Consider the following 49,391-nt stretch of genomic DNA (forward strand, 5'->3'; position numbering starts at 1 on the left):
CGGCCCGCCGCCGGGGTGGCCGCCGCAGCCGCCGCAGTCGTCCGGCGGCGGCGGCGGTTCGAAGGGCCCGATGATCGCCCTTCTCGCGGGCGCGGCGGTGATCATCCTGGTGCTGGCCGGGCTGGGCATCTGGCTGGTGGTCAAGCCCGACTCGACATCCGACCCGGTCGCCTCGCGCACCAGCACATCCGCCGCGCCGACCACGACCTCGCGGGGATCGACGACGCGCACGCGAACCTCCACCTCGACGCCCCCGCCGACGGAGTCCTATGACCAGCAGTTGATGGCCCTGCTCTCCGGCGGCCACGACAGCTCGAACTGCGAGCCGGTCGATCCGCCGGCCCCGACGATCCTCGCCACGGTGGACTGCACACAGGCGCTCACCCCGGGCGGGCCTGCGTTCACCCGGTACTCGCTGTTCGAGGACCGCGGGGCGCTGGACGCCGCGTTCGAGGAGGCCATCAGGGTGAACTCGGAGTTGGTGCAGTGCCCGGGCAGCGGCGTCGACTCGCCGACCACCTGGCACTACACCGAAACCCCCGACCAGGTCGTCGGCCAGATCGCGTGCGGCACCTACGACGGCAACCCGGACCTCGTCTGGACCAAGGACGACGACCTGCTGCTCGCCGATGCGCAGGGACCCAACCTGGAGGAACTCCACAACTGGTGGCTGGAGTTCGGGTAGGGCGCGCTACGGTTGCGCTTGCGCAACGTAGCGAAGGGATGGATCTATGAAGCGGGTATTCGTCGTCGGCGTGGGCATGACGAAGTTCGAGAAGCCGGGCGGACGCGCAGCTCGCGGAGCGGACCATGAGCCAGGTCGAGAGGGCTGGGACTACCCCGACATGGCGCGGGAGTCGGGCACCAAGGCACTGGAGGACGCCGGCGTCGCCTACACCGAGATCCAGCAGGGCTACGTCGGGTATTGCACCGGCGATTCGACCTCGGGCCAGCGGGCGCTCTACGAACTCGGCATGACCGGCATCCCGATCGCCAACGTCAACAACAACTGTTCCACCGGATCGACCGCGCTCTACCTTGCCGCACAGGCGATCCGGGGCGGGCTGGCCGACTGCACGCTGGCGCTCGGTTTCGAGAAGATGCAGCCCGGCTCGTTGGGTGCCGGCGCCGAGGACCGTGAGTCCCCGTTGAAACGACACATTTTGGCGCTCAACGAGATCGACGCCATGCAGTTCCCGGTCGCACCGTGGATGTTCGGCGCGGCGGGCCGCGAGCACATGAAGAAATACGGCACCACCGCCGAGCATTTCGCGAAGATCGGCTACAAGAACCACAAGCATTCGGTGAACAACCCGTACGCGCAGTTCCAGGACGAGTACTCCCTCGAGGACATCCTGGCAGCGAAGATGATCTCGGATCCGCTGACGAAGCTGCAGTGCTCGCCGACGTCGGACGGGTCGGCCGCGGTGGTCCTTGCCAGTGAGGACTATGTCGCCAGGCACGACCTGGCCGGGCAGGCCGTCGAGATCGTCGGCCAGGCCATGACCACCGACTTCGCGTCGACGTTCGACGGAAGTGCCGCCAACATCATCGGCCACGACATGAATGTCAAAGCAGCACAACAGGTTTACGATCAATCCGGACTGGGGCCGCAGGACTTCCAGGTGATCGAGCTGCACGACTGCTTCTCGGCCAACGAGCTGCTGCTGTACGAAGCCCTCGGGCTGTGCGGGCCCGGTGAGGCGCCCGCGCTCATCGACGCCGACGACACCACCTACGGGGGCCGGTGGGTGGTCAACCCGTCGGGCGGGTTGATCTCCAAGGGGCACCCGCTGGGTGCGACGGGCCTGGCGCAGTGCAGCGAGTTGACCTGGCAGTTGCGCGGCACCGCCGACAAGCGTCAGGTCGACAACGTCAGCGCGGCGCTGCAGCACAACATCGGGCTGGGCGGCGCGGCCGTCGTCACCGCCTACCAGCGCGCCGAACGCTGAACCTTTCCCCGCCGGGAAACGTGTCACTCTTCGCAAGCGATATGAGGAGTGGGTCGGGGTCGACGGAGGCTCGACAATGCGTAAGGCATGGATATCGGCGGTAGCGCTGCTCGGCGTGATGCTCGGACCCGCAGGAGTCGCGGCGGCCCAGCAGCAGAATCCGTGGGTCGTCATCGAGCAGTGGGAGTCGGCGGGCTACCAGGTCAACATCGACCGGATCGGCAACGCTCCGATCGGGGAGTGCGTGGTGACCGGGGTGAGGAACCCCCAGCAGGTCGTCGAGGAGGTGCTCGTCGTCGACAGGGACCGCCACCACCGCCGCGATTTCGACGTGATCGACGTCGTGGTGCACCAGTCGATCTCGGTGTCGCTGGACTGCACGGGCTGAGCTGAGTCCGCGGAAAGCGCGCGGAACGGCCCGGTCGGCGAGGGGGCCGACCGGGCCGTTTCTCCCGATGCCCTACACCGGCGCCGGGATCTTCTCCTGCGCCGGCTCCTGGGCACGCGAGCCGTGATCGGAATCCAGCATGGTCAGCTCGTCGAACGGATCGTCGCCGGCCAGAACGGAATTCACCTTGTCCCTGTCGATGGTGCGAGTCCACGAGCCGACCAGCAGGGTGGCCACCGCGTTGCCCGAGAAGTTGGTCAACGCCCGCGCCTCGGACATGAAACGGTCGATGCCGACGATCAGCCCGACACCGTCGAGCAGGTCGGGGCGGTGGGCCTGCAGCCCGCTGGCCAGGGTGGCCAGGCCGGCGCCGGTGACGCCCGCCGCCCCCTTGGAGGCGACGATCATGAACACCAGCAGCCCGATCTGCTCACCCAGCGACAGCGGGTCGCCGAGGGCGCCTGCGATGAACAGCGACGCCATGGTCAGGTAGATCGCGGTGCCGTCCAGGTTGAACGAATAGCCGGTCGGGACAACGACGCCGACGGTCGACCGGTCGACCCCGAGATGCTCCATCTTGGCGATCAGGCGGGGCAGCGCAGACTCCGACGACGAGGTCGACACGATCAGCAGGTACTCGCGGGCCAGGTAGCGGACCAGTTTGAAGATCGACACCCCTGAGACGACCCGCAGCAGCGCGCCGAGCACACCGAACACGAAGATCGCGCAGGTCAGGTAGAAGCCGAGCATCAGCGCCATCAGCTGCCCGACGGCCGCCCAGCCGGTCTGGCCGACGACGTTGGCGATGGCGCCGAACGCACCGATGGGGGCCAGCCACAGGATCATCACCAGGACCTTGAACACCAGCTTCTGCAGGTGCTCGATGCCCCGCAGGATCGGCTCCCCCGCCGTTCCCAGACCCTGCAGCGCGAAGCCGACGAGGAGCGCGATGAACAACGCCTGCAGCACGCTGCCTTCGGTCAGCGACGAGAACATCGTCGTCGGGATGATGCCCTGCACGAAGTCCAGCAACCCGCCGGCCTCGTGAGCCTTGTCTGCGAGCTCGGCGCCCTTGCCGGCGGCGGTGTCACTGACCTGCAGACCGCTGCCCGGATGCAGCAGGTTGCCGACCACCAGACCGATCGCCAGCGCGAATGTCGACATCACGAGGAAGTACAGGAAGGCGAGCCCGCCCACCTTGCCGACGGTGGCGGCCTTTCGGACCGATCCGATGCCGAGCACGATCGTGCAGAAGATGACCGGCGCGATCATCATCTTGATCAGCGCGACGAACATGGTGCCGAGCACGCCGACGCTCTTGCCCACCTCCGGGGCCAGGATTCCCACTGCGACGCCCGCGACGACCGCCACGATGACGGCGATGTAGAGCCAGTGGGTGCGGTCGCGCTTGCGTCTGGGCGCTTCAGGCGGGGTTGGGCTGTCCATTCTGGTCGTCATCGGAATCCTCCAGACTCGGCTCGGGCAAAAGGTCTGCAAGGATGCTCTGCGAGGACGTGAGCCAGGTCACGTTTTTGTTCATTACGTTCATACGGAAGGCGCCTGCCCGATGCGACGGATCCGATCGCCATCCCGATCGCCATGGCCGCGGTCGCTTGCGGGTCAGGCCGTCGCGCTGCAGATCCTGGTGATCACGTTGATCGTGCTCGCGGGCAGCGCGCTGGCGGTGCTGGACGCTCGGCGGGACGGTGACGCCGCCGCCGAGGCGCAGGTGCTGGGCATCGCGACGTCGCTGGCCGATTCGCCCTCGACAGCGCAGGCGATCGAGTCCGGCCGCGCCACCGAGATCCTGCAGCCCGTCACCGAGCAGGTGCGCACCCACACCGACATCGCGTTCATCACGATCATGGCGCCCGACCGCACCCGGTTCACCCACACCGACCCGTCGCAGATCGGCGGCGACTATCTGGGCACGATCGAACCTGCGCTTCGCGGCGAGACTTTCACCGAGGTCTACACCGGCACGTTGGGCCCGTCCATCCGCGCGGTGGCGCCGGTGCGCGACTCGTCGGGCCGCATCGTCGGTCTGGTGGCCGCGGGCATCCTGCAGCAGAGCCTGGCCGACCGCTGGCAGGCCCAGTGGCCCGCCATCGCCGCGGTTGGCCTTGGCGCCCTTGCGGTTTCACTGCTCGGCGGATGGGGGATCCGGCGACGGCTGATGCGTCAGACCCGCGGGTTGCGGCCCGAAGAGCTGCGGGTGATGTACGACCACCACGACGCGATCCTGCATTCGGTGTCCGAAGGGCTGATCGTGCTCGACAGGTCCGGTGTTGCGGTGGTCAACGACGAGGCCCGCCGCCTGCTGTCGTTGCCGGCCGGCGAGGTCGCCCGGTCGGACCTGCCGGAGTTCCTGCGCACCTACAACCCGGGCGCGCGCGACGAGGTTCACGTCACCGACGACCGGGTGCTGGTGGTGAACCGCTCCCCCGTCCGGGACGGTTCAGACGCCGGCGGGTCGGAGGTGGTGACGATCCGCGACCGCACCGAACTGCAGGGTGCCCTGGGCGAACTCAACTCACTCAAGGTGCTGACCGACTCGCTGCGCGCGCAGGCGCACGAGGCGGCGAACAAGCTGCACACCGTGGTCACGATGGTGGAGATGGGCCGGGCCGAGGAGGCGATCACGTTCGCGACCGCCGGACTCGAGCTGTCCCAGCAGCTGGTGGACCGGCTGTCCAGCGCGGTCGGCGAGCCGGCGCTGGTGGCGCTTCTGCTGGGCAAGACCGCGCAGGCCGACGAACGCGGGATCGAGCTGACCGTCACCGAGGAGTCGGCGCTGCCCGCCGACACCGACGACCTGCTGCTGACGGGCCAGGAGATGGTCACCGTCGCCGGGAACCTGATCGACAACGCGATGGACGCATGCGATCCGCAAGACCCGTGGGTCGAGGTGACGGTGAACCAGAACTCGGAGAGGCTGCTGATCCGGGTGGCCGACAGCGGAGAGGGCATGGACGCCGGTACCTTCGAGAAGGCGATGCGGCGCGGTTACTCGACCAAATCCGGCGCCGAGGCCGACCAGCACGGACTGGGCCTGGCGCTGGTAGCGCAGGTGGTGAAACGCCACCACGGGCAACTGAGCGCCGATGTGACTTACGGTTCGGTGGTGACGGTGACGGTGGCGCGCCCATGATCGACGTCTTGATCGTCGAGGACGAACCTCTGATCGCCGACGCACATCAAGCGTATTTACAACGGCTACAAGGCTTTTCGGTGGCCGCGGTGGCCCACACCGCGCGCGACGCGATGCGGGCGGCCGCCGAGGCGGCGGCCGCGGGGTCGCCGATCGACCTGGTCCTGCTCGACCTCGGACTGCCGGACGCCAGCGGGATCGCTCTCGCGTCGGCGCTGTCGGGGCTGAGCCCGGCACCGGACATCATCGCGATCACCTCCGAGCGGGACCTGGAGATGGTGCGGGCCGCGGTGGGCCACGGGGCCCTGGCGTATCTGCTGAAGCCGTTCACCTTCGCCGCGTTCCGCGACCGCCTCGAGCGTTACCGCCGCTACCGCGAGGCCCTGCCCGCCGGGACGGATGCGGCCAGCCAGGCGGAGGTCGACCGTGCGCTGGCCGAACTGCGCGTCGGCCCGGATCGGACGGCGGCGCCGAAGGGGGCGTCGCCGGGCACCAATGACGAGATCGCCCGCGCAGTGCGGGATTCGGCGGACGGGGCGACCGCCGACCAGGTCGCCAAACAGGTCGGGGTGTCCCGGGTGACGGCGTGGCGCTATCTCGAGCGGCTCGCAGACGAGGGCACCGTGCGCCGTCACACCGATTACGGCAGGGCGGGACGGCCCAAGACGCGCTATCAGTGGCGCTGAAAGCGCGCGAACATGTCTCAGGCGGGGGTCGGCTGCAGTGCGCGCGATACGCCCAACGCAATCGAGTCGGTCGCGAGGAACTGGGAGTACAGCGTCTCGATACTCGACTCGACCGAGAACACGCTCACGGCGCCGGTGTAATCGGCGATGTACAGCCGCGAACTGTCGGCGGGATGCGTGACGCAGGACGGGCGGGCGTCGACCGCCAGCGAGTCGACGACGTCGAGGCCGAGCGTGCACAGCACCGCAACCCGGTCGTAGTCGACGATGTAGGCGCGGGTCTGGTCGGCGCTCATGGTGAGCTGTGTGGGGGCGCCACCGACGACCACGCGGTCGGTCACCCTCATCGCGTTCAGATCGACTACGTGAACGGTGCCGCCGACCGCACGGTCGGACGTCAACACGTACACCGCGCCGCCCGCGTAGGCGATGTCGCGGATCGGTGCGCCGATCGGCAGCACGCGGTGCACCAGCGAGGTCTCGGTGTCGACGATGACCAGTCGGCTGCCCACGGCATCGGTGACGGCCACGTACAGGCGCTTACCGCTCGGGTCCACACTCAGGGCGTCGACGTTGGCGGCGGGGCCGGACCCGATCCCGATGGTGCCGACGCGCTCGGCGGTGACGTCGATGACCGCGACGTCGACGCGGTCCTGCGCGTCACGGCCGGCGTAGACACGCTTGCCGTCGGGGCTGACCGCCAGCGCGGTGACGCCGGACGCCAGTGGATGGGTGCTGACCACGGTCCCGGCCTCGAGGTCGATCGCGCAGACCGCGTCGTGGCTCTCGGCTGCGACGCAGACATAGGCGCGATCATCGGACGCGGTGACCGCGACGGGCTGCCCGTCGACGGCGATCGTGTCGACGACCGCCAACGTCATGGGGTCGATCACCGACACGCTGTCGTCGCCGGCATTCGCCATCACGACGAACCCCTGGCCCGCTGCGATGTCCCCGACCGGACCCCGGCCGAGCGTGATGCGGCGCTCCAGGACGACGTCGCTCGTGGCCGCATCCGTCAGCGGCTCATCCGCGACATGCGAAGCAGCCTTCGAACCAGCTCCGCCATTGAGCATCAGGCGCCCCTTGGGCACCGAGAAGTTTGCCATGTGCCTGGTACCTCCGCCGGCATGACTGCTGCCCGGCTCTAGATTCCGATTACTGACGCCCGTTTGAGCGTCGCCTGAACCGAGTGTAGCGACGGAACTCGGGGCTCAGGACCGACGAAATCCCAGGACCGGTCTCCGTCGGCGAAACCTCTCAGCAGACACTTAAGAAACGAGTCGTTATGCATTTGTAACCTTTTGCGAGCAAAAGGATTAACGCCCGCTGAACTGCGGGCCAAGTGCTGGTGCAATCGGGTGGGACTGGTGTGACCAAAACATGTTCGTAACAATTTCTTAGCTTTGCCGCGCAAAGTGAGCGCTAGATCACAGCGCGACACGGCAGCAAACACAGATTCGCCGCACCGGCGGCGAAAAGTCGAGTCCGCGGTTGCGGAGGGAGGCACCGGTCGGGGCCCTACAGGATTCGCTGGGACGGTCGACACCGGAGATTGTCACGGCGGACCTAGGCGGGCTTGGCGCCCCGCACCGACGGGATGGTGGTCGCCGGGATCAACCCCTCGGGGTCGCACAGCTCGAGCACGCGGGACACCGCGGGGCTGGCGATCACACACCAGGTGACACCCTCACGCGCCAGATGCGCACTGATGGCATAGAGCGCCGAGGCGCCGTCGAAGGCCATGAAGTTCACTTCGCTGAGATCCAGAATCAGTGCCGCATTGCCCTCGGCGACCTCACGAACGGTGTGGGCGAAGTGCTTGGCATTGGCTGCGTCCACCTCGCCCCACACCGACACGGTGGCCCGGGTCGCAGACCCGGCGCCCTCCGTGCGGCACGCGAAGGTCAGCGACGTCGACGCTATCGAGAAGCGCCGACAATCGGCCGACCTGCTGCGGATGGATGTAACAGTCATTGCAGGACAATTTACCTGCGCAAGGTTTACGACTGCTCGGCTCGTTGTCTTTCTTCGTTCGCCTTGGCCGCTGCCCGCGCGCTTTCGGCCTCGGCCTCCTTTTTGGCGGCCTCGCGCTGCGCGTCGGCCTTGTCCTGCTGAGCCTCGCCCTCCCGTTGCAGGTCGTCCCGGCCGGTGACCACGCCGACCACCTCTTTTGCCTTACCCTTCACACCTTCGACGACGCCCTTGACGGCTTCTTCCGGGCCCGAATTGTTGTCGCTCACGAGACGCTCCTGTTCTGCGGGGAAATACCGCCCCAGCGAAGCATCTGTTCCCGATGCACGAATTCACCAAACCTGGCGGTCGCTGCGCGAACGTCGCGAAGTCAGCCGGCAAGATTGCGCAAGGCAACGTCCAGCGTGGAGAACAGGTCGACGTAGTCGGCGATCCCGGTGATCTTCAGCGGTCGGCTGGTGGCCGGTCCGTCGGCGACCACGGCGAACTTGACCGTGCCCTCGAGTTGCCTGCGCGTGGTCATCAGCACCTGCATGCCTGCCGATCCGAGGAAGTCGACCGCGGTGAGGTCGACGACCACGCCCGTCGGTTGTCGGTCCAGCGCAGCGTTGATGGCCTCCTGCAGCTGGGGCGCCGTGAGCATGTCTACGGCACCGACCGCGGCGACGACCAGGACGCCGTCGATCTGGTGTTCAGTGAATTGCTGCACGTACTCAAGCCTCGTCTTCTACGGTGCGACCCGCCGAACGGGTCACACATGTTGATTCGGGAGGCTGCAGTCTGAACCCGGAACGGTGCCCTACGCGCGAGAACCGCACACAGGCTATCGAACAGCGCGGCACATCGGGCACCTCGGGACCATCTTCGCGATCCCCCGCGGGAGCCACCTCCCGCCGTTAGCGTGGCACTTTGAAGCGACCTATGCGGGGAGGCAACCATGCGCGCCACACGGTCAGGCCACGTCGAGGCCGGCGGAACCCCTTCTATCCGATGTCGCGTCGCCGCGGTACTGACTGTGATCCTGGCAACCGTTCTCGGCGCGGGCCTGCTGGGCGCGGCGACCGCTTCGGCGCAGGAACAGAATTACGTCATCGCCACCGACACCACCTTCGCGCCGTTCGAATTCCAGGACGCCGGCGGCGAATTGGTCGGCATCGACATGGACCTCATCCGCGAAATCGCGAAGGACCAGGGGTTCACCGTCGACATCAGACCGCTCGGCTTCGACGCGGCCCTTCAGGCCGTGCAAGCCAACCAGGCCGCCGGGGTGATCGCGGGCATGTCGATCACCGACGAGCGCAAGGCCGTTTTCGACTTCTCCGACCCGTACTTCGAATCCGGCGTGCAGATGGCCGTGCTCGACAGCAACGACACCATTGCTTCCTACGAGGACCTCAGGGGCCAACGTGTCGCCGTCAAGAACGGCACCGAGGGCGCCGAATTCGCGGAGTCGATCAAGGACAAGTACGGCTTTCAGATCGTCTCGTTCGCCGATTCGGCGTCGATGTTCGAAGAGGTCAAGACCGGCAACTCGGTGGCCGTCTTCGAGGACTACCCGGTGCTCCTGTACGGAATCCAACAGGGCAACGGCTTCAAGACCGTCACCCCGAAGGAACAGGGCTCCAACTACGGGTTCGCGGTGAACAAGGGCCGCAACGCCGAACTGCTCACCAAGTTCAACGAGGGCCTGAAAAACCTCAAGGAATCCGGCCGTTACGACGCGATCATCGAGAGCTACCTCGGTGAAGAGGCGGCCGAGACGGACAACTCGTTCTTCGGCCTCCTCAAGAGCACCTTCCCGATCCTGATGGAAGGCCTGCGGCTCACCTTGATCCTGACCGTCGTCTCCATCGCGATCGCCCTGGTGCTCGGCGTGATGTTCGGCCTGTTCCGGGTGTCGCGGTCGATCTGGCTGCGCGCCATCGGCACCACCTACGTCGACATTTTCCGCGGCACACCGCTTCTGGTGCAGGCGTTCTTCATCTACTTCGGTGTCCCGTCGGCCCTCGACTTCCGGATGACCGCGCTGACGGCGGGCATCATCACGCTCTCGCTCAACGCGGGCGCCTACATGACCGAGATCGTCCGCGGCGGAATCCAGTCCGTCGACAAGGGCCAGATGGAAGCCGCCAGGAGCCTCGGCATCGGATATCTGCCCACCATGCGGAAAGTCATTCTGCCGCAGGCAATCCGGACGATGATCCCGTCCTACGTCAACCAGTTCGTCATCACCTTGAAGGACACGTCGATACTGTCGGTGATCGGCATCGCCGAGCTGACCCAGACCGGTCGGCTGATCATCGCGCGCAACTATCAGTCCTTCACCATGTGGCTGATCATCGGCGTCATCTATTTCATCGTCATCATGGCGTTGACCAAACTCTCGGATCGACTCGAGCGGAGGCTCGTGAAATGAACCAGCTGGTAACGGAAGCCGCGGCCGCCGAACCGGTCGGCACCGTCAAGATTCGCATCGAGGGGCTGAAGAAGTCGTTCGGTGACCATGTCGTCCTCGACGGCATCAGCACCACGATCAGCAAGGGCGAGGTGGTGTGCGTCATCGGCCCGTCCGGGTCCGGCAAGTCGACGTTTCTGCGCTGCCTCAACAAGTTGGAGGACATCTCCGGCGGCAAGGTGGTGGTCGACGAATTCGACCTGACCGATCCGAAGATCGACCTGGACAAGGTGCGCCAGCGGATCGGCATGGTGTTCCAACACTTCAATCTCTTCCCGCACATGACCGTGATCGAGAACATCACGCTGGCGCCACTTCTGACCAAGAAGATGGACAAGGCGGCGGCCGAGAAGAAGGCGATGGAACTCCTCGGCCAGGTGGGGCTCGCCGAGAAGGCGCATGTGAAGCCGGCGACGTTGTCCGGTGGCCAGAAGCAGCGCGTCGCGATCGCGCGGGCGTTGGCGATGAATCCGTCGATCATGCTGTTCGACGAGGCCACCAGCGCGCTGGACCCCGAGATGGTCGGCGACGTGCTGCAGGTGCTGCGCGATCTCGCCGAGGGCGGCATGACGATGGTGGTGGTGACCCATGAAATGGGCTTCGCCAGGGAGGTGGCGTCGCGGGTGGTGTTCATGGCCGACGGCGACATCGTCGAGGACGCCCCGCCGGCCGAGTTGTTCGACAACCCCAAGCATCCGCGGCTGCAGGATTTCCTGGCCAAGGTGCTGTAGGGCCGGCCAGGAATCACCCGGGTTTCTCCATGGAATCTCCAGGCAAGCTCCAAGCGTTGCAGTGTGCGCCGCGCCACGATGGTGTCACTCGAATTTCGGTCACGCCGGTGACACATCAACTCAAGGAGTCCACCATGAAGAAGTTCCCCAAGTTCCTCGCCGCAAGCCTGCTGCCGCTGGGCGCCGCGCTGGCCGTCGCCGCCCCGGCGCAGGCCGACACGGCGGCGTCGACCATCAACCAGTTGCGGTCGCAGGGCTATGACGTCCGGATCAGCCGGGTTGGCAACGCCCCCCTGGACCAGTGCACGGTCGCCAGCGTGCGCAGCCTGCCGGTGGTCGCCCAGCCGTTCCCGGTGGACGACGACGACACCAACGTGTTCACCGTGCAGCCCAAGCAGAAGGTGAACGTGACGCTGGACTGCTCAGCCTGATGACGTCAAGACGCTGCGCCAGCCCCGGGAACGGCGGCCGGATATGTCAGCGGCACACGCTGACTGCATCGTCAATCATGCTGTGACACATCCGATCTCACTTCGTTACCGAGTGCACAGCGGGCGCCTATCCACAGCACAGTTGCCACCCACATCGCGCTCCTAGCGTCGTCGGTCGTGTGGCGATGCGGCTGCACGACGTGTTGACGAACGACGAACGGAGCGACTATGAAACTGACCCGCGTATTGGGCACCTCGGCCATCGCCGGCGGAATCGCCGCGGCGAGCCTGATCTCGACGGGGATCGGGACGGCATTGGCCGAGCCCGGTAACCCCTGCGGGCAGCCTGGAGCAGCTGCGTGCCAACCCGGCCCGTCGACGCAGAACAATGATTGGCAGCACCGCGACATCAATCGCGGGCGGCAAGACCATCAGCCGTTCACGTACGAGGGCCAGCGGGTCCAACCGTTGCCCGCGGGCAACGGCGACGGCTGGGGCTTCTGGTTCCTGGGCCGTTGGATTCGGTTGTAGAACCGGTGTGCGGACTCGCGAAAGCTCCCCCGGGTCGCGAGTCCGCACGGTTCTTCGCGCGCGCCTACCGCAAAAGTCTCGACCATCACTTTAGCCTTGGGGGCCGTGACCACACTGTTGGAGCCGTCGCTGGCGGAACTGGATTTCGACCCCGAGATCCTGTGCACCTGCCGCAGATTCTGCGGCCCGCTGGCGCACCCGGCGCAGTGGTGGGTCACGTTGTCGTGCGGATGCCCCTACCCGATGTGCCAGCGCGCCTTGCGGATCGCCAATCTGCGGCTCAAAGTGCGGTCGCTGGCCTGTCGGCTGTGCGCGACTGACGAGATCGCGATCCGGTCAGTCGCGCCCATCTGAGGGCGCAGCCGACCGCCCGGCACCCGACCCGATCGCGGCGTCGGGCGAACATTCATCGCGCTCGGCGATGTCGACAGCCGAAGGCGCTGAGGGCCGCAACACCGCCGGACGCAACCGGTCGGGCAGCGCCCGCATCACCCCGCCGAGAATCAGCACGAGGGTCGATGCCGCGCCCGCGACGGCCGCCGTCGGCGCCGTCGGCAACAGGTTGTCGAACACCATGTAGAAGCCGAAGAGCAGGAACAGCGCTGCCGCCGAGATCTGGATCAGCCGCTCGGGGAGATGCTTGCCCGCGACCGCGCCGACCAGGATCGCCAACCCGTCCGCGGCGACCATGCCCAGAGTGGAACCGATCCACACGCCAAGCCAATCCCGGTCCGCAGCCAGCGTCACCGTCGCCAGCATCGTCTTGTCGCCGAGTTCGGCGAGTACGAAAGCCGAGGTGACCACAAAGAACGCCGGGGCGGTCGCCTTGGCGGCTCGGGAGGTTTCCTCGTCGGTGAGGCTGTCGCCGCGCAGCGTCCACAGCCCGAAGAAGATGAACATCGCGCCGGCGATGAAGCCGAGAAGATGGGTGGGCAGCGCCGCGCCGAGGTAGTAACCGATGGCGACCGAGAGGACGTGCACGACGGCGGTGGCGGCGGTGATCGCCGAGAGCACCACCCACCAGCGATAGCGCAGCGCGAACATCATCGCGACCAGTTGCGTCTTGTCGCCCAACTCGGCGACGAAGATGACGGCGAAGCTCAACAGCAGGGCGGCGAGCACCACGACTCCTCGGTGTCGGGGTCTGCCGCTCGGAGAGAGTTCGCCTCCGGCCGGCAGCCCGAACGGACTGTACGGCCGAAGGTCTCGCCCACCGGTCATGGACCGGTCCGGACAACCGGGCCAGGCGATCACGCCGCGCAGCCAGTATGTCGATTGCCGATTTGGGGGCTACTCCCCTTCGCTGCCACCACCGTACACACCCCGCGCCGCGACCCGCAACTCGACGATTCTCAATTCCGCTCTGGCGCAATAAGTTTGGTAAGCAGATCAGGAGAGTTCGGCTACCCCAAAACTTCCGGTGGCGAGTCCTGATTCACCCCACCGCCGCGGCGAAGTACGTCGCCGCACCCACCGCCATCAGCAGGTAGGCGGCGGGAAATGCGAGGTTGTGGAAGACCCTGGTGCGCACGTGTACCGCCACGGCTCCGACGAAGAAGCCGACCAGACCGGTCGCTGCGGCCAGGCCCAGCCACGGCGTGGTGACGAAGCCCAGCAGCAGCCCGGCCGCTCCGGCGAGTTTCAAACCGGCCAGGTACGGGATCCACCGGGGTGCGACCCCGACCTCGGCGGAGTTGGCCAGCACGAACGGTGCTCGCGCCAGATCGGCGGCCGCGACCGCCGCGTTGGCGACCGCACACGTGAGCGTCACCGCGGCCAGCGCGGTGGAGACAAGTCCATTCATGACCGGTCTCCCGCCGTTATGATCTTCATGTCGCCTCCCTGTCGATCGTCCGATGGCTCTCACCACTGATGACGATCCGCACACGCGAAAGGTGACCGGCGGTGACATTGGATTCCTTCGCGCAGTCAGCGGTGCACTCGGCATTCCTCGAGGGCCGTCCGCGGTTGCTGTCTCTGGCGCACCGACTGCTCGGTTCGGCGCACGACGCCGAGGACGCGGTGCAGACCGCATGGCTGCGCGTCGCGGCGACGCCCGGGCCCCGCGACATCGCCAACCCGTCGGCCTGGCTGACGACGGTGGTCACCAGGGTGTGTCTGGACCAGTTGCGGGACCGGAGCCGGAGGGATGTGCTGAGCCGCCGGGTGCAGCCCGTCCAGACGGTGGCGTACGCCGCGGACGAGGAGTTTCTGCATCGCGAAGACGTCGCGCGCGCGTTGATGGTGCTACTCGGCCGGCTGACCCCCGCCCAGCGGGCGGCCTATGTGCTGCATGACCTGTTCGCGGTGCCGTTCGACCGGGTCGCCGACATCCTCGGGGTGACGCCGGCCGGCGCGAAGAAGCATGCGAGCCGGGCCCGGGCCCGGCTGCGGCCGGTCGAGCCGCCGTCCACCGGCGCACCGGGCGACGCCGTCGACCGCGAGGTCGTCGACGCCTTTCTGCGCGCCGCCGGGGGCGGGGACATTGTGCGGATGGTCGCGTTGATGGCACCCGACGCCGTGCGCATCGTCGATCCCGAGTTGCTGCCCACCGGAACGGCGGCGGTGGTCACCGGCGCCACCGCGATCGCCGAGGAGACGCGTCACTTCGCCGACCGCATCCGCGCCAGCGTGTCGATGCGGGTCAACGGCCGCCAGGCCCACATCATCGCTCCCGGTGGACATCCGTTGGGCATCATCGACATCCGGTGCAGCGGCGGCCTGATCACCGGCATCACCATCACGCCTGTCTGCGCCGCCGATGTTCTCGAACCGGCGGCTCAACCTGCCTGAGGGCCGAAAAGTCCGCTGCCGCCGACGGATACCCGCGGGCGCGCGCAACCCATGGCGTTGACAGGAGATTGACAGGTGGTGCTCACGGCCGGGGTCTACTGTGAAGGCAAGTCCCACATACGAACATCTCGGAGGAAATTCATGCAGCCCGCCGTCCGCCGGCCGTCGCCAGGCTCGTTTCTCCTCGCCTCCCGCGCCTTCGCGATCGCGACCCTGGGCGTCGTCGTCGCTCTCTTCTGCACCGCCGGTGCGATGATCCAGAGTCAGCAGCTCAAGGACATCCACGGCGTCGCAGCGATCGCACTGCACGTCGTCACTGCGGGTCTCACACTCGCCCTGGGCGGGCTGGCCCTCAGCCGCGAGCGCGGATGGTGGGCCGCCGGCCTGGCGGGCGTTCTCTTCGTTTTCACCTTCGTGCAGGCCTATCTCGGCGAGGGAACGACACTTGCCATTCACATCCCGGGGGCACTTGCCGTTGTCGCCGCCACCGTGTGGCTCACGGTGTGGGTCTTCTCGGCCGCGCCGGCGGCCATCCCTGCGACACCCTGATCGGCGCACCAGTCCGACATTGCGCGTGTATAGATGGCTGAAAAGGAGGCGACAATGGCTGATTCCCAGGATTCAACCAGCCCGCAGTCGTCGGACCGCCAGGCGATCGAGGTGTATTGGCGCCCGGGCTGTCCCTTCTGCCGCAGGCTGATGCGCGCACTGCGGGGGTCGGGACTCACGCTTCGGGAGGTGAACATCTGGGAGGACGCCGAGGCCGCCGCGCGTGTGCGATCGGTAGCCGACGGCAACGAGACAGTGCCCACGGTGTTCATCGGGGACCGCGCCCTGGTCAACCCGTCCTCGCGGCAGGTATTTGCCGCCATCGGACACCAGCCACCGCCGCGACTGTGGGACCGGCTGCGCGGCCGCTGACTCCGCCCGACCTAGCCGGCCCTGGCGCCCAACCCGTTGACGTCGACGATCGAAATCTCGGCGTAGCCTACGGCGATCAATCCGCCGCGTTCGAATTCCTTGAGAATCTTGTTCAGAGACGGTCGCTGCACCCCGAGCATCGCCGACAGCGTGCGCTGCGCGAGTTGCACTGTTCCGTCGGTGGATTCGTCGAGGAGCAGCTGGGCGACCTGAGCCGGCAGCGGTCTACCCAGGAGGGCAATGAGCCGAGCCTGCCCAGCCGAAACACGCTGTGCGACCGACGAGAGCCAACGCCGAGCGATGTTGGGGTGGCTGGCAAGCAGTTCCTCGAAACTCGCCCGGTCGAGATACAGGCAGGTGCTGTCCTCAAGCGCGCGGGCCGTGTAAGCCATCGGCATGTCCAGCAGCAGCGGAATGTCACCGTCGACGTCCCCGCCGCGCAGCACATCGACGACAGCACGGCGTCGCCCCGAACCTACTGCGAGTTCGACCTGCCCCTGCCGCACGATCCAAACCCCCGTCGGAGCTTGTCCCAGGCTGAACAGCACTGCCCCGGAATCACATTGGCGCGGCTCCAGGCTTCCGGCAAGTGCCACCAGGTCTGCGGGGTGCAATGGCGCCGCCGCCCCCCGCCCGACGCAGCGGGCCACCCAAGCGGCGTGGCGGATCTGCGGGTCACCGGGCTCACCGCCGCCGGTGAGCATGGTGATCGCGTGCCGCAATCCCGATCCGTGGCGCTCGCCAACCATCGCATCCTCCTTATCGGTGTCATCCTGCTGACATTTCGGCGGTGTGCGCAAGGGCCGGCGTGTGCAGTGGCGGGTGAACTGAACCCTCAAGCGCCGACAACGGAGGAATTCGACATGGCAACAACAAGTTCACCCCGATCGGGTGTCTCGACAACACCCCGGCACCTCGCACAAATCTTGATCATGGGCGCCGGCGCGGGAGCGGTCGCCTCGCTCGCGATGGCGATGTTCGCGATGCTCGCCGGCGCCATGTTCCAGCACAGCGGTTTCTTCACCCCGCTCTATCACATCGCATCGACGTTCATCGCCCCCGATGCGATGATGCAGTCGATGCAGGCGGCCATGGCCGGTCATATGTTCACGTTCATCCCCGGACCGGCCCTCATCGGTGCAGTCGTTCACATGATGGTCGGCGCCGGGTACGGGGCGGTCTTCGGACTGATCTCCGGCCGAGCGCGATTGCACGGCCTTGCCCTCGTCGGCGCGGCCATGGCCTGGGGCCTGGCGGTGTTCGCGGCAAGCACGTGGGCTGTGCTGCCCGCCGCGGCGGCACTGTTCGGCGGTGGAGATCCCGTCCGCGACATGGCGGCCATGGTCGGCCACGGCCCGTTCGTCGTCGAGCACCTGATTTACGGAGCGGTGCTCGGTCTGGTGCTACTGACCAAACCGGCGAGCCGCTGAGGCACGTCACGCCGGCCGCGGGCAGCAGCACCCCGCGGCCCTGCGCGTCACGGTGAACCCTTGCCTGCCACACTGCGATTGAGATCGAGCAAGTCATCCACCGTCCACTGGTCGTCGGCGTGGCGACCGTAATGCACCGCCACGACGGTGCCATCGGGCACGATGAGCACATCCGCAGGCAGGCTCAAGTGGGTGGAGCCGTCACCGCCCCCGACACCGGCATTGTCGGGATCATCGTGTCGACCGACAATTTTGGCGTATCCCCGGAATGCCGCCAGCAGCGCCCGGGGGTGGGCAACCGCCCGGAGGTGAGCGTCGACCCCGAACTCGCGGTACACCTTCCGGTCAGGATCGGCCACCACAGCGAAGGGCAACAGCGCTTGATACCCCTGCAGAGCCGATGCCGCTGAATGAAAGAACACCACCTCGGTGATCCCGGCGGCCGAGATCTCCTCATGCCGGGTCGCGAAGCTGCGCAGGTGCAGATGACAGATCGGGCAACCCGCGAAGCGCCGGAATTGCAGATGTGTCACCCCCGCCCCAGCAGGAACCGTCACACGCTCACCGGTGATCGTCGTGTACTCACGGGCCGCGACAATTGCCCCGCGCTTCAACTTTTCAGACATCATCACGGGTCTACATGCTCGCAACGTGCGTAGGCAACCACAAAGTCACCTCGCTGACAGTCTGAAGCGGCCATACCGTGCTGATCACTCCAGCCGGACTGCACGTCGTCTTGTCGCGTGCCGATTCGGACGATCCCCTGGGTGCACTTTCGCCGATGACACTCGGCGGCATCAACCGTGGAACAGAACAACGAGAACTGATTCACAACTGACCCCTTCAGCAAACCAGTACCCCTGCGGCGATCCCGTCATTTGTTACGCAGGCGAATAACAATTTGCTCCGGAAACCCTCCCGCCGCTTTCGTTTGCGGGACAAGAAATCCGGCTCTTCGCACTTGATAGGGGTCTGGTGTTGTCCGACATCGTGTCGTGTCGGTGATTGATTAGGGGCCCGCGCCCCTGTGAGCTGGGTGTTCTCAGGCATCCAGGACAAGGAACGCGGGCATGGTTGACGGTAGTTCATTGCTGCTCGATCTCGACGGTGTGGTCGTCGAGTCGGTGCAGCGCCTCGAGGACGGTACCCGGTTGGTGCATGTACTGACCGCCCCGGAGTGGGTTGGGATCTGCCCCGCGTGTGGGGAGCGCTCCAGCAGGTCGAAGGGCTGGGTGTACACCGGCCCGCGTGATGTGCAGGTCGGCCCGGATCGTCCGGTGCTGCGCTGGCGTAAGCGAAAGTGGTTGTGCCCCAGCATGGTCTGCGAGCGCAAGGTGTTCACCGAGTCGGTGCCTGGCGTTCCGGCGCGAGCGCGGGTTACCCCGCGGGCCAAGGCGTCGATGGCCAGCGCGGTGCTCGACGAGGACCGCTCCGTGGCTGCGGTAGCCGGGCAGTACGGCTGCGGCTGGCACACCGTGCATGACCACGTCATCACCGTCGCCGAGGAGGCCTTGGAGGTCGAGCTGGAGCCGGTTGCGGTGCTCGGCATCGACGAGACCCGCCGCGGCAAAGCCAAATGGGAGCACGACCCGGCGCTCGGCCGGAGGGTGTGGGTGGATCGCTGGGACACCGGCCTGGTCGACGTCACCGGCGATCAGGGCCTGCTGACCCAGGTCAACGGCAGAAACTCCGGGGCGGTGATCGACTGGCTGGCGACCCAGGACCCCACCTGGAAGGCGCAGATCACCCACGTGGCCATCGATCTCTCACCCGCCTACGCCCGGGTCGCCCGCGAGGCGTTGCCGCAGGCGATCGTGATCGCCGACCGGTTCCATTTGGTCAAGAAGGCCAACGACATGCTCGACGCGGTGCGCCGCCGGGTCACCTGGGCCCAGCGGGGCCGACGCGGTCGCAAGGCCGACGTCGAGTGGATCAACCGCCGCCGGCTGCTGCGCGGTGCTGAGCGGCTCACCGCAGACCAGCGCAGCAACCTGTTCGCCAAGCTGCTGAGCGCTGATCCGAACGAGGACATCGCTGCGGCGTGGATCGCCAAAGAACTGCTGCGCGAACTGCTTTCCTGTGCCGACCGAGGAGGGCTGCGCTACGACATCGCCGCCGCGCTAGACCGGTTCTACCGCTTCTGCGCGGCCTGCAAGGTGCCCGAGGTCATCCGATTCGCCCGCACCATCGAGACCTGGCAGGCCCCGATCATCGCCGCCCTGCAAACCGGGCTGACCAACGCTCGCAGCGAGGGCTACAACCGCATCGTCAAGCACGTCGGGCGCATCGCCTTCGGATTCCGCAACCCCGACAACCAACGCCGCCGCGTACGGTGGGCCTGCACCCGCCGATCGCGGCGAGTCACACCCAGCCGGCACCAATGCCACTGCTAACTGCGAAGAGCCAGAAATCCAACGTCGGCGCTTACCGAGGGAAAAGATCAGTTCAGCACCCCTTCCGGCCCCCGCCACAGTCAGCGCGGGTGACAGCGATTCGGATGCTCCGCCCTGCGCCGGCTCGCTATTAACATTGCTGTTAATAGCAGTTCATCAGGCTGCAGGGCGGTCGCCGGGACTTCTGGCCGCCGCCGTCCCGACCACCGCGTGGCGTTTTCCCGTACAGGTGTCGGCAAATCTACCGGGGTCGACCGCCACGCCCGGCATTGAATGACAACAGTGTTATTCAATCCTCGTTATTCACTTTGCACACATTGGCCACGCTGATTTCAGAGAAATTGCGACGGTAAACGCCACCACGGCGTAGCGTGACGCCGTCAGCTAACCAATCAGGAGGACGCGCATGCGCGCCAAACTCATCGTTTCAGCAGCCGTCGCCGCCGCCGGCCTCGCCACCGCGCTGGCAGCCCCCGCTTTCGCGGATGAGACGGACGACATCTTCATCTCAGCACTGCAGAATCAGGGCATCCCGTTCTCCACTGCGGAGAACGCGATCGAGCTGGCGAGCGCGGTATGCGATTACGCCGCCGCCGGCCAGGACCCCACCCAGATCGCACTGGAAATCATGGAGCCCGCCGGCTGGACGGCCGAGCAGAGCGGGTTCTTCGTGGGCGCCGCCACCCAGTCGTACTGCCCGTCGTAGTCGCCGTCGTAGTCGCCGGGATCCGCCCGGCTCGAGCGCTCAGACCCGCAGGGCGGTGAAAGGCGCAAAAGGCAGTATTCGCAACACAAACCACACCACGACGACCGCCAGGGTCACCGGTGCCGCCCACTTGTGATGCTGCCAGGAGACCATCCTGCGGTCGACGATGCGGCCGTAGGTCCAAGCCGCGAACGCCACGACCAGGAAACCGAGCGCCACCACGGCCAACGCGTTGAACCGGATCGCGGCCAACACGTCGCCGTGTAACAGCGAATAGATCATCCGCAGCGCGCCGCAGCCCGGGCAGTCAACGCCGAGAAGGGCTTTCGTCGGACACTGCGGAAGAAGGCCGCCAGGGGTGGTTGGATCTGCTACCCACACAACGGCACACGCGCCTGCCGCCAGGGCGCCCACCAGGAGCGGGCCGCCGAGGCGTGCAGGCGCGGATTGCCGGGCCGGCAATGCGGTCAGTATGTCGACGAGGTGTCGAAGTCCATGTTGATGGCGCCGACGGCATAGAGAATCGCGTAGATGATCCACACCGCCACAGCACCGAGGGCGGCCCAGATCGCCCACTTCTTGGCCGCGTCCGAGGCGGCCTGCGCCTCGGCGAAACGGCCTTGCGCCCAAAGGCCGTTGACCTGACTGGCCTTGACGATCGACACGATGCCGAACGGCAGACAGCAGAACAACGTCGTCAGGATTCCCCACACCAGGTTCGAGCTCGGTTGCGGCCCTTGGGGTTGCTGCGGAGGAGGATATCCGGGGCTTCCGGCGGGCGGCGGGGGCGGATAATTGCCGGGTGGCGGCGGTTGCGTCATGGTCGTCTCCCTCAAAGGCCAAGTGGTAGCTCAGAAGAGCGAGCTAAGGGTAGCGGACAAGATCGACCCGAATGTGGCAAATCGACACCGTTACGCGACTTTCGGGTGAACTCGCGCAACAGGTGCAGTCGGGGGTCCCGAGACCGTCTGACGGCGGCAGAGTCAGCAACGGTCTCACGACCGGTCCGGGCCGGATGAAACCGGCATCCGCTCCCGGAGACTGTCATAGATGGGAGCGGAGCCGAGCGCGTTGGCCGACACCACCGCGGCGGCGGTGGCGATCATCATGGGGACCGCGACCGACGTCGTCGCCGTCATCTCGATGACGATGAGGAGTCCGGTCAGCGGTGCCCGCACGGTCGCACCGAAGAACGCCGCCATCCCGGCCAGCGCCATCGGAATCGCAAGGAACGTCGGATCGTCCGGCCACACGGCGCCGAAACAGCCGACGAACAGCGTGCCCCAGAGTGCACCGATGGCCAACAGCGGCGCGAACAGTCCACCGGGAACCGCCGCCGAGTAGCACAGCGGGCCGGTGAGGAACCGCGCCGCGAGAAGTCCCGCCGTGGCGAGCAGGACGAACTGGTGGCCGCCGAGAAGCATCTGGGTCAGGGTGTCGCCGTCGCCGACCGTGAGCGGGGCGACGCACAGCAGCAGCCCGACGGCTGCCCCGATCGCGCCGGCCTGCACCAGGGTTGGGATACGCCGGATGGCCGCGACGTGGTCCAGCGCCCACAGCACGACGAGGTTGTACCCGGCTCCGAGGAATCCGGTCAGCACACCGAAGACGAGAAACAATGGGAGCCATACGAGTTCGGGTGCCGGTACGGTCGGTACCCCGAAGTCGGGGTGGTCACCCAACAGCAGCCTGGACGTGCCGACTGCTGCCGCCGCGGCAAACACCGATACCAGCACGGCCTGTAACCGCCACGACTTCGTCACCTCTTCGAGGGTGAACAGGACACCCGCCAGCGGCGCGTTGAATGCGACGGCCAGGCCGGCGCCGCCCAACGCCGCCTGCATCATCGCGGCTTCGGAGGACGGTAAGCGGGTGCGCCGGGCAGCTTCGGCTCCCACCGCCGCCCCGATGTGGACGGTGGGTCCTTCACGCCCGAGCACCAGTCCCCCACCGATCGCCAGGACACCGCCCACAAACCTCGCGAAAACAAGCCGAAGGGGTGGCGGTGCCGCCTTTCCAAGGAAGACGGCTTCGACGTGCGGGATGCCGCTGCCGACCGCCAACGGCTCCCATCGCACGAGAAGCGCCGCGGCGGTGGCGCAGGCGGCCACCACGCCCATCGGGACGAGCCAGCCCGGTCCGGGTAGTCGCTGCGCCCACTCGACCACGTCGACACGGAGTGATTCTGCGGCCTGCAGGCACCACCGGAACGCGCCACCGACGAGGCCGATGACAACTCCCGCGATGATCGCCGCGGCGCTGAGCACCGCGCTGCGGTGCAGCGACGGTCGTGCGTCCCCCACGCCAGGATCCACGAGGGTCGTCCCCTTTCGCCGTCGGCAGCACCGGGCCTACAGTTTCGCGCAAAAATCGACGGGAGGGGGTTCACCTGACCGAGGAGAGACACCGTGAGCAGCACGCCAGAGGCAGCGGACTATCCGCGGACGGCCGCGGATCGAGGGCGGGTCGAGCCGGTGCCGCGGCGCGTCCGCGGCTATGTGGGCACCGAGCTGGTCTTCGACACGAACGCAGCGCGCTATGTCTGGGAGGTTCCGTACTACCCGCAGTACTACATCCCCTTGCGCGATGTGCGTCCCGGCCTGCTGCGGGACGACGGGCGTCCTCAGAAGGTGCAGTTCGGCCCGTCGCGGGTGTTCTCCGTGGTCGCAGGTTCGCGCACAGCCGAGTCGGCGGCGCGGGTGTTCGGCGACGGTGACGGCCCGGTTGCCGGCTTGGTGAAGTTCGAGTGGGATGCGCTGACGTGGTTCGAGGAGGACGAGCCGATCTACGGCCATCCGCGAAACCCCTACGCCCGGGTGGATGCGCTGCGCTCACACCGCCACGTTGCGGTCGAACTGGACGGGGTGTCGCTGGCCGACACCCACAGCCCGGTGATGTTGTTCGAAACCGGTTTGCCGACAAGGTATTACATCGATCGCACCGACATCGCCTTCGAACACCTGGAGCCGTCGGGCACTCAGACCCTGTGCCCTTACAAGGGCGTGACCTCGGGATACTGGTCGGTGCGTACCGATCACGGAGTGCACGCCGACCTCGCCTGGACCTACCAGACCCCGCTGCCCGCGGTCGCCGCGATCGCGAACATGGTCGCCTTCTACAACGAGAAGGTCGACATCACCGTCGACGGCGTGCAGCCGTCCCGGCCGAAAACCCATTTCAGCTAGGCATCTCAGGTGCGGTCGGTGATGTCGGCGTACTCCGGATGCCTGTCGATGTATTCGGCGACCATCCAGCAGGTCGGCACGATGCGCAACCCCTCGGCCTGCGTGACACGTAGGGCTTCGGCGACGAGAATCGTTGCCAGGCCCCGCCCCTGGAACTGCGGCAGCACCTCGGTGTGCGGGAAGACCCGTCGACCGTCGTGGTCGTGGTACTCGGCGAGTCCGACCGGCCGTCCCTCCACCTCGATGACGAATCGACCGGACTGCCGCGTGACGGCGGTGTGGGCACCGGTGCGATCCGGCGGCGTCTCGGAGGTCATGGCCCCACGATAGTTCCGGCCCTGACGGCGCAGGACCTCGGTCGCGAGTCGTAGGGCACAAAGTCACCGATGCGCCGCTACCCGGTGTGGTCCGCCGCGTTGCGCCTTACCGTGGTGGGTGGGAGACACAATGAGCGAATTCATGCGCAGCAGCGATGCATTCACCTGGTCGATGGAAAGCGATCCTCGGCTGAGGTCGACGGTGGTGACGGTCTTGATGTTGGACCGGACGCCCGACTGGGGCGAGGTCCGGGACCGGATCGAGCGGCTCAGCCACGAGCTACCGATGCTGCGACAGGTTGTCGTCGAGTCCCCGCCACCGGCGCCGCCGCGCTGGCAGGACTGCACCGACTTCGACTTGGACTTCCACATGCGCAGGGTCGCCGCACCGGAGGACGGGTCGTTCGACGATGTACTCGAACTCGCCCGGCTGGCGCAGATGGAGGACTTCGACCGCGCCCGCCCGCTGTGGAAGATCACCCTGATCGAGGGCCTGCCCGAGGGCGAGGCAGCCGTGTTGTGCACGTTCCACCACGCGCTGTCCGACGGTGTCGGCGGGATTCAGATCGCGATGACCCTTTTCGGGCTCACCCCCGAGTTGGCGCCCACGGATGAGACGCCGGAGGTGTCGCGACCGTCCCTGCTGGGCGACTACCGGGATGCGGCGCGCTACGGCGCCGGACTGGTCACAGATGCCGTCACCGGCGTGTTGACCGGGGTGCCCCGGCTGGTCTACGACGGTGTGCGCAGTCCGCTGCGGACACTGAACTCGGTTGCCGAAATGGCGACGTCGGTGTACCGCACCGTGCGACCGGTGAACGCGACAGGTTCACCGCTGATGACGGAACGGACGCTGATTCGCCGTCTCGGGGTGCTGGAGGTGCCGAGGCCGCAGCTGCGGGAGGCGGCGCATCGCAGCGGCGGCGCGCTCAACGACGCGTTCGTCGCCGGCGTGGCGGGCGGCCTTCGCCGCTACCACGAGAAGCACGGTGTCGGCGTCGGCGAACTGCACCTGACCATGCCGATCAGCCTGCGTGCCTCCAGTGATGCGCCCGGCGGCAACCGGATCACGTTGATGCGGTTCGACATTCCGGTCGACGAGGCCGATCCGGCGGAGCGGATCCGGCAGATCCATGAACGTACCGAGCGTGTGCGCAACGAGAAGTCGCTGCCACACACACAACTGATCGCCGGCTTTCTCAATCGGATGCCGCGCTGGTATATCGGTTCGATCCTGCGGCACGTCGACTTCCTTGCGAGCGACGTGCCGGGGATACCGGTGCCGGTGTCCCTCGGCGGCGCCAACGTCAGGGTGCAGTATGCGTTCGGGCCGACGATCGGATCGGCGGTCAATGTCACGCTGCTGACCTACGTCGACACCTGCGCCCTCGGCATCGACGTCGACAGCGGCGCGATCCCGGATGTCGAGGTGTTCACCGACTGCCTGCGGGACGGTTTCGACGAGGTGCTGGCGCTGGCCGACGACGACTGAGCCAGTCGCTGTGATCCGGCGACGAACGCACGGTCGGCACGGGACCTTGGACCCTGATCCGAACCGCCGCCGGGGCGCATCCTTAGCTTGTGGGCATATTGCCCGCTGAACACTTGTGGGCATATTGCCCACTGAACAGTGGGGGCGCGGTCATGAGGCGAATGCTGATGGTTCTTCTCCTCGCGCTCGTCGCAACCATGCCCGGTGTCGCGAACTCGGCCACCGCGCTGATCGTCGGCGGGGCCGGCAAGTATGCGGTCCTGACCGAGGAGCAGATGGCCGCAGCGCTCGGCGGACGCTTCAAGGACTACACGAGAGTCAACGTTCCGTTTCCGGGCCTTCCCGATGATCTCCGGTATTCGCTGGACGTCGGTACGGAAAACCTGCACGCCGCCGTCTACACCACCCCCGGCCCGAAGACGATCGGGGGTGTGTCGGAAGGCGCGCCGGTAGTGGATGAGGTCCTTCGCCGGTTGATGAACGACCCGAACCCGCCCCCCGCCGGGGAGCTCAATGCCGTCATGCTCGGCACCATGAGCCCGATCTGGTATCTGTTCACCGGAGTCGACTATCGCCCGGTCGCCGACACCAGATACGACGTGATGGTGGTCAAGGCCGAGTACGACGGCATCGCCGACTGGCCGGACAACTGGATCAACGTGCTGGCGGTCGCCAACGCGGTCCTGGGAGCGTTGCAGCTGCACGTGTCCAGTGCCTTCTACGACATCTCCCTGGTACCGCCGGAGTACGTTGCGAGGAAGACGAACAGCGAAGGCGGCACGACCACGACAGTTCTGATTCCCACGCCCCTGCTGCCCCTGCTGAAACCGCTGGCCGACGCCGGCGCTTCGCAGGAAACCATCGATTGCCTCGATGGGATCATCAGACCGATCATCGACTCCGGCTATTGGAGATTCTGGTTCAAGGATCGCTCGTCGGGCTGGCCCCTGCCGCCGCCGGAGCCGGCGGGCACCGCGCCGATGGACATTGCGGTTCCGGAGCCGGGCTCCCCCGGCGATGTGGAACGCGACCTCGGCGCCGGACTGCCACCGGTGGTTGATCCGGAATCCGACCAGTCGGGTACCGCTGCGGCCGACGACGCGACGGCCCAACCGACCGACGACGCCACAGTGCAACCGACCGACGACGCGACAGTGCAACCGACCGACGTACCGGCACCGAGTGATGAAGCGGTCGGGAACCGGGAACAAGAAGATGACCGCAACGCCGCCACGGGCAACGGTGAAGTCGCCCCCGCTGGTGACGATGCTGCCGCTGCCGAACCCGAAGAGAACGAGAGCGTCGCGCCGGCGCCCGACGAGGCCATGGCCGACGACGGCGCGGATTCCGCAGGACCCAGCTCCTCGACTTCCGACGACGCGCCAGATGCAATAGGGAAATGACGAACACCCTGCTGCCCGCCGTCCTCGCCTGCGCCGTGGTGGCGGCCGCCGCGACCGCAGGGCCTGCGTCAGCCGAGCCCGGACCCACCGCCCCAGCCGACTTCGTGTCCCTCAGCGACATCGATCCCTCGATCCTGCTGGACATCCGGTACTCCGCGCCGCACAACTTCACCGGCGATCCCGTCGACGGCTATCAGGCGCCGATGTGCCTCCTGACTCGTCCGGCGGCCTACGCGCTGCGTGACGCCCAGCAGGAGTTCCTGGAGCAGGGCTACTCGTTGAAGGTCTACGACTGCTACCGTCCGCAACGCGCGGTCAACGATTTCGTCGAGTGGGCAAAGAACCTGACCGATCAACGGATGAAGGCGGAGTTCTACCCCAGAGTGGACAAGACGCGCCTGTTCGCCGATGGCTACATCGCCGAGAAGTCGGGCCACAGTCGCGGCAGCACAGTCGATCTCACCCTGGTCGCCCTGCCTGCCTCGCAGGAACCGGCCTATGTGCCCGGTCAGCCGCTCGTCGATTGCGCAGCACCGGTCAACCAGCGCTTCCCCGACGTGAGCGTCGACATGGGCACCGGCTACGACTGCTTCGATACCCTCGCGCACACCCTCGACCCGCGGATCCAGGGCGAGCAGTTGAAGAATCGGCTCCTGCTGAAGGAGGGCCTGGAACGCCACGGACTGCAGAACTACGAGTTGGAGTGGTGGCACTACACGTTCAAGCCAGAGACCCACCCCGAGACGTATTTCGACATCCCGGTCGCCCCGTCGTCGCTGACCGAATAAGCCGGGCGACAAGGGTTTTCATGCCCCGCTAGGCAGCAAGGAAGGTGACGATGTCGATGCTGAGTTCACCTTCGACGATGCTGCGACGGCTGACCGGCGTGCCCGGTGCCGGTGGCGCAATGGAGAAGTACTTCGCGCCCGTGGGTGTGCAGAAGGTGGCGGTGTGTTCGCCGTCGGTGTCGGTGGTGGTGACATGCCAGCCCGGGGCTTCTTTGGCGTAGTTGCATGCCTGACACTCACCCAGCCCGTTGAGCGCACTGGTCGGCCCGCCCTCGCGGTCGGGGACTGCGTGGTCGTGATGGCGGATCGGGGCGTCGCAGTACGGGGTACGGCAGCTTTGATCGCGTAACCCGATGAAGGTGGCCAGGCCTTTCGGGAACAGCCGCGACCGCGACTCCATCGCCACCAACTGCCCCGATTTGGGGTGACGGTAGAGCCGGCGCAGCGTGGCTTTGGCCTTCGCGTCGGTGACGGCGTCGCTGACCAGGTCGCGCACCACCGCGGCCGGGACGGGGCCGTAGCCCTGGGCCCAGCCGGGGGCCTCGTCGTCGCCGAAAAGCGTGGTGTCGGCCATGACCAGGTTCAGCGCCACCGACACCGGCTCGGCCGCGGAGCGCCCGGTGACGCGCTCATAGATTGTGTCCGCCATGACCTGATCGCGAGTGCGTCCGTCGAACGTGGTGTCGGCGGCCCGGTTACAGGCCGCGTACACCGCGACCCCATGGGTCATGGGCAGCAGCACCGTCACATACAGCATGTTGTCGGGGGCGGGACGGCAGCTCACGCAGCGCTGTTCCGGCGCTTTTCGGGCCCGCTCCACCAACGCGGCAGCATCCAGCCGGGCGGCGATCTTCTTCGCCTCGGCCTCGATGCGTCTGTTGCCCCAGCCCTCCAATCCGGAGGCGTCCGCGCACAGTTCGGCGTCGAGTTGGCGGCGGTGCTCGACACTCAGGCAGGCGGATTCGCGCACGATCAGGGTGGCCCGCCATTCCGACAGCGCCCCACTCTCCAGCGCGGCCAGCGTGTGCGGCATCTCGTTCACCAACGCCTTGGCGAACCCCAGATGCTGATTGCCCTTGACCGGAGCGTCGCGGCGGGCCAAGGCGACCTCCGAGGCCAGACCCTTGCCGCGGTGATGTGCACGCACACCGGCCGATTCCTCGGCCAATTGACGTTTGGCCGCCCAGAGCGCGGTCGCGCGGGCCTGCGCCGCCGCGGCCTGAGACTTCAGCCGTTCAAGACGCTCGACCGCGGCACGCAGCTCGGCCTGCGACGCGGTCTCATCGACATCGAACATACTTTCGAACATAAACCCGACGCTACACCGCGCCGCCGACAAGTCGCGACACCACTTCAGGCCGCGGTGGCGGCCGCGGCCGCGTCGGCGGGCGCCGAATCGCCGGCATCCGCCGAGAGGGAGTCGGCATCCGCCGAGCGGGAGTCGGCATCCGCTGCGTCCTCGCCGGAAACCCCTGAGGCGCTTTCCGTCGGACCGTCTTGGGACTCGTTGATCGTCTCGGTGTCCTTCAGGGCGTCATCCTCCGTTGGGGACACCTCGTCGGTGTCGGGGGTGTCGTTCTCGACGAAGTCCGGAGGCATGTCCTCCGACTCTGCGGGCGTCTCGGGCAAGAGTGTGGACGGCGTGGACTCCGTTGTCGGCGAGAAGGTTACGGTCTCCGGCGGTTCTGTTCCCGCGGGGTGCGCAGCCGGGGACCCGGAGCCCGGCGCCGCCTCGCCGTGCGTCTCGACCGGTGGAGCAAGATACGGCGTCGGCTCACCGTAGGGGTCGATGACCCCTGTGTACACCGGCGGCCCGCCGACGCCGAAGGGACTGGCCGGAACCGTCGTATGGAACGGCCGGCAGTCCGGATCGCCGGTGAGATAACTGATCGCGTCGTCCCACCCGGTCGGAATCGCCATCGCGAAGTTCAGCGCCGCCTTGATCAGATTCGGGACGTAGAGGTATCTGGCCGGGGTGGGCTGCCCGGGGTTGACGGTCCTGTCGTAGCCCATCTCGACCAGCACGCGCACCGCCGGGTCCAGGGCGATCGCCAACGGCTTTCCGACGATCGGCACCCACGTCAGCGGCACCAGAACCGGAGTGATCGGCGCCGGAATCAGGTAGTAGGTGCTGTCCTGGTACTGCCCCTGAAGTTGCGGAGTGCCTGCACCGGAATAGTTGGGGTGCAAAAGGATCGTCCCCATGATGGCGTTGAGGTCGGCCAGCAGGTTCAGAGGATTGGTGGGGAAATCGGCCCAGCCGTCGTACTGCCGCGCGACATCGACGGTCGTCAGAGGTCTCGGCTGCGGCGAGAAGGTCGGCGTGGAGCCGTTGAACGTGATCCCCAACAGGGGAATGTATGCGCCGACAAAGCGTTCGAGGATGCCGCCGTCGGGTCGATTGGGATTGGCCACCAACAGGAAGCTGACGGTGGATGCGACGGGATGGGCGATCAGCTGCAGCTTCTGGTTCGCTGCCACGGTGGCGCTCTGGGAATATGCGTAGATCACATAGGTGCTGTCGGCAACCGTATGAGGCCCCGTTTCGCTGTACGGGGCGAGCGTCGCCGTGCAGTCGGAGCCCTGGATGCAGTCGTTGAGGTTGGCTTGACCGACGGCCACCGACTCGTCGTAGGTCATGTCGAAAATCCCGTTGACAAACCGGATTTGCGCGGGCGTATAGGTGGCGACGAGGGAACACTGCGGGCCGCAGAGGCCACTCGGTGCAATGAAGGCGTCATCGGCCGCAGTGACGTATTTGTTGATGTAGTCCGGTGTGTCCTGCGGGACGCTCAGCGGGTGCCCGTTGCCACCCATGACGAGTGCGGTGCCGGCGCCCGCCGAGGTCGATGTGACGACGGACCCCCACGCGAACAGTACGGCTATGACGAGGGAGAGCAGCCCCCAAGCCGCCGAACGCAATCGTCGTCGCATCTTCCCCCCACGCCAGATCTTGATCCCTGGTGTGAGTTTGCCAAGACCGCCGGCCGAGGCAAGAGACTTTGGTCCTCACAACGACGACCGGGAGTTCGAACACTCCAGTTCTTGCGAAGTGAACAACCGAAACACGGGTAGGTTCAGCGGACTTCGGTGCTGAACCTACCCCGACACAGCCCTCGCTGGATCGCTGCTACTTCTGTTCTTCGTCGGACTTGCTCAACGCACGGTCTGCAGTACGGATCAGGCTGCGGTTGAACTGATACTGCGCGGTGACCAGCTTGTCGGCCAGTTCGATCGCGGCGTCGACGAGCTTGGTGCGAAGCGGCTGCATGGCCTCGGGCACGGCTTCGTTGACCGTGTGGCGGAAGATCCGCAGCGCCTCTGTTGCGGCGTGCTGACCCATCTTGGCCGAATCCTGCACTTCGTCGAGGAGATCGGCGGTGGTGGACGATTCAGCCTCGTTGGTAGCCACATCTGACATGTCAGGTCCTCTCTTGGTGGGTTTGCGCTGTCGGGTACGACGTTATTCCGCTCAGCCACAATGGGACTACGGCCGAAAGTCCACGAAATCACCGACCAAGAGCCTTGACCGCCGCCGGTCGGTAACCCGGCGGTCATTTACGGACAGATTTCGGACACTTCGTCGACACCAGATTCTCGACGGTGCCCCGCCCCGGACCGATCAGGTGCCGGAAACCAGGGTCGAAGGTCGATTTCTGAGTTCCCTTCGACTCTGTCCTGACCGGTCCCGCTCGGCCGACCATCGAAACCAGACAGACCACATGCGGGGCGACCAGTATCGGCGGTGAAGTACAGGTGTCTGTGTTGATGACCGGCTTTCCGGGCTTTCTGGGCAGCGCGCTGCTGCCACGAATTCTGCAGCGCACCGGCGGTGAGGCGGTGTGCCTGGTTCAGCGCAGATTCCTCGCGGCCGCCAACCGGCGACTGGCCGAGCTCGACTCCGATGATCCTTCACTGCGGCAACGCATTCGGATCATCGAGGGGGACATCACCCAGCCAGGCCTCGGCATCGACCGGGACGTTCTGGCCGAGGTCACCGAGGCGTGGCATCTCGCCGCGGTGTACGACCTGACGATCGACCGCGAGACCGCGCTCCGGGTGAATGTCACGGGCACCACCAACATGTTGAATGCACTCGAACGCTGCACATCGTTGAGTCGCCTGCACTACTTCAGCACGTGCTACGTCAGCGGACGCTACGCCGGTCCGTTCAGCGAGGAGGAACTCGAAGTCGGGGCACCGTTCAACAACTTCTACGAGGAGACCAAGCACCTGGCCGAAGCCGAGGTTCGGCAACGAATGTCGGCAGGCATGCCCGCCACGATCTATCGGCCCTCGATCGTCGTCGGGGACAGCCGGACGGGCGAAACCCAGAAGTTCGACGGGCCATATTTCGTGATGCAATGGCTGCTGCGACAACCGCGCAAGGCGGTCCTGCCGGTGGTCGGCGATCCCGCAATGGCCCGGGTCAACCTCGTCCCGCGTGATTTCGTCGTCGATGCGGTGGCGTATCTGAGCGGGCAGTCCTCGTCGGCAGGCCGGACATACCACGTGGCCGATCCTCACCCCCTCACTGTCGCGGAGCTGATCAGCGTCCTCGCCGAGGCCACCGGGCGCGACGTCGTCTCGATACCACTGCCACGCAGGTTGGCCAAGACGTCGATACGCCACGTACCGGGCATCTACCGATTGCTGCGCATGCCCGCTGAAGCGGTGGACTACTTCGCCCATCCGACGTACTACTTGACCGAACACATCCGGGAAGATCTCGCCGGCAGCGGCATCGAGGCGCCGCCGTTTCCGAGCTATGTCGATCGCCTGGTGGCGTTCATGCGGGCGCACCCCGACCTCGGCTCCGCGGCGATGTACTGAATCAGCCTCGTGCCTGACACTGCCGGCATCCCCACCAGCTCGGCGTCAGGGCAACGACCCAGCCGGGCGTGAGGGCATGAAGAGCGTCATCATCGCCTCAACCTGCTTGCGATCGAGCACCACTGTTGCCCCGTCGGGTAGACCCAGGATCCGGTCCGTCGCGATGCCGTACAGCTTGAGGCGTTTCACACAGTCATCGATGGTCTTACGCCGCGACTTCGCATCGGCCGCATCGAACATGCGAACCAGGTAGTCCTGGATACTGGCGGCGAAACCTTGAATCATGTCACCGACACCCTCGGGATCGAAGGTGTCGAACACGCCCTCGCGTACCCCTTGGGTGATGACCTCGGTCAGTACCGGCCGGAACAGGTCCTCCCAGATGGTCACGATCTTTCTGAACAGCGCCTGGTTCTCCGGCATCAGCAGGGATCTCATCGCCGCGATCGGTTCCGGCGCCCCCATGCCCAATTTGACCTGGTAACTCGCCGTAAGTCCGGCATTGAGGCGTTCCAGCGCATTCTTACCGGGTTGGTCGAAGACCGGACGCAACACCTCGAAGGCTTCGCCGGCGCTGCGTTGAGCAAGCGCGACGACCAGGGCCTCTTTGGACGGAAAGTAATGGTAAAAGGCGCCTTTCGACGTACCCGAGACGGCAAGCAGGTCGTTGAGACTGACGTTTTCGTAACCACGTTCGAGAAAGAGCGCGAGCGCTCGGTCGAGCACTTCGGCCCGCCGGACGTCCTTGGGTTTCACGACTCGCGGCATGGCTGTATTGAATCAGTCGGGCTTCTTCACCCATCCCACGTATGCCAGGTAGAGACCGCATACCGCAAGTAGCCCGAAACCGACCCGTACGACATCCACCGCAGTATCTGACGTTTGGGTGGCCGATTCGGCCCCCTCGACGATCAATTGCGGAACGGTGAGCAGGGCAAGACCCCGCAGCAACAGAAACCAACCGAACAGCGAAATGATCACCGCGGCCACACTGCGCCAGTACTGGTGAAACGCAATGATGAACACGCCACACAGGAACAGCAGCGCCCCCAGCGACCACGACCACATCGGGTCTGCCGAGAAACTCGACAACTGACTCCCGATGCTTCCGGCCCTGATCGCGACAATCGCGGGGACCACCGCGATGAACGGTCCGAGCACGCGCGCGAAGGAGCGGGTTCGCCGCGACCGATCGGTCGAGGTGACGGGTGCAGACATGAAAGGACTCCTCGGCGATGTCGGCAGGCGGCAGTCTGTCCACCCATTAGACCACCGGTCTATAGATTAGACCAGTGGTCTGAACCGCCGTCATGCACCTGCGCGTTCCAGCTGCTCCCGCAGACGCGCGTTCTCGGCCTGCAGGGAGCTCAGCTCGCTGCGCAGCGGCGCGAGCGCCGGTTCCAGTTCTTCGAGCGTGAACCGCGGCGTGATGTGCTGGGGGCAGTTCCAGTCATAGGCATCCACCCCGACGACGACGGCGCGCTCGACCACTGCGTCATAGGTGCTGTCAGAAAGGGATTGGATCAGCGCGGCATCCTGCTCGGCGGTGACTATCCGGGCGTGCCCGAAGATCTTCAACCGGCGACGCTGCGCGTAGTCGACGGCGATGATGGCAACCCGGTCGTCGCCGTTCACATTGCCGGTGCTGATGTATTGCAGGTTGCCACGGAAATCGGCCCAACCGATGGTGTGGTCATCCAGCACGCGCACGAAACCCGGTGGACCGCCGCGGAACTGGACATAGGGCCAACCGGTTTCCCCGACCGACGCCAGGAAGAGGCCGTCACGTTCGCTCAGGTACTCCTTCTCCTCACCGGTCAGCGGATCACGTCCAGACGACGCCTTTCCCGCAGCCAGCTTGCGTCCATAGAACGCCTCGCTGCCATGTTCGGACTGGACGGCTCGGACGTCACCGGTGAAGGCGATGGATCCGTAGTGCTTACTCATTCCGCCTCGGCTCTCCGACGAATCGTGGTCAGTGCAGGGCGAAGTCGTGGCCGCGTTCGTCGTCGGGCCGCGGCCCGAAGTAGCGCCGGTCAGACTCGTCGATGGCGACGTCGTTGATGCTGGCTTCGCGCCGGCGCATCAGCCCGCCGTCGTCGAATTCCCACAGTTCGTTCCCATAGCTTCGCCACCACTGGCCGGTCGCATCACGGCATTCGTACTGGAACCGTACCGCGATCCGGTTGTCACGGAAGTCCCATAGGCTCTTGCGCAGGGCGTAGTCGAGTTCCCGCTGCCATTTGGCGGTGAGAAACGCCACGATCTGGGCACGACCGGTGATGAAGCGGTCTCGGTTGCGCCATTCACTGTCGGGCGTGTAGGCCAGGCTCACGCGATGCGGATCGCAGGTGTTCCAGGCGTCTTCGGCGGCCTGGACCTTCTGCAGCGCGGTCGTCAGATCGAAAGGCGGGAAGGGCGGGCGCGATTCACTCACGGATCAAACCTTCCTGCCTGCCCAGGAAATCGCGGATGTGACCGGCGATCTCGTCTCCGTGGGTTTCGAGAGCGAAGTGGCCGGTGTCGAGCAGATGGAACTCACCATCGGGCAGATCCCGCTTGAAGGCTTCCGCCCCTGCGGCACCGAAGATTTCGTCGTTCCTTCCCCAGGTGACCAGCAACGGCGGCTGATGAACGCGGAAATACTCCTGGAACTTGGGGTAGCCGTCGAGGTTGAACTGGTAGTCCCAGAACAGTTGCAGCTGGATCGCGTCGTTGCCTTTGCGATCGAGTCCGGCCTGGTCGAGTAGCCAGGTCTCGGGGGCGATCCGATCGAGCCTGTCTGCGGGAACCCCGTGCGTGTACTGCCATTTGGTGGTCTCGGGGGTGAAGTAGTCGCGCACCGCGTCCTCGTTGGCGCCGCGGTCCTCGGCGTGGGCGAACAGTCGGTCCCAGAACGGGGTGAACCCTTCGGTGTAGGCGTTGCCACTCTGGGTGATGATCCCGGTGATCCGTTCGGGGCGGCTGCTGGCGATCCGCAGCCCGATAGGCGCACCGTAGTCGTGGATGTAGATCGCGAACCGGCCCAGCCCCAGGCGATCGATCAGCTTTTCGGTGATGTCGGTGAGGCGGTCGAAGCTGTAGGTGAATTGGTTGACCGACGGCATCGATGACTGTCCGAACCCGATGTGGTCGGGTGCCACCAGGTGATAGTCGTCGGCCAGCGCGGTGATCAGGTTGCGGAACATGTGTGAGCTGGACGGGAAGCCGTGCAACAGCAGCAAGGTCGGATTGGATCTGTCACCGGCTTCCCGGTAGAAGACGTCGAGCCCGTCGATGGATGCGGTGCGGTAGTGGGTGCAGGTTTCGGCCACGTGCGGCTCCTTTTGTCGTGTCGGTGCTCGACATCCAGACTGCGTGGATTCCCGCACCGGAAAAAGGGGCATTACCGGAATGCTGCGATCGCCGTGACCGATCAATCGCTTCCGCGTCCGCTTACTATCGGCGGGTGGAATTGCGCCAGCTCGAGGCATTCGTCGCGGTGGCGGGTGAACTGCACTTCGGACGGGCCGCCGAGAAACTGCACATCGGTCAACCGACGCTGAGCGAGTTGATCCGTCGTCTGGAGCGCGAGGTCGGGACACCGCTGCTGACTCGGACTACGCGCCGGGTGGCGCTGACCCAGGCAGGGGTCGAGTTGTTCGGCCGCGCCAAGGTGATCCTCGACGACGTCGAAGGAGCCGCCGCGGCGGTGCGGCGGCTCGCCGACGGCGAGGCGGGCACCGTCCGGCTGGGCATCACCCCACCCGTCGCTCCGGTCCTTGCGCCCCACCTGTCCCAGGCGCTGCACAGCGCCGCTCCTGACGTTCAGCTCGTCGTCCAACGAATGTGGTTGCCGGATCTGCAGCGCGCGATCGGTGACGGTGAGCTGGACGTCGCGATCACCTGCGGTCCGGTGGCCGACCCGCCCGGCATTCTCAGCGAGGTGTTCTGCGCCGAGCCGGTGATGGTCGGGCTCCGGGCCGATCACCACCTCGCCGGACGCGACGCGGTGGAGCTGCGCAATCTGTCGACGGAGACGATCGGCGTCCACAGCGAGGCGCTGTTCCCGGCGTGGTCGCTGGCCCTGCGGCAGGTTCTTGACGACACCGGGATCCGCCCACCGGCAGTCGAATTCACCGACACCGATCTGGCGGCGTACCGGTGGCCCATCCAGTCCGAGGTGGACTGGGTGCTCACCACCGCGGCGGTGGCGGGTGACAGCGCCGGCGTGGTGCTTCGGCCCACCTCACCGGCTCACTTCGTGCCTTACACACTGCAGTGGTGTCCGATCCGCGCGACGACGTTGGCGGTCGGCCGATTTGTGCGCCTGGCACTCTCCGTCGACGTGCCCCCGGGCTGGGTGAGCCAACCCGATCACCTTCGGCACGGGGCGGGCTCACTCCTGGAGGATTAGTCCGACGCCAGCGCCCAGGTCGGACTCGAACCCATCGACCGGGCTCCGGTCACGAGGCCGCCAGCGAGTTGCCCTCTCGCGGCGCGGGCGTCGTCCCAGATCCGGCCCGGATCCGCGGCCGCAGGCCGTAGTCGTCCGCGCGAAGCGCGATGTCGCCGTAGCTCGCGAGATCCTGTTCCGTACCCAGCGTGAGCTCGACGGCCGTCTTCGCCTGGAAGAGGGCGATGACCGCCTGCTGGTGGTGTTCGGTGCCGAACGACGTGAGGGCCAGCGTGAGCTTCCTGTCGACGTACTGCACCGACCGCTGCAGATCGGACTGTGTCGGCTCGGTCGCGTGAGAATCAGTCCGGCGGGCGGTCTCGACGCCGAGTCCGCTGTACCAGCGGTACCCGAGAGCGCCCAGGATGCCGGCGCAGACGGGCACCACCACAACCGTGCACATCAATCCCAGGGAACTGTCGAGCGTGAGGCCCCCCACGAGTCCGAGCAGCATCAGCAGCGCGGAGACGAAGAACAGCTTTGCCGCCGGAGGCACCGCTTCTATCCCACGCCACATCTGCCCGGCGACGCCCGCGCCATACCGGGCGGCCCCTGCCACGAATCCCGCGATGCTCCTGATGACCGTGAGTGCGATGCGACCCACCTCGTCGGCATGCTTGCGGGTGACCGGTGACTTCGGCATCGTCCACACCCGCTGCTTGGTCGAAGGCGCAGGCGCCACCGGGGGTTGCACCGGTTGTTGGACAGCGTCGTGATCAGCCATCGTGCGCGCGACAGGCGGCTGCTCAGCCGGCGCGTCGGCAGTCGGGTTCACGTTAGTCACATTTGCATCAACAGCCACATACGTATCATCACCCAATCCGGGAGGATGCCCATCCTGGCGCGCCGGACGACCACGCACGTTTGCGCGGTCGGCAGCGGGTCCCGTCAGACTGTGTACGTCCTCGAGCTGCTTGCCGGTGTCCCGGTGACCACACCGTCGACAACCACGTAGTAGCCGTCGGTCACGGTGAGGATGATGGTGTCACCCGATTGCGCGCCGGTGGTGCTCAGTATCTGGCTGCCGCTGCTGTACGACGCCGAGCCGTGCTCGGGCTGCTTCGTGATGGTGTAGGTGAGCGAATCCCCGTTGGGATCGGTCGCGAAGACCGAAGTCCAGTCGTTCGCCCCCAGGCCCCAGAACACTCCGGAGGTGGGGGTGTTCGGCGGGGTGTTGGTCGCGTAGATGGGCACCGAGGCCACGAAAGAGGTGCTGGCACCGAAGGTGTCACTCACCGTTACCGTGAAGGTGTCCCTGACCGCTGAACCGCTGGCACCGATCTTCGCGGCCTCGTGGTAGTAGGAGCTCGTCAGCAGCTTGCTGATGGTGTAGGTGAACGATCCGTCGGCGGCCAGCACGACCTCTCCGCCGTTGGTGGTCTCGATGGTTCCCGCCGTGAAGGTGAGCGGGTCCCCGTCGGCGTCCGTAGCGCCGATGGCGCCTGTGGCCGTTTGGTTCCGCGTCAGACCGGTCGACAGTGACGACGACGTGACCGCCACCGCGCCGCCCACGGGCGCGGCGTTGGGCACCACCGGAGTGACGTTGACCGTCGCGATCGTCACCGTCTTGCCCGTGGCAACCTCGGTGCCGATGATGGTGAACGAATCTGGCGGGGTCGTGCTGTGGCCGGGGCTGGTCCGGTTGTAGGTGAAGGTGCCGCCGGGGTCGACCGTCACGGTGCCCTTCGACGGGCCGATGCCGACGCTGTAGGTCATCAGCCCGTTGTCCGCGGGCGGGATGTTCAGCTGGCCGGTAACGACATTCGGCGTCGAGGTGACGACGTTCGCGAGTGGCGACGGCGTGCCCAACGGCACGGACACCGTTTCCGTCGTGGCACCTCCGTGCCCGTCGGAAACCAGCACCTTGAACGAGTCGGCGGTTGCCGCAGACTTGTTCGGGATGTAGGTGAACGTGCCGTCCCAATTCAGCGAGACGATGCCGCCGTTGGCGGTGTACGTCGAATTCGCCGTCGCACCAGCCGGATTGCCGACACCGGCCAACGAGTACGTGAACGAGTCACCGTCATTGTCGTCGCCCGACACCGAACCACGCACCACACCGAGCGCATCGGCACTTCCCACCGAGGAGCTCGACGACGGGTTCGAGTTCTCCGTCCGCAGCACAATGGAGAAGGTGACCTCGCCGGTGCGGCCGAGCGAGTCCGTCACGGTGATTTTCACGGTGTCCACCTTGTCGGACCCGGGCGCGTCGGTCGCGGCCGCCTTGTGGAAGAGATCGGAGTAGGTCGTGTTGGTGTAGAGGAACCCGCCGCCGGACGTGATGGTGACGGTGCCGCCCTTCTCCGTGCTGTAGATGCCACCGGATATGTCGACCGGATTGCCGTCCTCGTCGATCCCGCTCATCGTTCCGGTCGTCGTCTGGGTGGCCGGCGTGATGGCGGTGCCGTTGATCATGCCGCGCGGGGTGAACGTCCCGCCGGTGGCGGTGGTCGTCGGCGTCACCGAGATCAGCGGCGGCGCCACCGACACGGCCGGCAAGGTCACCGTCTTGCCGTTGGCGTCGGTGCCGATGATCGTGAACGTATCCGACGTGCTGCCGGTGGCCGTGAGACTGCGGGTGTAGGTGTAGGTGCCGTCGGCGTTGACGACCACCGTGCCCTTCGCCCCCTGGCTGCCCACGCTGTAGGTCAGCAGGCCGACATCGGCGGTCGGGATGTCGACCTTGCCGTGCTCGACGTAGGCGCTGGTGCCCGTCGTCGACGTCCCCGGCTTGAGGTTCGAGATCACCACCACCGTCGTGGTGGCGGTGCCACCACGACCATCGGAGACCTGCACCTGGAACGAGTCGGTGTCGAATGCCGGAATGAGGTCGGTCGAAACCTTTGGGATATAGACGAACTCGCCGGTCGCGGTGTCGAGCGCGACGATGCCGCCCTCGCTGGTGTAGATCGAGTTGCTCGTCGCACCCGGGGTGCCCGGATCGACCAGGCTGTAGGTCAGCGTGTCACCGTCGATGTCGTTCCCAGGCGCACTGCCCCGCACGATGCCCATGGAGTCCGGCAGCCCGGGCAGCGCGATGATGGTCGGCTGATTGTTCGCGACGCCGGTGTAGTCGACCGTGACCTCGACGGTGATGCTGTGCCCCAGAGGCGAATACGGATGATCCAGTCCCAGATCGCCGATCTGGCCGAGAGTGTCGTCGATCGTCATGGTGAACGTGTCGGGTCCGGAGTGGGTCCAGTTCGACGTCCGTGTGTAGAGCCAGCCGCCATCGAGCCCGACAGTGACGATACCGTTGGCCGGCTGCTGGCTGATCGAGTAGGTCAGCGGGTCGCCGTCGGGATCGGTGGCGTCCACCTGCCCGGTGATACTGAGCAGGAACTGACCGTTCTGGGTCTGGCCGGTCACCTCCGGGAGGTGGTTGAGCGCTACCCACTGGAACCGCTCGTACACACCGACCAGGGCGATGTAAGCCATGAGCGAATAGGGATTTGGCTCGGCGCCGGTGGTGAAGGTCATGTTCAGCACGCTCGACGGGGTGAGGAACCCCGACGTGCCCCCTGCAATGGCGGCGTCACGCAGACTCTCCGGATCGAAGTTGCCGCCCAGCAGCTCGTTCAGGATGCTGACGAGTGCGCCGACGCTCGCGGCCGCCACCTGCGCCTTGGTCATGACGTAGTCGGGGCCCGGTTCGATCGTGTAGGGCGGCACAAGGCGGTTCAGCAGATCGCCGAATGTGTTGAGGCCGTCGGAGAACGAGTACCCGGGCAGCGCCGACTTGACGAACAGGTTGATCAAGGCCATCGCGTCGGGAATCCACTGGGTGGTCGGTGTGGGATTCGCGAACAGGAGGTCCAGCACGTCGTCGTGGGCGTCGAGGGCTTGGTCGAGCGTGTAGTTGGCCGGCGTGACGAAGTTGTGCGGCGGCTCGGGCCACCCCGCGAGCTGGTTCAGGACCTGCGCAAGGGTCTCGAGCGCGTGTTCCTCTTCCGGCGTCAGGGACTGAGGTGCCATGGCCTGAGCCGTCGCCAACCGGGCGGTGACGGAGAAAATGTCCTCGACGCTAGCCCCGGCCTCCTTGAAGTAGAGGTCTGCGGCGATCGGTGCTCCGACGATCGGGACGGTACCGATGACGTCGCGGGTGATGTCGCGGAGTTCGTCGGCGACGTCGGCGCGGTCGCCACGCAGGATCGCGGCCCCGAGTTCCCCGACGTTACCCATCAAGCTGAAGGCATGTGCCACCGTGCCCACGACCGGGATCCAGCCGTACTTCCTGCTGAAATCGGCCTGAATCGCCTCCCTGAGCAGTTCTTTGAGCGCGGAGTCACCGGACCACAGCGCCGCGGCCGGGCTGACCACGACGGGCTGCTCAGCCTGCGGACCCCGCGATTGCCGGATCGCCAGCCACAGCGACTCGACCGCACCACCGGGCAATGGGATGGCTCCACCCGTACCCAGCCCCAACGAGTTCAGCAAGTCGGTGACGATGCCGGTCGCAGCCGCTGACGTCGTCCCGACTTGGGCGTTCTGAGTGGTGGACGCGGCGGCAGTCGCCTCGGAGTCGTCGATGAGTGCGGCGGCCCCTTCTGGCTGCGACGCCGATGTCGGTGTGACGGACGGCGCCGCGTCGTCTTCAGTCTGCGCGGAGGGAAGTTCGTCGTTCGGAGGCGTGACGGACTCATCCGGCGTGACGGACTGCTCCGAGACCGCAGCGGGCTCCGCGCCGTCGCCGGGATCATGGTCCTGCGACGCGGTCTGCGCGGTGGGTGCCGCTTCCCCGCCTGCATCAAGAGCCGGACCGGATTGCGGCTCTTCGGATTCCGACTCTTCGCCGGCGACATCGTCCTCTTCGCCGGTGACCCCGTCGTCCGCGTCGACAGTCTCCGTCAGCGATTCGGTTTCGCTGTCGGTGACCGGGGACGAGTCCGCATCGGCATCGGAGTCGGGTTCGTTGTCAGTACCCGCGCCTGCTTGCGACGAGGAGTCCGCCCCGCTGGTGTCCGACGTACCGCTGCTGTTGTCGTCGGCACTGGCGCTGGGACTGCTGCCGGCCGACGCGTCATCCGGAGTGGCCGAAGCGACGCCCTGGCCGCCGGCGATCGCCGCGGCCATCCCGACGCCGGCCGCGCCGACACGCAACCACCGTGCACACATCGAGGCCTGGGCAGTCACCGGCTTGCGATGGCGACCCGTAGTCCGGCGCGGTTTTCGTGGGCTAGCGGCAGCCATGCCAGCTCCTTTGCTCGCTCGTCTCCAGCACGCGCGTTCCACCCGCGAGGGGCGGCAGCGCGGCGGCGGCCGCTCACCTCCCGCTCGCGTGAGGTCTCACCCGACCTACGCCGCCCGCAAGAGTGACGTAGGCCACAAATTTTGACGCAGGGGTAATTTAACACTGGCCGGGCGATTCTCCACAGCTAATTGCTGTAGCAAATAGCGCACCGGACTTGAACTGTATGTTTGCTGCCATAAACTTCTGCTGGCAACCGGACCGTTATTGACGGGCGCATCAACAGACAGCACTGCCCCACGCTTCGCTTCTGCAGTTGGCCCGACGGAGCAGATCCCCGGAGCGCAGACGGCCTCCGAACCGTGCCAGACGTCGCTGCCGTGCGGACCGTCCGAAGCCGCCGCTACTTGAAGTGAGGTTCGAGCAGCGCGGACCAGGCTTGTTCGAGCTGTTCCCATTCCTTCCGGCATCCCGACGCGCGACCTTCGGGCAGTTGACCGTCGGTCACCAAGTCGGCATTCGCCTCCGGGTTCGATCCGTAGATCCAGCACTGAAGGTTGTACATGCGGACCTGGTCAAGTGAGTGGACGTCGGTGGAATCCTCTTCACCCAACTGCCCTGGCCGCGTTTCGGTCGCGCCGAGCGTCCGCGCAAGATCCTTCATTGCCTGAACGGATTCCGGATCGACATGGCCGTCGTCGCCCGGAGTCAGCAGGATGTAGGCGGCGAGTTGATCGGCCGCATCCTCTTCCGGCCCGGTGATCGGTAGGCGGTAGAGGCTGATCGCCATGTGAGCGACCTCGTGATAGAACTTCGCGTACTCCGAGTTGAGTGCCGACCTCCGGGGGTCGGGATCGCCTGCCTCAGTGAAGATTCGCTGGTCCAGGGTGACGCCTTCGTAACAGATGGTGACGGTGTTGGCACTGCCATTCCAGATGGCGTTCGCCTCGTCGCACTGCGACCCGCGCAGCCAAATGTCGTACGGAAGGTTGAGCGTCCGGTTGATGTTGTCGGCAAGCTCTTCGAGCAGTCGATCGCCCTGTAGCAGGGTCCGCCCGTTCATCGCCTCGGAGCTTTGAGCGTCGCCGTAGGCGGGGATCATCGCGCCACCGGTGGACCCGTCCACAGGTGGCGAATCGCTCTGCGCGGTCGGCGGATTCCGGACGGTCGACGACTCCGCGGCCTCCGGGGTTCCGTCGCCCTGCATCTGAGAGTTACCCGCACATCCGGCCATCGTCAGCCCCGTCGCCAGCACAGCCAGCATCCGTGACCGAATGCGGCTGCCTGTTACAGACCTCATCGTCTGATGGTTACAGGTTCTCGGACCGACGACACCGTCTTGAGCGACTTGATGACCTGTCGGAATGCACGGCAGGTCAACTCTTTTCGTGCGCAACGAGCTTGGGTGGGCGATCGCGATTCCGGCACGACCGGATCGGATTCACGGTAGCCTCACGCGCTAATGCCCCGCGCGGGAGATCACCCGAGACATTGGCAGGATCGGAGATGACCACATGCGAGAGCACACAGCCGCACTCACCGTAGCCGCCACCTGCGTTCTCGTCGCCGCGTGTGGTGGCGGCGGCAACGAGGGCGCCACATCGACCACCCCGTCCACTCTCCTATCACCAACCACGTCGGCGCCTGCACCACCCACCACGTCCACACCTCCACCACCGGTGGCCGAGGCCGCGCTGGATGGACTCCTGCTGAGCCCCGCAGAGATTGACACCGTAGTGGGTGCCACCGGAATGGCGGTTGCCGGAACCTCGACCTCATTGGCTGAGGACATCACCGTGCCGCCCGACGCCCCCGAGGAAAAGAAGGCGTGCGTGGGGATTGCGGGCACCGCCGAGGCCCAGGCCTACGCGGGCAGCGGATCCACCGCCGTCCGAGACCAGGCACTCCGGGCCCCAAACGACAGCGGCGCAGCGCTTTCTGCCGGTCAGGCGGTGGTGTTGTTCCCCACTGCCGACGAGGCCGCCACGTTCTTCGCCGAATCCGCCCAAAAGTGGCCACTGTGCCGCGGATACAACGCTGGCGGCTCGCCGGTGACAGTCGGGGATGTCTCCAGCGACAATGGCATGCTCGTCACCTCCATCACTATTCAGAGCGAGGATGAACCCACGCTGTGTGAGCGGGCACTGACCATGAAGAACAACATTGTGATCGACGTCAGCACCTGCGGCGGCAGTTCGGATTCGGCGGTCAGGATTGCAGACCAGATAGCCGCCAGAGTGCCCGGCGAGTAACGACGGCCTCCGCCGGTCCGGCGGTCGGAGCACAGGCGGTTGAGTACCGTCTGCAGTGCCGCCCGCTTCCAACGAGAGAAGTGTTTGTGAGCGAAACTTCGTGCGCCACAACGTGGGAAGCGAACTGGCGAATAACGAAGGCCATCAGAAAGACCACCGAGCAGCCGTCACCCCACAGCGACGTCAGCGACAATTGCACCCGATGATCAGACAACCGGCTGCGCTGTTCTATACCAAGGCCGCCTGCTGCAGAAGAACGTCCTCGACCGTCGTTGAATGAAGTCGCCGACGATGGCCCGGCGCGGCGACGGCGACGCCGCGCTCATGGCACACCACCGCAGCTCGGGCACGCACGTATCTCGACCGGTTCGAGGGCGCGGTCGGGCCGCGGCAATGCGTCGGTTTCTCGGGGTCTCAGAGGAAACGACGCGGACACATGTGCACCGCTGAACGTTTGCGAAGCCGTCACGCACCCACGGCGAGGCCAGTTCGGTCCGATCACCCGGCACCGGTTGCTGGGCGTCTGCGGCGACATGTGCTGTCCGACCGGCGTCCGCGGGTCGAATCAGCGTGACTGTCGGGTCGGCGGCGCGGGGTCGCGTTCGCGGATGCCCTGTCGAACTGAGGGCTCGGCATCGGAACCCGCAGTCGGACTCGAACCGGCCTCGCAGCCGACTTCTGTCGTCGATGTCTGCGTGATTGGTGACCGTCGCGGCCACAATTCGAGTCAGCAGGTTTGCCGGGCCTCGCAGTTCCGAACCTCAAGGCCCTTCCAGCAGCCAAGTTCTTGGTATACATTGACGAGCGAGCAAATTTGCTGGCAGCAGCCTAGGAGTCGACATGGACAGCGTGGGCCACATCGCTTGGGTCGGATCGCTGGCGGTGGCGCTGGGAGTAGCGGGCGCCGCTGCGAGCCCGCCCGCGATCAGCTGGGCGGAGTCCTCGGATTCCGCTTCCCAGGACACCTCGGCGCCAGATCCCGGCGAGGCATCCGGCGATGACACCGCGGACTCCGAACCGGACCACGAGTCGGCACCCTCTGCCGGAGAGAGTGATTCGGCCGACGACGACTCGGCCGACGACGGCGAACCGGTCGACCTTCCCGCCGGTGACGCAGGTTCCATCGCCATCCCGGACACTGCGGAATCGGATAGCGGCAACCACGGTGACGACACCATGACCGCCGCGCCATCGGAGGAGACCGCCGACGATCTGTCGCACACCCAGTCCGACCCGGACCTGTCAGCCCTCGAATCCGTCGCAGACCACGAAGCCCCGCCTGCAGAACCCGACACCGCACCGGCAACGACGAGGGCTGTGCAGCCGATCACGGCCCCGGCCGAGCGCGAGGTGATCGAATCCGCCTACACCCCAACGAGTGCTGCGCAGACGACCAGCACGGCGGTGTTCGCGCCTCCGCTCACGCCGGCACCGCCGAGCACCCCGGTCCCCCCTGTCGCATCACTGGCAGCGTTCGCCTCGATGCGCCGCGACAACGAGCCGGCGCTGCGCGAGCGGACCACCGAGCAGAGCAACGCAGCCCACGCAACCGTGGCGGCTGCGGGCGGTCCGACGCCGAATCCGGTGGCTATGGCGAGTCCGCCCGCCGGCTCGATCATGGCGGCGGTCGAGTCGATGCTCACCGCCGCCCGGAACTGGTTTGAGCGCACGTTCTTCGCGGCGACGCCCGTCTACCCGCCGCAGACGGTGATGGTGACCGTCGGACCGGGTTCCGCCAGCGACCCGTTCACGTTGACCGCCGCGGACGCCGACGGCCGTGCGTTGACCTACAGCGTGCACGGCTCGACAGGGGGAACCGGGACAGCTGCAGGCACCCTGACGATTTCGGGCGACAAAGCCACCTACACCCCGCCAGCGGACTGGAACGGCGAAACCGCCTACACCGACACGTTCTCGGTCACGGCGTCGGATCAGCGGGATGGTTTCCACATCCACGGCCTGTCCGGCCTGATCTACAACCTGACCTTCGGGTTGCTCGGCCGCGCCGGTCACTCCGCCACCACCACCGTGACCGTCGGCGTCCGCGCCGCGTCAACCCCACCCGGTCCGGACCCGGAACCGCCCGACGGGCCGGGCGTGCCGGGATCGTTTCCGGTGTCGTTCGCCAACAACAGCGGCTATGCCGACGACGAGGTGTACGTGATGGTCATCGGTCAGGTCACCCCGGGACAGTGGTCCTGGGTCGATCGTGACGGCGTGGCCCACCACATCGATCATGCCGCCGCCGATGCCCCAGGCCACCTGGAAAAAGACGGCGTCAACTATGCCGACATGACGTTCACCCTCGCCGAGGCGGACGACCTGCGCATCCCGCCGGAGTTGCTGGGTGGTCGCATCTACGTGTCGCTGGAACAACCGCTGTACATCGCCATCAGCGCCGACGATTCGGGCTGGGCCTCCCCTGATGGGGCCAACCCTGCCGACCCCAACTACGAAACGGTCTTCGACTGGTACGAAATGAGTTACGACAACGGCTCAGTTCCGTTCGGCGGCAACACCACCCAGGTAGACCAGTTCGGTTTCCCGTTCTCCTTCACCGTGTCACAGGATGCCACCGGATTCTCGGCTACCCGCGGTATCGCGTTGAGTCGACGCGAGGTCTTCAGTGCGTTCGAGGACACCGTCCCGGAGGCATACCAGGCGCTGATCATCCGGGATGAGGACGGAAACCCGATTCGGATCCTGGCGCCGCGCTCACACCAGCCCGGCAGCCTGGCGACCTGGTTCGACGAGCCGGTCGACGACTTCTGGCACACCTACCGGACCACTGAATTCGTCTATCACGGAACGGGTTACACGGTGACCGGGCGAGTCGGGGACGACGACCGGTTCGCTTACGCCGTCACCGCCGCCGGCGGCGCCTCGACGGCGCACAGCATGACCAAGCCGAGTACCGCGGACGTCTTCCGCGCCGACGGGCCATTCGTCGGCACCGGCCTGCAAGGTGCATTCCTGGCCGAGCTCGACGCCGCGTTCAACCGTGGAGTGGCCACCTCGCCTGACGACTGGAACGACGTGTCGGCCTACTATCCGGCCGGCGGACGCTGGAATGACTGGGCCCGCTTCTTCCACGCCCACAGCCTGAACGGGTTCGCCTACGGATTCCCCTACGACGACGTCAACAGCCAGAGTTCGGTGGTGATCCTGAACAACGCCGAACCGCTGACCGACCTGAGGCTCACGCTGACGTCTTAGCCGGTGGGCGCAAGCGGATGAGCACGGACCGCCGGGATGGCGACGAGTTGAGCGCGAGGTCGCCGACCGTCTCCTCACGTGGCCGCGGGTGTGTCAGGGGCACATGAACGCGAACGGCGGGCAGACGAAAGTGCCAGGAGGAAGCGGCCCTTCGGCATAGCCACCGTTCTCCGTCCCGCTGATCTGGTGGTACTCGTGGCACACGTTCGGATCCCACGTCTCAGCCAGATACCGGATCTGCCAGAGCACTGGTTCGCCCGGGCACCAGGTGCCGTGGCAGACGGGGTCGCACCGGATGTCTGCTTGGGCAACGCCGATGGCGTAGCCGAACACCCCCAGTCCCAGGGTGGCAACAGCACCAACGCCCGACAGCACGGCACCGGCGGCCGCACGCCTCAGCATGGCTCCGTTCATGGTTCCTCGCTTAACTCAACTGCCCGGCCCTGTGCCGCATCAGGAAAATTGAACTCTTGGCGGCCCGCTACCGATCCCAAATCGGCAGATATCAAGATCAGCCTGCTTCGCATTGCTGCCCAATGCCCGCGTGCCGTGCGTCGCCGTCGGAAAGGTTGCTGACCGGAACCTCGCAGGGACCCTCATCCCGCGCAGATTGTGCGTACGAACTCACGGGTACGTCGGCACCGCACGCTCGGTTGGCCATCTGCCTGTAGGAACGCCGGTGCCCCAATCGGACTCGAACCGGCACTTGGCGGATTTGAGCCGCTTCCTCGGCTCTAAGTCCGGTGCGGTGCAGAGGTCAACCCGCAGAGCCCACACTCGTCAGCAGCACGGCTGCCTCGTTGTAGGGAAACGCTCGGAAGAGCAGGCGAGATCGCGGTATGACGAGGGCCGCGGCCTCAGCCTTGCTCACCACCCGTGGGTTGACGAGCGCGACAGCCCGTCCACGCTTGCGCAACACCGTCGGTCCGCCGGCCAGCACGTTCTTCAACCAGTCCGTCTGTAGGCCGTAGCCGACAAGGATGGCGTAGCCATCATGGGTCTTGAATACCAGAAGGGGCGTTCGATATCGCTTACCCGACTTCCGCCCGACGTGCTCGAGCGTCCCGAGGTTCGGAAGCCACGGTGTGATCGTGCGAGCCGCCGGATTGATGACTCGCTTGTTGAACTGTGCGATTCGGCGAGGCACGCGCATTCTCGGAGTCTAGGTATTGGTCGAAGTTGCTCGCTGACGCGGTGCTGACGTAGGGAGCCGCCAACGACAGCGACCACTCGAATATTCGAGCCGCAATCGGCCCCCTACCGGCAAGAACTCCGGTGCCCCCAGTCGGACTCGAACCGATTTAGATGGCCTGATCAGGCTGCCAAACAGCGGTTTACCTGCGCTTTAGCATCACGTGGAATCACACAAAGTATCTGTAACTGTGGGCAAAGTGTGGGCAAATGGTGGGTACTGTGACCGACATGCCACACGAAGCTAAGTGCAGTTGCGGTTGGCGAGTAGAGGTCCGCACGCTAGACGAGCTGCAGGACCTCGACGCCCAGCACGTCAAACTTCACGCGGATCATCCCGATTGGGACATCCGTGATCTTCCTCCGCAACCGGAGTAGGGGCGGTCCGGCGCAGGTGCCACTCTTGCCCATTCAATAGCCGTCGTGGTGACACCTTGCCCGCTGAAAGGAGTCGCGCAGTGCCGCGCGCCGGGTTTGACGCCGGACCGCCCTGGTCTTACTGAGCCCGCACCCGGTAGCGGTTGAGGACGACCTGCTCGGCGAGGGTCC

General features: G+C 66.2%; 48 protein-coding genes and 2 pseudogenes. 24 read left to right on the forward strand and 26 right to left on the reverse strand.

Going from position 1 to position 49,391, the window contains the following annotated elements; translation table 11 throughout:
• The 3 genes and pseudogenes from BN976_RS11885 to BN976_RS11895 form a co-directional block, all read left to right on the forward strand.
• A pseudogene (locus BN976_RS11885) lies at positions 1-685 on the forward strand (serine/threonine-protein kinase); the annotation flags it as partial.
• Positions 686-731: 46 nt separating this feature from the next.
• Positions 732-1,952, forward strand: a complete 1,221-nt coding sequence (locus BN976_RS11890) for a lipid-transfer protein (protein ID WP_036370882.1) — start codon at positions 732-734, stop codon at positions 1,950-1,952.
• 76 nt (positions 1,953-2,028) lie between these two features.
• Positions 2,029-2,340 carry a hypothetical protein gene (locus BN976_RS11895; RefSeq protein WP_011781845.1) on the forward strand — a complete coding sequence of 104 codons (312 nt, stop codon included), beginning with the start codon at positions 2,029-2,031 and terminating at the stop codon, positions 2,338-2,340.
• A 72-nt stretch (positions 2,341-2,412) separates the two neighbouring features.
• Here BN976_RS11895 and BN976_RS11900 read toward each other — a convergent pair whose 3' ends face one another.
• Positions 2,413-3,798 (reverse strand): cation:dicarboxylate symporter family transporter, encoded by a 1,386-nt coding sequence (locus BN976_RS11900; RefSeq protein WP_036370885.1) that lies wholly within the window; start codon positions 3,796-3,798, stop codon positions 2,413-2,415.
• Between the two features lie 109 nt (positions 3,799-3,907).
• Between BN976_RS11900 and BN976_RS11905 the strand changes: the two genes are divergently transcribed.
• Together BN976_RS11905 and BN976_RS11910 are read left to right on the forward strand one after the other, a co-directional pair.
• Positions 3,908-5,491 carry a sensor histidine kinase gene (locus BN976_RS11905; protein WP_011781847.1) on the forward strand — a complete coding sequence of 528 codons (1,584 nt, stop codon included), beginning with the start codon at positions 3,908-3,910 and terminating at the stop codon, positions 5,489-5,491.
• Positions 5,488-6,177 carry a response regulator gene (locus BN976_RS11910; RefSeq protein ID WP_036370887.1) on the forward strand — a complete coding sequence of 230 codons (690 nt, stop codon included), beginning with the start codon at positions 5,488-5,490 and terminating at the stop codon, positions 6,175-6,177. Before BN976_RS11905 ends, BN976_RS11910 begins: the two co-directional genes overlap by 4 nt.
• Positions 6,178-6,194: 17 nt before the next feature.
• Here BN976_RS11910 and BN976_RS11915 read toward each other — a convergent pair whose 3' ends face one another.
• The 4 genes from BN976_RS11915 to BN976_RS11930 form a co-directional block, all read right to left on the reverse strand.
• Complete coding sequence (locus BN976_RS11915) at positions 6,195-7,286, reverse strand: MmpL3/TtfA transport complex stabilizer (RefSeq protein ID WP_036370889.1); 1,092 nt, start codon at positions 7,284-7,286, stop codon at positions 6,195-6,197.
• Between the two features lie 460 nt (positions 7,287-7,746).
• On the reverse strand, positions 7,747-8,154 hold the full coding sequence (locus BN976_RS11920; protein WP_036370892.1) for an STAS domain-containing protein: 408 nt from the start codon (positions 8,152-8,154) through the stop codon (positions 7,747-7,749).
• 26 nt (positions 8,155-8,180) lie between these two features.
• A complete protein-coding gene (gene mbp1, locus BN976_RS11925; protein WP_011781851.1) occupies positions 8,181-8,420 on the reverse strand; it encodes a microaggregate-binding protein 1 in 240 nt (79 codons plus the stop codon).
• Between the two features lie 101 nt (positions 8,421-8,521).
• Positions 8,522-8,860, reverse strand: coding sequence for an STAS domain-containing protein (locus BN976_RS11930; RefSeq protein WP_011781852.1), 339 nt, complete (start codon positions 8,858-8,860; stop codon positions 8,522-8,524).
• 228 nt (positions 8,861-9,088) lie between these two features.
• Here BN976_RS11930 and BN976_RS11935 point away from each other — a divergent pair, with 228 nt between their 5' ends.
• From BN976_RS11935 to BN976_RS11955, 5 genes are all read left to right on the forward strand, one after another.
• The gene (locus BN976_RS11935; RefSeq protein WP_011781853.1) at positions 9,089-10,567 is read left to right on the forward strand and encodes an amino acid ABC transporter substrate-binding protein/permease; all 1,479 of its coding nucleotides are present in this window, start codon (positions 9,089-9,091) and stop codon (positions 10,565-10,567) included.
• Positions 10,564-11,337, forward strand: coding sequence for an amino acid ABC transporter ATP-binding protein (locus BN976_RS11940; protein WP_011781854.1), 774 nt, complete (start codon positions 10,564-10,566; stop codon positions 11,335-11,337). The genes BN976_RS11935 and BN976_RS11940 overlap by 4 nt, the downstream gene beginning before the upstream one ends.
• Positions 11,338-11,471: 134 nt before the next feature.
• The gene (locus BN976_RS11945) at positions 11,472-11,768 is read left to right on the forward strand and encodes a hypothetical protein (protein ID WP_011781855.1); all 297 of its coding nucleotides are present in this window, start codon (positions 11,472-11,474) and stop codon (positions 11,766-11,768) included.
• 228 nt (positions 11,769-11,996) lie between these two features.
• On the forward strand, positions 11,997-12,299 hold the full coding sequence (locus BN976_RS11950; RefSeq protein ID WP_036370896.1) for a hypothetical protein: 303 nt from the start codon (positions 11,997-11,999) through the stop codon (positions 12,297-12,299).
• Between the two features lie 105 nt (positions 12,300-12,404).
• A complete protein-coding gene (locus BN976_RS11955) occupies positions 12,405-12,653 on the forward strand; it encodes a hypothetical protein (protein WP_011781857.1) in 249 nt (82 codons plus the stop codon).
• On the opposite strand, the gene BN976_RS11960 is transcribed toward BN976_RS11955, so the two are convergent.
• Complete coding sequence (locus BN976_RS11960) at positions 12,636-13,421, reverse strand: TMEM165/GDT1 family protein (protein ID WP_036371381.1); 786 nt, start codon at positions 13,419-13,421, stop codon at positions 12,636-12,638. The two genes, BN976_RS11955 and BN976_RS11960, sit on opposite strands and share 18 nt — an antisense overlap.
• Before the next feature lie 313 nt (positions 13,422-13,734).
• Positions 13,735-14,103, reverse strand: coding sequence for a DoxX family protein (locus BN976_RS11965; RefSeq protein ID WP_011781859.1), 369 nt, complete (start codon positions 14,101-14,103; stop codon positions 13,735-13,737).
• Between the two features lie 101 nt (positions 14,104-14,204).
• Here BN976_RS11965 and BN976_RS11970 point away from each other — a divergent pair, with 101 nt between their 5' ends.
• From BN976_RS11970 to BN976_RS11980, 3 genes are all read left to right on the forward strand, one after another.
• Positions 14,205-15,092 carry a sigma-70 family RNA polymerase sigma factor gene (locus BN976_RS11970; protein ID WP_084182284.1) on the forward strand — a complete coding sequence of 296 codons (888 nt, stop codon included), beginning with the start codon at positions 14,205-14,207 and terminating at the stop codon, positions 15,090-15,092.
• A 141-nt stretch (positions 15,093-15,233) separates the two neighbouring features.
• Positions 15,234-15,641, forward strand: a complete 408-nt coding sequence (locus BN976_RS11975; protein WP_036371383.1) for a hypothetical protein — start codon at positions 15,234-15,236, stop codon at positions 15,639-15,641.
• Positions 15,642-15,695: 54 nt separating this feature from the next.
• Entirely contained in the window at positions 15,696-16,013 is a 318-nt protein-coding gene (locus BN976_RS11980) for a glutaredoxin domain-containing protein (RefSeq protein WP_051558426.1), read from the forward strand.
• Between the two features lie 11 nt (positions 16,014-16,024).
• Here the strand turns inward: BN976_RS11980 and BN976_RS11985 are convergent, their stop codons facing one another.
• Positions 16,025-16,762, reverse strand: a complete 738-nt coding sequence (locus BN976_RS11985) for a Crp/Fnr family transcriptional regulator (RefSeq protein WP_036370902.1) — start codon at positions 16,760-16,762, stop codon at positions 16,025-16,027.
• Between the two features lie 183 nt (positions 16,763-16,945).
• On the opposite strand from BN976_RS11985, the gene BN976_RS11990 reads away from it, so the two are divergent.
• Positions 16,946-17,443: a hypothetical protein gene (locus BN976_RS11990; protein WP_036370905.1), complete on the forward strand. Its 498-nt coding sequence runs from the start codon at positions 16,946-16,948 to the stop codon at positions 17,441-17,443.
• A gap of 47 nt (positions 17,444-17,490) precedes the next feature.
• On the opposite strand, the gene BN976_RS11995 is transcribed toward BN976_RS11990, so the two are convergent.
• Positions 17,491-18,069, reverse strand: coding sequence for a peroxiredoxin-like family protein (locus tag BN976_RS11995; RefSeq protein ID WP_036371387.1), 579 nt, complete (start codon positions 18,067-18,069; stop codon positions 17,491-17,493).
• Between the two features lie 401 nt (positions 18,070-18,470).
• Between BN976_RS11995 and BN976_RS12000 the strand changes: the two are divergent.
• Both BN976_RS12000 and BN976_RS12005 read left to right on the forward strand, forming a co-directional pair.
• Positions 18,471-19,836 (forward strand): annotated as a pseudogene (locus BN976_RS12000) (ISL3 family transposase).
• A 406-nt stretch (positions 19,837-20,242) separates the two neighbouring features.
• Positions 20,243-20,542, forward strand: coding sequence for a DUF732 domain-containing protein (locus BN976_RS12005; RefSeq protein WP_036370909.1), 300 nt, complete (start codon positions 20,243-20,245; stop codon positions 20,540-20,542).
• Between the two features lie 39 nt (positions 20,543-20,581).
• Here the strand turns inward: BN976_RS12005 and BN976_RS12010 are convergent, their stop codons facing one another.
• The 3 genes from BN976_RS12010 to BN976_RS12020 form a co-directional block, all read right to left on the reverse strand.
• A complete protein-coding gene (locus tag BN976_RS12010) occupies positions 20,582-21,004 on the reverse strand; it encodes a DUF2752 domain-containing protein (RefSeq protein ID WP_199558932.1) in 423 nt (140 codons plus the stop codon).
• Positions 21,005-21,009: 5 nt separating this feature from the next.
• On the reverse strand, positions 21,010-21,363 hold the full coding sequence (locus tag BN976_RS12015; RefSeq protein ID WP_036370910.1) for a CD225/dispanin family protein: 354 nt from the start codon (positions 21,361-21,363) through the stop codon (positions 21,010-21,012).
• 174 nt (positions 21,364-21,537) lie between these two features.
• Positions 21,538-22,845 carry a H(+)/Cl(-) exchange transporter ClcA gene (locus tag BN976_RS12020; RefSeq protein WP_199558933.1) on the reverse strand — a complete coding sequence of 436 codons (1,308 nt, stop codon included), beginning with the start codon at positions 22,843-22,845 and terminating at the stop codon, positions 21,538-21,540.
• A 105-nt stretch (positions 22,846-22,950) separates the two neighbouring features.
• Between BN976_RS12020 and BN976_RS12025 the strand changes: the two genes are divergently transcribed.
• Positions 22,951-23,727, forward strand: coding sequence for a DUF427 domain-containing protein (locus tag BN976_RS12025; protein WP_036370912.1), 777 nt, complete (start codon positions 22,951-22,953; stop codon positions 23,725-23,727).
• Between the two features lie 5 nt (positions 23,728-23,732).
• Here the strand turns inward: BN976_RS12025 and BN976_RS12030 are convergent, their stop codons facing one another.
• Positions 23,733-24,044, reverse strand: coding sequence for a GNAT family N-acetyltransferase (locus tag BN976_RS12030; RefSeq protein ID WP_036370914.1), 312 nt, complete (start codon positions 24,042-24,044; stop codon positions 23,733-23,735).
• A gap of 130 nt (positions 24,045-24,174) precedes the next feature.
• Here BN976_RS12030 and BN976_RS12035 point away from each other — a divergent pair, with 130 nt between their 5' ends.
• The 3 genes from BN976_RS12035 to BN976_RS12045 all read left to right on the forward strand — a co-directional run bounded on the left by BN976_RS12035 (position 24,175) and on the right by BN976_RS12045 (position 27,727).
• Positions 24,175-25,536 carry a wax ester/triacylglycerol synthase domain-containing protein gene (locus tag BN976_RS12035; RefSeq protein WP_036370917.1) on the forward strand — a complete coding sequence of 454 codons (1,362 nt, stop codon included), beginning with the start codon at positions 24,175-24,177 and terminating at the stop codon, positions 25,534-25,536.
• 167 nt (positions 25,537-25,703) lie between these two features.
• Positions 25,704-26,939 (forward strand): PE-PPE domain-containing protein, encoded by a 1,236-nt coding sequence (locus tag BN976_RS12040; protein ID WP_158498019.1) that lies wholly within the window; start codon positions 25,704-25,706, stop codon positions 26,937-26,939.
• Complete coding sequence (locus tag BN976_RS12045) at positions 26,936-27,727, forward strand: M15 family metallopeptidase (RefSeq protein WP_036370921.1); 792 nt, start codon at positions 26,936-26,938, stop codon at positions 27,725-27,727. Before BN976_RS12040 ends, BN976_RS12045 begins: the two co-directional genes overlap by 4 nt.
• Before the next feature lie 28 nt (positions 27,728-27,755).
• Here the strand turns inward: BN976_RS12045 and BN976_RS12050 are convergent, their stop codons facing one another.
• From BN976_RS12050 to BN976_RS12060, 3 genes are all read right to left on the reverse strand, one after another.
• On the reverse strand, positions 27,756-29,036 hold the full coding sequence (locus BN976_RS12050) for a 13E12 repeat family protein (protein ID WP_036370923.1): 1,281 nt from the start codon (positions 29,034-29,036) through the stop codon (positions 27,756-27,758).
• A 44-nt stretch (positions 29,037-29,080) separates the two neighbouring features.
• Entirely contained in the window at positions 29,081-30,661 is a 1,581-nt protein-coding gene (locus tag BN976_RS32055; protein ID WP_051558403.1) for a PE-PPE domain-containing protein, read from the reverse strand.
• Between the two features lie 196 nt (positions 30,662-30,857).
• Positions 30,858-31,148 carry a hypothetical protein gene (locus tag BN976_RS12060; protein ID WP_011781876.1) on the reverse strand — a complete coding sequence of 97 codons (291 nt, stop codon included), beginning with the start codon at positions 31,146-31,148 and terminating at the stop codon, positions 30,858-30,860.
• A gap of 347 nt (positions 31,149-31,495) precedes the next feature.
• On the opposite strand from BN976_RS12060, the gene BN976_RS12065 reads away from it, so the two are divergent.
• Positions 31,496-32,560 carry an SDR family oxidoreductase gene (locus BN976_RS12065; protein ID WP_235622039.1) on the forward strand — a complete coding sequence of 355 codons (1,065 nt, stop codon included), beginning with the start codon at positions 31,496-31,498 and terminating at the stop codon, positions 32,558-32,560.
• A 45-nt stretch (positions 32,561-32,605) separates the two neighbouring features.
• On the opposite strand, the gene BN976_RS12070 is transcribed toward BN976_RS12065, so the two are convergent.
• The 5 genes from BN976_RS12070 to BN976_RS12090 form a co-directional block, all read right to left on the reverse strand.
• Positions 32,606-33,328 carry a TetR/AcrR family transcriptional regulator gene (locus tag BN976_RS12070; RefSeq protein WP_036370928.1) on the reverse strand — a complete coding sequence of 241 codons (723 nt, stop codon included), beginning with the start codon at positions 33,326-33,328 and terminating at the stop codon, positions 32,606-32,608.
• A 12-nt stretch (positions 33,329-33,340) separates the two neighbouring features.
• A complete protein-coding gene (locus tag BN976_RS12075) occupies positions 33,341-33,778 on the reverse strand; it encodes a hypothetical protein (RefSeq protein ID WP_036370931.1) in 438 nt (145 codons plus the stop codon).
• Positions 33,779-33,868: 90 nt separating this feature from the next.
• A complete protein-coding gene (locus BN976_RS12080) occupies positions 33,869-34,507 on the reverse strand; it encodes a pyridoxamine 5'-phosphate oxidase family protein (RefSeq protein WP_036370933.1) in 639 nt (212 codons plus the stop codon).
• A 28-nt stretch (positions 34,508-34,535) separates the two neighbouring features.
• Positions 34,536-34,997, reverse strand: a complete 462-nt coding sequence (locus tag BN976_RS12085) for a nuclear transport factor 2 family protein (RefSeq protein WP_011781881.1) — start codon at positions 34,995-34,997, stop codon at positions 34,536-34,538.
• Complete coding sequence (locus BN976_RS12090) at positions 34,990-35,874, reverse strand: alpha/beta fold hydrolase (RefSeq protein ID WP_036370935.1); 885 nt, start codon at positions 35,872-35,874, stop codon at positions 34,990-34,992. The genes BN976_RS12085 and BN976_RS12090 overlap by 8 nt, the downstream gene beginning before the upstream one ends.
• 134 nt (positions 35,875-36,008) lie before the next feature.
• Here BN976_RS12090 and BN976_RS32060 point away from each other — a divergent pair, with 134 nt between their 5' ends.
• The gene (locus tag BN976_RS32060; protein WP_051558404.1) at positions 36,009-36,956 is read left to right on the forward strand and encodes a LysR family transcriptional regulator; all 948 of its coding nucleotides are present in this window, start codon (positions 36,009-36,011) and stop codon (positions 36,954-36,956) included.
• Positions 36,957-37,005: 49 nt separating this feature from the next.
• On the opposite strand, the gene BN976_RS12100 is transcribed toward BN976_RS32060, so the two are convergent.
• From BN976_RS12100 to BN976_RS12110, 3 genes are all read right to left on the reverse strand, one after another.
• Entirely contained in the window at positions 37,006-37,770 is a 765-nt protein-coding gene (locus tag BN976_RS12100; protein WP_235622040.1) for a hypothetical protein, read from the reverse strand.
• A 113-nt stretch (positions 37,771-37,883) separates the two neighbouring features.
• A complete protein-coding gene (locus BN976_RS12105) occupies positions 37,884-42,185 on the reverse strand; it encodes a cadherin-like domain-containing protein (protein WP_109489596.1) in 4,302 nt (1,433 codons plus the stop codon).
• A gap of 401 nt (positions 42,186-42,586) precedes the next feature.
• Positions 42,587-43,459 carry a DUF4344 domain-containing metallopeptidase gene (locus BN976_RS12110; protein WP_241866975.1) on the reverse strand — a complete coding sequence of 291 codons (873 nt, stop codon included), beginning with the start codon at positions 43,457-43,459 and terminating at the stop codon, positions 42,587-42,589.
• A 403-nt stretch (positions 43,460-43,862) separates the two neighbouring features.
• Between BN976_RS12110 and BN976_RS12115 the strand changes: the two genes are divergently transcribed.
• On the forward strand, positions 43,863-44,435 hold the full coding sequence (locus tag BN976_RS12115; RefSeq protein WP_158498020.1) for a sensor domain-containing protein: 573 nt from the start codon (positions 43,863-43,865) through the stop codon (positions 44,433-44,435).
• An 840-nt stretch (positions 44,436-45,275) separates the two neighbouring features.
• A complete protein-coding gene (locus BN976_RS12120; protein ID WP_036370945.1) occupies positions 45,276-47,651 on the forward strand; it encodes a beta-1,3-glucanase family protein in 2,376 nt (791 codons plus the stop codon).
• 93 nt (positions 47,652-47,744) lie between these two features.
• Here the strand turns inward: BN976_RS12120 and BN976_RS12125 are convergent, their stop codons facing one another.
• Entirely contained in the window at positions 47,745-48,065 is a 321-nt protein-coding gene (locus BN976_RS12125) for a hypothetical protein (protein WP_011781889.1), read from the reverse strand.
• Between the two features lie 343 nt (positions 48,066-48,408).
• On the reverse strand, positions 48,409-48,804 hold the full coding sequence (locus BN976_RS12130) for a nitroreductase family deazaflavin-dependent oxidoreductase (protein ID WP_036370948.1): 396 nt from the start codon (positions 48,802-48,804) through the stop codon (positions 48,409-48,411).
• Between the last annotated feature and the right edge of the window lie 587 nt (positions 48,805-49,391).

It is taken from the genome of Mycolicibacterium austroafricanum (genome assembly GCF_000612725.1).
Classification (GTDB): Bacteria; Actinomycetota; Actinomycetes; order Mycobacteriales; family Mycobacteriaceae; genus Mycobacterium; species Mycobacterium austroafricanum.

What these genes read in the sequence shown, in the direction of transcription:
- BN976_RS11890 (WP_036370882.1), top strand. Translation starts at nt 732, where the DNA reads ATGAAGCGGGTATTCGTCGTCGGCGTGGGCATGACGAAGTTCGAGAAG.
- BN976_RS11895 (WP_011781845.1), top strand. Translation starts at nt 2,029, where the DNA reads ATGCGTAAGGCATGGATATCGGCGGTAGCGCTGCTCGGCGTGATGCTC.
- BN976_RS11900 (WP_036370885.1), bottom strand. Translation starts at nt 3,798, where the DNA reads ATGACGACCAGAATGGACAGCCCAACCCCGCCTGAAGCGCCCAGACGC.
- BN976_RS11905 (WP_011781847.1), top strand. Translation starts at nt 3,908, where the DNA reads ATGCGACGGATCCGATCGCCATCCCGATCGCCATGGCCGCGGTCGCTT.
- BN976_RS11910 (WP_036370887.1), top strand. Translation starts at nt 5,488, where the DNA reads ATGATCGACGTCTTGATCGTCGAGGACGAACCTCTGATCGCCGACGCA.
- BN976_RS11915 (WP_036370889.1), bottom strand. Translation starts at nt 7,286, where the DNA reads ATGGCAAACTTCTCGGTGCCCAAGGGGCGCCTGATGCTCAATGGCGGA.
- BN976_RS11920 (WP_036370892.1), bottom strand. Translation starts at nt 8,154, where the DNA reads ATGACTGTTACATCCATCCGCAGCAGGTCGGCCGATTGTCGGCGCTTC.
- BN976_RS11935 (WP_011781853.1), top strand. Translation starts at nt 9,089, where the DNA reads ATGCGCGCCACACGGTCAGGCCACGTCGAGGCCGGCGGAACCCCTTCT.
- BN976_RS11940 (WP_011781854.1), top strand. Translation starts at nt 10,564, where the DNA reads ATGAACCAGCTGGTAACGGAAGCCGCGGCCGCCGAACCGGTCGGCACC.
- BN976_RS11945 (WP_011781855.1), top strand. Translation starts at nt 11,472, where the DNA reads ATGAAGAAGTTCCCCAAGTTCCTCGCCGCAAGCCTGCTGCCGCTGGGC.
- BN976_RS11950 (WP_036370896.1), top strand. Translation starts at nt 11,997, where the DNA reads ATGAAACTGACCCGCGTATTGGGCACCTCGGCCATCGCCGGCGGAATC.
- BN976_RS11965 (WP_011781859.1), bottom strand. Translation starts at nt 14,103, where the DNA reads ATGAATGGACTTGTCTCCACCGCGCTGGCCGCGGTGACGCTCACGTGT.
- BN976_RS11975 (WP_036371383.1), top strand. Translation starts at nt 15,234, where the DNA reads ATGCAGCCCGCCGTCCGCCGGCCGTCGCCAGGCTCGTTTCTCCTCGCC.
- BN976_RS11980 (WP_051558426.1), top strand. Translation starts at nt 15,696, where the DNA reads ATGGCTGATTCCCAGGATTCAACCAGCCCGCAGTCGTCGGACCGCCAG.
- BN976_RS11985 (WP_036370902.1), bottom strand. Translation starts at nt 16,762, where the DNA reads ATGGTTGGCGAGCGCCACGGATCGGGATTGCGGCACGCGATCACCATG.
- BN976_RS11990 (WP_036370905.1), top strand. Translation starts at nt 16,946, where the DNA reads ATGGGCGCCGGCGCGGGAGCGGTCGCCTCGCTCGCGATGGCGATGTTC.
- BN976_RS11995 (WP_036371387.1), bottom strand. Translation starts at nt 18,069, where the DNA reads ATGTCTGAAAAGTTGAAGCGCGGGGCAATTGTCGCGGCCCGTGAGTAC.
- BN976_RS12005 (WP_036370909.1), top strand. Translation starts at nt 20,243, where the DNA reads ATGCGCGCCAAACTCATCGTTTCAGCAGCCGTCGCCGCCGCCGGCCTC.
- BN976_RS12015 (WP_036370910.1), bottom strand. Translation starts at nt 21,363, where the DNA reads ATGACGCAACCGCCGCCACCCGGCAATTATCCGCCCCCGCCGCCCGCC.
- BN976_RS12030 (WP_036370914.1), bottom strand. Translation starts at nt 24,044, where the DNA reads ATGACCTCCGAGACGCCGCCGGATCGCACCGGTGCCCACACCGCCGTC.
- BN976_RS12035 (WP_036370917.1), top strand. Translation starts at nt 24,175, where the DNA reads ATGAGCGAATTCATGCGCAGCAGCGATGCATTCACCTGGTCGATGGAA.
- BN976_RS12040 (WP_158498019.1), top strand. Translation starts at nt 25,704, where the DNA reads ATGGTTCTTCTCCTCGCGCTCGTCGCAACCATGCCCGGTGTCGCGAAC.
- BN976_RS12045 (WP_036370921.1), top strand. Translation starts at nt 26,936, where the DNA reads ATGACGAACACCCTGCTGCCCGCCGTCCTCGCCTGCGCCGTGGTGGCG.
- BN976_RS12050 (WP_036370923.1), bottom strand. Translation starts at nt 29,036, where the DNA reads ATGTTCGAAAGTATGTTCGATGTCGATGAGACCGCGTCGCAGGCCGAG.
- BN976_RS32055 (WP_051558403.1), bottom strand. Translation starts at nt 30,661, where the DNA reads ATGCGACGACGATTGCGTTCGGCGGCTTGGGGGCTGCTCTCCCTCGTC.
- BN976_RS12060 (WP_011781876.1), bottom strand. Translation starts at nt 31,148, where the DNA reads ATGTCAGATGTGGCTACCAACGAGGCTGAATCGTCCACCACCGCCGAT.
- BN976_RS12065 (WP_235622039.1), top strand. Translation starts at nt 31,496, where the DNA reads ATGACCGGCTTTCCGGGCTTTCTGGGCAGCGCGCTGCTGCCACGAATT.
- BN976_RS12070 (WP_036370928.1), bottom strand. Translation starts at nt 33,328, where the DNA reads ATGCCGCGAGTCGTGAAACCCAAGGACGTCCGGCGGGCCGAAGTGCTC.
- BN976_RS12075 (WP_036370931.1), bottom strand. Translation starts at nt 33,778, where the DNA reads ATGTCTGCACCCGTCACCTCGACCGATCGGTCGCGGCGAACCCGCTCC.
- BN976_RS12080 (WP_036370933.1), bottom strand. Translation starts at nt 34,507, where the DNA reads ATGAGTAAGCACTACGGATCCATCGCCTTCACCGGTGACGTCCGAGCC.
- BN976_RS12105 (WP_109489596.1), bottom strand. Translation starts at nt 42,185, where the DNA reads ATGGCTGCCGCTAGCCCACGAAAACCGCGCCGGACTACGGGTCGCCAT.
- BN976_RS12120 (WP_036370945.1), top strand. Translation starts at nt 45,276, where the DNA reads ATGGACAGCGTGGGCCACATCGCTTGGGTCGGATCGCTGGCGGTGGCG.
- BN976_RS12125 (WP_011781889.1), bottom strand. Translation starts at nt 48,065, where the DNA reads ATGAACGGAGCCATGCTGAGGCGTGCGGCCGCCGGTGCCGTGCTGTCG.
- BN976_RS12130 (WP_036370948.1), bottom strand. Translation starts at nt 48,804, where the DNA reads ATGCGCGTGCCTCGCCGAATCGCACAGTTCAACAAGCGAGTCATCAAT.